The sequence below is a fragment of the Paenibacillus sp. FSL L8-0638 genome (assembly GCF_038593075.1).
In the GTDB taxonomy this organism is placed as follows: domain Bacteria; phylum Bacillota; class Bacilli; order Paenibacillales; family Paenibacillaceae; genus Paenibacillus; species Paenibacillus polymyxa_D.
Window position 1 is genome coordinate 115001 of record NZ_CP151960.1, and the last position, 57671, is coordinate 172671.

Below are 57671 nucleotides of genomic sequence, written 5' to 3' on the forward strand. Positions count from 1 at the left end.
TGTTGAACCGAAATTCAAAGCAAATCGTATTTACGATGTAAATACTAGGTTAAGCTACAAAGAGCACACGGAGGATGCCTAGGCGCCAGGAGCCGACGAAGGACGTGGCGAACAACGATAAAGCCTCGGGGAGCTGTAAGCAAGCTTTGATCCGGGGATGTCCGAATGGGGAAACCCGGCTGTCTTCATCGACAGTCACTTTCTGCTGAATACATAGGCAGAATAGAGGCAGACCAGGGGAACTGAAACATCTAAGTACCCTGAGGAAGAGAAAACAATAGTGATTCCGTCAGTAGCGGCGAGCGAACGCGGATTAGCCCAAACCAAGGAGCTTGCTCCTTGGGGTTGTGGGACGTCTCACATGGAGTTACAAAGGAACCGGTTAGATGAAGAGGTCTGGAAAGGCCCGCCAGAGAAGGTAAAAGCCCTGTAGTTCAAAACTTGTTCTCTCCGAGACGGATCCCGAGTAGTGCGGGGCACGTGAAACCCCGTATGAATCCGGCAGGACCATCTGCCAAGGCTAAATACTCCCTGGCGACCGATAGTGAAGCAGTACCGTGAGGGAAAGGTGAAAAGCACCCCGGAAGGGGAGTGAAATAGATCCTGAAACCGTGTGCTTACAAGAAGTCAGAGCCCGATCTAGGGGTGATGGCGTGCCTTTTGTAGAATGAACCGGCGAGTTACGTTCCCGTGCAAGGTTAAGGTGAAGAGCTGAAGCCGCAGCGAAAGCGAGTCTGAATAGGGCGACTTGAGTACGTGGACGTAGACCCGAAACCGGGTGATCTACCCCTGTCCAGGGTGAAGGTGCGGTAACACGCACTGGAGGCCCGAACCCACGCATGTTGAAAAATGCGGGGATGAGGTGGGGGTAGCGGAGAAATTCCAATCGAACCCGGAGATAGCTGGTTCTCCCCGAAATAGCTTTAGGGCTAGCCTCGGAAAGAAGAATCGTGGAGGTAGAGCACTGATTGGGTGCGGGGCCCGCAAGGGTTACCAAGCTCAGTCAAACTCCGAATGCCATAGATTTAGTTCCGGGAGTCAGACAGTGAGTGCTAAGATCCATTGTCGAAAGGGAAACAGCCCAGACCATCAGCTAAGGTCCCCAAGTGTGTGTTAAGTGGGAAAGGATGTGGAGTTGCACAGACAACCAGGATGTTGGCTTAGAAGCAGCCACCATTGAAAGAGTGCGTAATAGCTCACTGGTCGAGTGACTCTGCGCCGAAAATGTAACGGGGCTAAACACACCACCGAAGCTATGGCTTGATGCTTGCATCAGGGGTAGGGGAGCGTTGAATGCGGGTTGAAGGTGTACCGTAAGGAGCGCTGGACTGCATTCAAGTGAGAATGCCGGTATGAGTAACGAAAAGATCTGTGAGAATCAGATCCGCCGAAAGCCTAAGGGTTCCTGAGGAAGGTTCGTCCGCTCAGGGTAAGTCGGGACCTAAGGCGAGGCCGATAGGCGTAGTCGAAGGACAACAGGTCGAAATTCCTGTACCACCGTAATCCGTTATGAGCGATGGGGTGACGCAGTAGGGTAGTGACGCGGACTGATGGATGTCCGTCTAAGCAGTGAGGCTGGTGTGTAGGCAAATCCGCACATCGTAAGGCTGGGCTGTGATGGGGAGCGAAAATTGTAGTAGCGAAGGTCATGATCTCAGACTGCCAAGAAAAGCCTCTAGCCAGGAGAAGGTGCCCGTACCGCAAACCGACACAGGTAGGCGAGAAGAGAATTCTAAGGCGCGCGGAAGAACTCTCGTTAAGGAACTCGGCAAAATGACCCCGTAACTTCGGGAGAAGGGGTGCCTCGGTAGGGTGAATAGCCCGAGGGGGCCGCAGTGAAAAGGCCCAAGCGACTGTTTAGCAAAAACACAGGTCTGTGCGAAGCCGCAAGGCGAAGTATACGGGCTGACGCCTGCCCGGTGCTGGAAGGTTAAGGGGAGTGGTAAGCCCTTCGGGGCGAAGCTATGAACCGAAGCCCCAGTAAACGGCGGCCGTAACTATAACGGTCCTAAGGTAGCGAAATTCCTTGTCAGGTAAATTCTGACCCGCACGAATGGCGTAACGACTTGGGCGCTGTCTCAACGAGAGATCCGGTGAAATTTTAATACCTGTGAAGATGCAGGTTACCCGCGACAAGACGGAAAGACCCCATGGAGCTTTACTGCAGCTTGATATTGAATTTGGGTACGATCTGTACAGGATAGGTGGGAGCCGTAGAACTTTGAGCGCCAGCTTGAAGGGAGGCATCCTTGGGATACCACCCTGATCGTATCTAGGTTCTAACTTGGTACCGTAATCCGGTGCGAGGACAGTGTCAGGTGGGCAGTTTGACTGGGGCGGTCGCCTCCTAAAGAGTAACGGAGGCGCCCCAAGGTTCCCTCAGAATGGTTGGAAATCATTCGAAGAGTGCAAAGGCAGAAGGGAGCTTGACTGCGAGACCTACAAGTCGAGCAGGGACGAAAGTCGGGCTTAGTGATCCGGTGGTACCGCATGGAAGGGCCATCGCTCAACGGATAAAAGCTACCCTGGGGATAACAGGCTTATCTCCCCCAAGAGTCCACATCGACGGGGAGGTTTGGCACCTCGATGTCGGCTCATCGCATCCTGGGGCTGAAGTAGGTCCCAAGGGTTGGGCTGTTCGCCCATTAAAGCGGTACGCGAGCTGGGTTCAGAACGTCGTGAGACAGTTCGGTCCCTATCTGTCGTGGGCGTAGGAAATTTGAGAGGAGCTGTCCTTAGTACGAGAGGACCGGGATGGACGTACCGCTGGTGTACCAGTTGTTCCGCCAGGAGCACCGCTGGGTAGCTATGTACGGAAGGGATAAGCGCTGAAAGCATCTAAGCGTGAAGCCCCCCTCAAGATGAGATTTCCCAGTATGTAAGACCCCTTGAAGACGACGAGGTAGATAGGTTGGGGGTGGAAGTGCAGTAATGCATGGAGCTGACCAATACTAATCGGTCGAGGGCTTATCCTAAGATAAAACGCAAATGAGTTTCGGATCCAGTTTTCAGGGTGTAACCTTGAAGGTATGTACAAGTGACATACGACAAGCGCATGGCTATTCATTCACACGATATGTGATGAACTGAATAACCGTACGATAGAATTTGCATAGCAAATTCATGTTTGGTGGCGATAGCGGAGGGGTTCCACACGTACCCATCCCGAACACGACCGTTAAGCCCTCCAGCGCCGATGGTACTTGGACCGCAGGGTCCTGGGAGAGTAGGACGTCGCCAAGCAACAAGTAAAGAGGACCATGATCTCAATGAGATCATGGTCCTCTTTGGTATATTACGGTGCAAACCACTTGTATAATTGCTTCTATGCTGCGCATTCAAAGAAGAGATACACCCTTGTGAATAGCTATTACTCTTAAATACGCTTATTTTTAAAGGTTGTCCTCCGTAGGAGTACAGTTGTTTGTACAGGGAAATACTAAAGGTTAGGGCTATTGTTGAAGGCTTGACACCCCTATACCGCTTTGCTAAGATTGCAATAATATATTTTCAGAGAGCCTTGATTTGTCCATGTCGGACAGACAACAAGACCAATACAGACTAAACAATTTGAAGGAGGATCATCTTGGTGTGGGAAGATAAATTCGGTAAGGAAGGCCTTACCTTTGACGATGTTTTACTGGTACCTCGCAAGTCGGTGGTTCTGCCCAAAGAAGTAAGCGTGGCGACTCGTTTGAGTGATAACGTAAAGCTGAATATTCCTTTGATGAGTGCTGGTATGGATACTGTTACTGAGGCAGTGTTGGCAATCGCGATGGCTCGTGAGGGCGGTATCGGTATTATTCATAAAAATATGTCGATTGAACAGCAAGCGGTAGAGGTGGATCGGGTTAAACGTTCTGAGAGCGGTGTTATCACCAATCCATTCTCATTGACTCCGGATCATTTGGTATCCGATGCCGAAGCAGTTATGGGTAAATACCGTATTTCTGGTGTACCTGTTGTAAACGAAGAAAACAAACTGGTGGGTATTATTACCAACCGCGATCTTCGCTTTATTCACGATTTTAACCTTAAAATCAGTGAAGTCATGACGAAGGAAGAACTGGTAACTGCACCTGTAGGTACGACTTTACAGGAAGCGGAAGTCATTTTGCAAAAGCATAAGATTGAAAAGCTCCCATTGGTCGATGATGAAAATTATCTCAAAGGTCTTATCACCATTAAAGATATTGAGAAAGCTATTCAATTTCCGAACGCAGCGAAAGATGCACAAGGTCGTCTTCTGGTCGGTGCGGCTGTTGGTATTTCCAAGGATACATTTGATCGGACTGAAGCACTTGTAAAAGCGGGTGTGGATATGATTGTTGTGGACTCTGCTCACGGCCATCATATTAACATCATTGAAGCGGTCCGCAAGCTGCGTGAAGCTTATCCTGATCTGACGATTGTAGCAGGTAATGTAGCTACTGGAGACGGAACGCGCGAATTGATTGAAGCAGGAGCATCGGTCGTAAAAGTCGGTATTGGTCCAGGCTCCATCTGTACAACACGCGTAATTGCAGGGATAGGTGTTCCACAGGTAACAGCAATTTATGATTGTGCAACAGTAGCACGTGAATATAATATTCCTATTATTGCAGACGGCGGTATTAAATACTCCGGTGAAATTACAAAAGCCATTGCGGCAGGCGCTTCTGCGGTAATGCTGGGAAGTCTTTTTGCAGGTACGGAAGAAAGCCCGGGCGAATCTGAAATTTATCAAGGACGCCGCTTCAAAGTATATCGCGGTATGGGCTCTATGGCTGCGATGAAGCAAGGTAGTAAAGATCGTTATTTTCAAGATGACGACAAGAAATTGGTACCGGAAGGCATCGAAGGACGCGTTGCTTATAAAGGACCACTTTCCGACACTGTTCATCAGCTGTTGGGCGGTCTTCGTTCCGGTATGGGTTATTGTGGTACAGCTAATATTGAAGAGCTTCGTAACGATACAAGCTTTATCCGTATTACAGGCGCTGGTCTGCGTGAGAGCCATCCGCATGATGTGCAAATTACGAAAGAAGCACCAAACTACTCTCTATAAAGTTCGGCTGTAGTAGACTTGACGACAGGCAGAGCGTATTTCGCTCTGCCTGTCTTTTTTTAGAGATACCCCTGTGATAGAATAGACAAGTGTCCGCCTTTATAACGAAATTATTGATGAATTAGGACACGTAGGTCTTTTGGACGATTCCTACTAGTGAAGAAGATTTGAGCAGAAAATGCTCATGACAGGATACAACTAAGAAAGCGAAATAAAACGAAATGAAACTGGATTTTAACACTAAAACATTAATTACATTGGCCGAGTAGAGGCTGTAACCACCGTCTCGTTATACATAGCGGATCGGGTTGAGGTACGAGAGGAGTTTGTATTCATTTGAAAGCGAACAATTTAAAACGAAATACAAAACGTAGCATGATTAAAAAGAGTGTGACTGCAGTCATGGTGCTCAATATGATGTATATGTCGGCATTGCCTGTTGTAGGCAATTTCGATCCGAGCGTGGCTACTTTTGCAGCTGGAGCAGCAACACAGGCAACCAATATTACGGGGACAGGTTCTATTACCCCCCCTAGTCTGGCACTACGTTCGGCCATTTTGGTCGAGCCTTCCACTGGGCAAGTATTACTGTCTATGAATCCAGATGAACCACTTCCACCAGCAAGTATGACTAAAATGATGACAGAATACATCGTGGCTGAACAGGTTAAGCAAGGTAAACTCAAGTGGACGGATAAGGTTACGGTTAACGAGAATGCTTCTAAGAGCATTGGATCACGTATTTTTTTGGCTCAAGGGGATCAACATACGGTAGAAGAGCTTTATATTGCAATGGCGGTAGGTTCTGCTAATGATGCAACAGTAGCCCTTGCTGAACGCGTATCCGGAACTGAGCAGGATTTTGTAAAACTAATGAATGAAACAGCTCAGAAAATGGGCATGAAAAATACGTATTTTATCAACTCGACTGGTTTGGACCGTGGTGATATGCCGAAAGGCTTCCAGCCGGATACAGACCGGGAAACGGTGATGACAGCCAGAGATGCAGCTACTCTGGCTGGTTACATCATTAAAGATCATCCGGATTACACACGATTCACAACAATTCAATCTTACAAATTCCGTCCTACTGACAAGGCGCCGCTTATTAACATTAACTGGATGCTAGAAGCAAACAAAAATATTACTAACTTTAGAAAGTTTGCTTACCCAGGTTTAGACGGGATGAAAACAGGCCATACGGCCAATGCTGGCAACTGTTTTACAGGAACCGCTGAGCGCAATGGAATGCGTCTCATCAGTGTAGTTATGGGAGCTGATTCAGATGCACACCGTTTTACAGAGACAGCTAAAGTGCTGAACTATGGTTTTGATAATTTTGAAGTGAAGCAGGTTATTGCCCCAAAGACGGTGGTTAAGGGTGTTGAGAATGTGCCAGTGACCAAAGGTACGGAAACAGAAGTGCCGATCGTTACAAAAGATGCAGTAAGTTTTATCGTACCCAAGGGTGCGAGCAATCCCAAGGTAACCTTTACAACGAACATTACACCAGCAAGCTCTCTTGTAGCACCTTTGAAGCAAGGGGCCAAAGTCGGAACCATTACGTACACGTACAAGACAGACGGTGTGGATAAAGGGCAGACGAAAACCGTTGATCTGGTTACTACGACGGCAGTAGAAGAGGGCGGCTGGTTCCGAATGCTTTTCCGGGCAATCGGTGATTTCTTCGGAGATCTGTTCCAAGGAATTAAGAATCTCTTCTAAATAAGCAAAGCTAAGCAACCTAATAAGCAAAGCTAAGCGACCTACCTTGTTTTTCATTACTTATTTTGCAGCTTGAAATGATTGTGTATTTGGCATTCGTGCGGTAAAATATTTAGTTAGAATCTAAACGTAACCCTTACAGGAGGCAACGACATGGAAACGGGAACTTCGCGTGTAAAAAGAGGTATGGCAGAGATGCAAAAAGGTGGCGTAATCATGGATGTCATGAACGCTGAGCAGGCTAAAATTGCAGAGGCAGCAGGAGCTACAGCTGTAATGGCTCTTGAACGGGTACCTTCGGATATCCGTGCAGCTGGTGGGGTTGCTCGTATGGCTGACCCAACGATTGTGGAAGAAGTTATGAAGGTTGTTTCTATTCCTGTTATGGCTAAGGCTCGCATCGGTCACTTTGTAGAGGCAAAGGTACTGGAATCTCTCGGTGTTGACTATCTCGATGAGAGCGAAGTATTGACACCTGCGGATGAAGTTTTCCATATTGATAAGCGGGAGTTCACCGTTCCATTTGTTTGTGGAGCCAAGGATCTGGGAGAAGCGCTGCGTCGCATTGGTGAGGGTGCATCTATGATCCGTACGAAGGGTGAACCGGGAACTGGGAATATTGTTGAGGCCGTTCGTCATATGCGTTTTATCAATGGTCAAATTCGCAAGGTGCAAAACTTGTCGAAGGACGAGCTGTATGCAGAAGCGAAAAACCTCGGTGTTGCATATGAACTGCTGTTAGAAGTGCATGAGCTTGGCAAGCTGCCAGTGGTTAACTTTGCAGCGGGTGGTGTAGCAACACCTGCTGATGCCGCGTTAATGATGCATTTAGGCGCTGATGGCGTCTTTGTAGGTTCTGGTATTTTCAAGTCGGATAGCCCTGAGAAGTTTGCACGGGCAATCGTGGAAGCGACCACTCATTATACGGATTACAAGCTGATCGCAGAAGTCTCCAAGAATTTGGGAACTCCTATGAAAGGCATTGAAATTTCCAAACTGGCACCGCATGAGCGCATGCAGGATCGTGGTTGGTAAGAAAGAAGGGACCGGCATGAAAATAGGTGTATTGTCGCTGCAAGGCGCTGTAGCTGAACATATACGAAGCGTTGAACGTGCGGGTGCGGAAGGTATAGCGGTGAAGAAGATCGAACAGCTCGATGAGCTGTCCGGTCTTATCATTCCCGGTGGTGAAAGTACCACTATCGGTAAGCTAATGCGCAAGTATGACTTTATAGAGGCTATACGTCAGTTTTCCAATCAAGGCAAGCCTGTATTTGGCACTTGCGCAGGATTGATTGTACTGGCTAAAACGATTCAAGGACAGGAAGAAGCACATTTGGGACTCATGGATATTACAGTATCGCGTAATGCATTTGGTCGCCAAAGAGAGAGCTTTGAAACAGACTTGAACATTAAAGGGATTGAGGAACCGGTTCGTGCCGTATTTATACGCGCACCATTAATACAGTCTGTTGGAACGGGAGTAGATGTGCTGTCTGAGTATAACGGCGAGATCGTGGCAGCCCGTCAGGGTCATTTGCTGGCTTCATCCTTCCATCCGGAGTTAACAGACGATTACCGGTTACATCAATATTTTGTGGATATGGTCCGCGAATAGTGAAAGTCAGGTTTGTAGTGTAGGAGGGATTACCTGTGTTAGATATAAAGATTTTACGTAATGAGCTTGGTCGGGTTGAGAAAGCTTTGCAGAACAGGGGAAAATCTCTGGATCTGATTAATGGTTTTACAGATCTGGATGTAAGCCGTCGTGAGTTACTTCAGGAAAGTGAAGGGCTCAAAAATCGTCGGAACGTGGTATCCGGTGAAGTAGCCAAGTTGAAGAAGAATAAGGAAAATGCGGATGATCTTATTGCAGAAATGCGTCAAGTCTCCGATCGTATCAAAGAATTAGATGAGCAAGTACGCGAACTGGAAGTTCAGATCGACGAACTGGTGATGTCTATTCCGAATATTCCCAATGAAACAGTACCTGTTGGCGCATCGGAAGAGGATAATGTAGAAATCCGTCGCTGGTCGGAGCCGCGCGAGTTTTCTTTTACACCCAAAGCGCATTGGGAGTTGGCTCAGGATCTAGATATTCTTGATTTTGAAGCAGCAGCCAAGGTAACGGGTTCTCGTTTTACGTTCTACAAAGGACTGGGAGCAAGACTAGAACGTGCGCTGATTAACTTTATGATGGATCTGCACAGCAGTGAGCATGGTTATGAAGAAATGCTTCCTCCATACATCGTAAATCGGGACAGCTTGTACGGAACGGGCCAACTTCCGAAGTTTGAAGAAGATTTGTTCAAGCTGCGTGATACGGAGTATTATCTCATTCCTACGGCTGAAGTTCCGGTAACGAACTACCACCGTGAAGAGATCATGAATGCGGAGCAGCTTCCGAAATATTATGTGGCATACAGCTCATGCTTTCGCTCGGAGGCAGGATCAGCGGGACGTGATACACGTGGCCTGATCCGTCAGCATCAGTTCAATAAAGTAGAGATGCTTAAGCTGGTTCACCCGGATACCTCTTATGAGGAATTGGAGAAAATGACGAATAACGCTGAGCGTGTTTTACAGCTGCTCGGACTTCCATATCGTGTGCTGGCACTTTGCACGGGAGATATGGGTTTTACGTCTGCCAAAACGTACGATCTGGAAGTATGGTTGCCTGAGAGTGGCATGTACCGCGAGATTTCTTCTTGTTCAAACACAGAAGACTTCCAAGCGCGTCGTGCGAACATCCGGTTTCGTCCAGATTCAAAGGCGAAGCCTGAATTTGTACATACGCTGAACGGTTCAGGATTGGCTGTAGGACGGACTGTGGCTGCTATTTTGGAGAACTATCAGCAAGAGGATGGAAGCATCGTGATCCCAGAAGTACTGCGTTCATACATGCGAGGCATTGAGGTTATTGCTCCTAAACAGTAAGTATTGCATTCTTAGAAATTCTGTGGTAAAATAATTTTGTTGCGCCTGAGTGTGTTTAAAAGGGAAGCAGCTTTATCCATTTACCACCTGGAGAGGTACCGAAGCGGTCATAACGGGGCGGTCTTGAAAACCGTTAGAGTGCAAGCTCACATGGGTTCGAATCCCATCCTCTCCGCCATATTATAAATAAACCAAGCCATTCAAATACGATAGCTGGTACATTGGCCTTTAGATGCTAATGATCAGGAATCGTGGAGAATGGTTTTTTTGTTGTATAAAAAGCTCGGTTTTTTCACACGTTATCAGATATGGAGGTGCTGGCATGAATCGAGAAATGACAGTAGATCAGCAAAAGCTGGTAGAGGCCTGGCAGGAACAACTGCCGATTCTTTTGAATTCAGGGGATAAATCGCAGGTACAGGCAGATGAAGCTGACAACCGGGCAATACGAATCCACATCGAGGTAGAAGGCCGACAAATGTACTCCTTTGATTTTGCATGTACTTATGTAGATTCCCGGGAAGTGCAGGTTAGCTTAGTCGATGTAGAGCGGGATGGACAGTCTGTAGATGAACGAACAGATATCATTCAACAGCTGGTGTCCGATTATACTCGGCATATTCACCAATGTGCCCAGACATTACAGTCATTGACGCATTCGTAGTATGAAGGAATGAGGAGGAAGGCTACATGACAAAAGCCAAAAACGGACTGGATAAAAACCTGTCTAACATTGTTGATGATTTGGAGCAACGTCCAGTGAATAGTCATCAGGCACAGCAAGTGCAGCAGGATCGTAATGATCGCCGTCATCAGGATTCACTAAACCACGATAAAACAGAAGATCTACACCATCTATAGTCCTATTTTTAATGGTAATAAACGGATTTGTTGATGTACCACAAATATAGACTGAGAATGGAGGATGCATAAATGGGCAAGCCTAAAGCCATTCCTGTCCCTGAAGCACAGGATTCTGGTGGAAGTAACGAAAAGCGTGAGCGTAGTCATCAGCAGGAGCCGTTATCTGGTTCCAAGAAGGTGAAACAGCGGAATCACGTGGATCATCATAACAGAGAAGGTTCATAAGCAGGAAGACCTTTCTCCTAAAAATATATTGCATCGATAGTACACCCTGGTTAGAGAACCAGGGTGTCAGATTGTCGAGAACCCCGTCATTTTGAGACGTGGGTTTCTTTTTTGCATTATAATGCTCTGGTCTCTGGGGAAACAGGGGAGTTTACCCTGTTTTTCCAGGCGATCCAGGTGGATTGCCATCTTCTTCATGTTCTGCACGGCTGCCGTCATAAGGGCTTGTTCCCTGACGTTTGGAAGACCGCGCAAACGGCAATAGCGAAACCCATGGAGCTCTTTGGCATCCGCGAAGCTTCGCTCAATCGTCTCTTTTCGTTTGCGGTACAGTTTTTTACCGGATAGGCTCAACCGGTTGCTCCGTACCCACTCTTTGCTGTCTTCCCAGACATGCCGAGTCACCACTTTGCGGTGGTTTTGAGACTGGGTACACTGGTTCAGCAACGGGCAATGCTGACACTGTGCTGGGTCAGAGGCATACTGCCGATATCCCTTACGGTCCGTCGTCCGGTAGGGCAGTTCTTGTTGGGCCGGGCATCTATACATATTGCGTTTGGCATCGTATTCAAACTTCCATTTTGGGAATAGTCCTTGTCTGGGATGGAATCTTCGGTGAGCAATCACGGCAAAAATCTTTCGGTTTTGTAAACCTCGACAAATCGGCGTCGTTAAATAACCTGAGTCTAGTGCCACGGCTTCTACTTGAAAACCAAAACGTTCCCGTTGGCGGTCCAAACGGGACAAATAGGGGACGGAATCATGTACATTTCCCGGTGTCACATGCACATCGGTAATGAGATTGTACTTCATATCCACCGTTCGGTGGTCCAGATAGAAGAAGCCTTCGGGCTTGCCATCACGGATCATATAGCCGCTGTCCGGGTCGGTTTTGCTTACTTTTATTTCTTTTTCTTCGTTCACTTCCTCTCGAGATTTTAACGCTTTTTTCCGTGGTTTCTCCGGTCATCCTTCACCGCTTCGTTAAGCTCGTCCATATAGTCTTTGGTATTCTGCAATACTTGCTCTTTGGTGTACTTATGTTTATTGGCATTGGCCTTGAGGTGGGTGGAATCGGTCATGAGAACACGCCCGCCCACCATTCGGTGAGAGATCGCCTACAGTACAATTTCATCGAAGATATCTTGAAAGATCGTGGTGTCTTTAAAGCGTGTACGGCGATTCCAGCTAATCGTCGTATGGTCCGGAACTTTATCGGTTAAGCCCAGCCCCAGAAACCAACGATAGGCCAAGTTCGTCTGAATTTCACGCTCGAGTTGCCGTTCTGAGCGAATGCCATAGAAATAACCGAGGAAAATCATTTTAAACAATACGGTAGGATCAATGGCAGGACGCCCGTTGTCCACACAATACAGCGGGCTTACCTTCTCATGAATAAAGGAGAAGTCTATATATGTATCCACTTTGCGGAGCAAATGATCTTGGGGAACCAGTTCTTCCAGAGAAACAATTCAAAAGATTGTTGTTTGTCTTGATTAGGTCGAAGCATATCAACACCGTCCGTTCTATACAATAGTTACCTATATTATAAAACATTAACGCGGTGTCGTCTTAAATAAAATTAACATAAAAGAAGCTGTCGAGACTTTCTCGACAGCCTGACACCCTGGTTAGAGAACCAGGGTGTCTTTGTGCTTATTGTAAGGGATTTTCCAATAAGTGTTCCATTGCCTGTGGGTATACGCTAAAATGGAGGGGTGTGTATTTTTTGATAGTATTATAAAAGGGGTTAATTACGAGAGGAGAGAATCTACACAATGAGTAAAAAGTTATCTGTCTTGACACTCACTATGGTGTTGCTTTTGACGGTAGCCTTGGTCGGTTGCAGTAAGAAGGACGAATTAAAGGGAGCCATTACAAATGGCACTGCTAATGTAACGAAGTTGAGTTCTTATGAGTTGAAAAGCCAATTCAAAATTAAAGATCTGTCTATTTCATCGAATTCACTTCCAGCTATTCAAAGTGCGTTTATAACCGGTACTTTAAAAGATGCGGATATTACACTGGACGGTGTGTACCAAAAAGAGCCGTTACAATCTGAGATGACGCTGGGTATCCATCTAAAGGGTAATTATTCTACTCCATATACGATTCCTATGGTTGTGACAAAAGACAAGCTGTATGTGAAGCTTCCTGATCTTCCTTTATACAGGATTCCGAAAACAGCTATAGGTAAGTTCCTGGAGATTGATCCAAAGGAGCTCGTAGAGCAGTCTGGAGGCAAATTTAATCCTGAGATCATGGATCCTGCACAGGTCCAAAAGTTAGTATCTGAACTTGTAAGCGCCTTACTCTCTGAGTATGATCAAGCTACGTATTTCTTTGATATTGATCCTAAAGATGCTAAACTGCCACAAGGCGTTGAAGCTAAACAGGTAGTTCAATTTAAAGTAACGAACGATAATTTGAAGCAAGCAGCAGGTACATTTATTACTAAGGCGCTTCCTAAGGCTATTGATGTTATTTCTAAAGACGAATATGCTAGCATGCTTCAAGTGAACAAAGAAAAACTGGCTGAAACGAAGAAAAAACTGCAATCCAATACCAGTGAAGTCAGTAAGAAGTTAAATAATCTGACTTTGAAACAGTTTGACATTAACACAGCATTGAACAAGAATGATATTCCTATGTACCAAGATTTAAATGCAAATGTGGAATGGAATGATCCAACAACCAAAGACAATGTGAAATTGTTTGTAACAGGCTATATGCAATACAGCAAAATCAATGAAAAAGCAACATTTAAAGTGGGTATTCCAACAGATGATCAAGTCCTGACGATGGAACAACTGCAACAAAAAATACAAACTGTTGCTCCTTAAGTATGGGATAACATGATTGCAAGAAAACCGCTCGGCATAGGCCGGGCGGTTTTTTGTTTACTTTTAATGTTGTCCCTGTACAGTCATTTAGCTCTGCCACACGTCATCCTCGGCTAAAAGTCCAAACATCTGGTGATCCTGCCATGTGCCCTGAATCTGTACAAGCTTGCGAGCAATGCCTTCTGGTTGAAAGCCGCATTTTTTTAATACACGTTGTGAGCGATCATTATGCAAAAGAGTACCCGCTTGGAGACGATGTAGAGATAAGGCACGAAAGGCATATTGTATGATCAACTTTAAGGCAGCGGTCATATGCCCGTTACCCTGTTCATGATGATCCATCATGTAGCCGATATCAGCGAATTGTCCAACTCCACGTACTAGATTGGAAATGGAGATATAACCGATGAGCCGTTCTTCCTTTAAGAGAAAGATACCGAATACGTAACCTCGATCTTCTTCGGCTTGCCGCAATTTCTGTCGGATGTATTCCTGTTGTTTCTCTAATGTGAAAAATGAATCCTCGTAAAGCGACTCATAAGGCGCATGAGAATCCCTATTTCGGTGCCTAAGGGCGAGAAGGGCTTCGCTATCCGCCAAACTAAATGGCCGTAAAAAGATACCTTGAGGCGTATTATACAAGCTCATAGGCATGAGGCGATCTCCTTCCATGGGGAATTAGCAATGAGATGAAGTATTTTGGACTTTTTCTCCTCAGAATGAAGACGGGGGAGGAGACAATTTGGCTGCCGCTCTTTTTTGCCGCAGATGTCGAAAGAAGTTCGTTAGCAGCGAGGCACATTCCTCCTGCAGTACACCACTAGTTACTTCTGTACAATGATTGAACCGAGGCTCCTGTAATAAATTCATCAGCGTGCCTGCGCAGCCTGCCTTGGGATCTGTAGTGCCGTATATCAAATGGGGAACCCGTGATTGCACAATGGCTCCGGCGCACATTGGACACGGCTCCAGAGTGACATACAGCCTACAATCCAGCAGGCGCCAGGCACCTAAGTGCTCACTGGCCTGACGAATGGCGACCATCTCTGCATGTGCGGTTGGGTCAGCATCCGTCTCGCGCAAATTGTAGCCGCGACCGATGATTTCATTATCTTTTACGATGACAGCCCCGATGGGGACTTCACCTAACGTTTCTGCCTTATACGCTTCCAGAATGGCTTCTTTCATCCAATAGGCGTGATCCATGGTGGTCACTGGGAAAATGCTCCTTTCAAAACGCGGAATTATCCAACGAACAAATATTCCGTTGTTAACATGATGTGAATAAAATTGTGGATAACAAGGTACTTGTCCACAGGTTTATCCACAGTTTATAATAAAATCTGTGTATTTGTGGACTACCTGTGGATGATTATCTTTTATATTGTAGGCAAATCCTCGTCTATTGACAATACTGTACACAAGGTGTGTATTTATGTATATCCGGTAAATGTAAATGCTGGTATCACAGGCGCTATTACGGTATCATTGAGTTAGCAATTCCCAGTAATCGCCAGCATGCGGCAAGAGGTGAGAAATCAGTGTGTCGATAAAAATCAGAATAACGATCATTTTGTCGGGGTCCGTCCTGTTTATCCTTTTATTAAACATCGCACTTAATTATTACACGACCCATGAAAACCTAAGAAGTGACAGTGAAACTAAAATGGTTCTGACGGCTAAAATTATTGGAGGAGCTATCGAACAAACCCAACATAGCTGGGAGGCCGTTGACAAACAGCTCGGATATAATCTGTGGCTTTCTGCCACGTTGGCTGCCAATCAGCTCGATCCTGACATTCGAAATATTCAGCAGGAACAGCTTCAAAAGGTGGCCTCACTCCACAGAGATACTAATATTTCCTTGATGATTCGAGACGGGCAGGGGTATAAGGTTGTTAAATCCTCGGATCCTAAAGAAGTAACGCCATCCGATCCATTGACAGGATATTGGAAAAATGCAGTTGACCAATTATATGAGCACGGACAGGCTGCAATGGTGCAAGGTCAGAAACTGGATCATTTTTGGACGGGGTCATTTGACTACACCGGTTCAGACTCCTCAGATATTAACAAATGGGGATTTTATTATGATCAAAAACGTAACTACTTAATTCGAATTTCCTTTCAGGATACTTCAGTACAAAATTTCATAACCATCCTGAGCCCCGATGAGATCGTAAAGCAAACTCAACAAGTGGATTATCGCATCATGGAGATTACAGGAATTAACCCTGCAACCTTTGGTGGCGCTTCGATGGACAAGAACGGGAACGATTCGAAATACTATTACATGTACAACAAACCGATCCAATTCGGCACGTATCAACTAACAAGGGTGCAGGAAGATCGTTTGGCCGTGTCCAGAGCTATCCTCTCGGGGGAGAGTATTGTACAAGACTGCTATATTAAAGGTGAGCGGGTTCTCGTCAGTTACATACCTTTTTATCCGGCTAATCGTGATGCCTATGTTATCCGTATTGTTATGAATTATGATACGATCACTTCTGTTATTTCCAAGCAATTGATAAGTTTAATTGCCATTTCCATTGTCCTTTTAGAGGTTGTGATCATTGGAAGCTATGTGCTGGCAAGTCTGTTTGTCCGCCCAATTCAGTCGATTCTGGGGAAAGTGAATGAGATGGCTGACGGTCATTTTGATACACGGCTAGAAATAAAAGGTGGTCATGAGCTTGCACAGTTGGGTGAACGCATCAATGCGATGGCCTACAACCTAGGGATGTACACGAGAAGACTCGAGCAGATGTATGAAGAGAACCGTTCTGTAAAGGAACATCTAGAATCGGTTATTAATCAGACAGCAGATGCGATTCATGTAACCGACGAGGAGGATCGCGTCGTTCGGGTCAATCATGCCTTTGAAGCTTTGTACGGCTGGACCAAGAAAGAATTGGTTGGTCGTAAGTTGGAATTTGTACCTCCACAGCAACAGGAGGAATATGAATTTCAGAAGAAGAGCCTGCTTCAGGGAGAGAGCATCGTATCAAGTGAGTCCCTTAGAATGCGGAAGGATGGAAGTACAGTAGAGATTAGTATGAGCACATCGCCTATTCTGGATGAAGAAGGCCAGATTTTGGGGTTTATCTGCGTGTCGCGTGATATCACGGGTCGCAACCGGATGGAGGAGTTGTTGCGCAGATCAGAGAAACTGACAACCGTCGGGCAACTGGCGGCAGGCGTAGCGCATGAGATTCGTAATCCGCTAACCACGCTACGTGGCTTTCTCCAACTACAGCAGCAAAATCAAGTGTTGAATATGAAACACAACGATATTATGATGTCTGAGCTGGATCGCATTAATTTGATCGTTAGCGAGTTTTTAATACTGGCGAAGCCACAGGCAGTGCATTTTCAGAAAAAAGATGTTCGTTATATTGTGAGCGACGTGATTTCTTTACTAGATAGTCAGGCGCATCTGCTGGGCATTGTATTCAACCTTCAGGTCACGGACGAGCCTGCCCTGGTATACGCTGAAGAAAATCAGTTAAAGCAAGTATTCATTAATTTACTTAAAAATAGCATGGAGGCTATGAGTAAAGGTGGCATCATCACGATTCATTTGTTCTTGGAGGGAGAAAACGTTAAAATCTTCATACGGGACCAGGGAGCGGGTATTCCCGCAGAAATGCTGTCCAAGTTGGGAGAACCTTTTTTCACAAACAAAGAAACAGGTACAGGACTAGGACTTATGGTCAGCCAGCGTATTATACAGAGTCATAAAGGCACACTGGATATTGAAAGCACAGAGGGAGAGGGAACGACAGCCCTGGTGCAGCTTCCGATTGCCAAGCCGGAGTAACGGGCTGGGGCGCAGGAGTAAGTGTGTTAGTAGAAATGGAGGGTACACAGGTTGCGCATTAACAAGTTTATCAGCGAAACCGGTTTTTGCTCGCGCCGGGAGGCAGACAAGCTGGTAGAGAGCGGTCGCGTGACGATTAACGGCGAAGTGGCTGTGCTGGGTAGTCAAGCGGAAGAAGGCGATGATGTTCGCGTGAACGGCAAGCCACTGCGCGATAAGTCTGATCACGTCTATATTGCATTGAACAAACCGGTGGGCATTACAAGTACAACGGAGAGCCACATTAGAGGCAATGTTGTTGATTTTGTGGGGCACCCGCAGCGGATATTCCCGATTGGACGCCTGGATAAGGATTCGGAAGGTCTCATTTTACTTACCAACGATGGAGACATTGTGAATAAGATTCTACGGGCAGAAGGCAAGCATGAGAAAGAATATATTGTAACAGTGGATCGCCCTGTCGTACCGTCTTTTGTGCAGGGCATGTCTAGCGGGGTGAAAATACTCGGTCAGCGGACGCTACCTTGTGAGGTGACGCGTGTATCTGAGTATGTATTCCGTATTATCCTGACTGAAGGGAAAAATCGTCAGATCCGGCGTATGTGTGCAGCCTTCGGTTATGAAGTTAAAAAACTGCAAAGGCTGCGAATCATGAATATTCGGTTGGGGTCTCTTCAGAAAGGTGCCTGGCGTGATCTGACAGAGGCTGAGAAGCTGGAGCTTGGTCAGATGCTCGATTATACGCTTAGCTAATGCCAGAGGGGCTTGTATAGCCTAGAGCGTATGATCGTCGTATCTGAAAGGGCAAAGTACAGGAAGCACTAAACAAAGAGGCACCAGCTGCATAAAAATGCAGCGGTGCCTTTGTTCATATAACATATGCATAATCAACCTTCACTCGAGCTTGAGGTAGGACTGATGACTTGTGTCCCGTTCTGATATTTGCGGAGAACAGATATTTCAACACGACGGTTTTTAGAGCGCCCTTGACCATCTTGATTGCTTGCCAATGGACGATACTGGCCATAACCGATGGATACAAACTTGGTTGGGTCGAGATCTGGATTGAGCAACAAGATACGCAAGAAATTCAGAGAGCGCTTAGCGCTCAAATCAAAATTGGACGGGAACTGGCTGTTGGAGATCGGTACATTATCCGTGTGACCCGATACGATAACATCATAGCCAGGGAACTGCTGGAGCATACTAGAAATGGACTTGGCCAGCTTTCTTGCTTCCGGCTTTACTTCGGCCTGCCCGGATGAAAACAAGGCATTATCACTAATGGTGATCATTAGTTGCGATTGGTTTAGCTTGGTATTCAGCAACGGGGTCAGGCCGTTATTTTGAATGTATTGATCCATCTGTTTTTTAAGCTTTTTTAAATCTTCTTCTTCCCGTTGGGCCAGCTGTTTTTGCAGTTCAGAGGTAGAAGTAGCTTTCGATTTTACGGGTTGTGACACTTGTTCTTTATTTTTGCCCATATCCATGGATTGTGACGACGGATTCGCGGCTGAGTGATCCAGCACGCCAGTGCCGCCATTAAAAGCTGCACTCAGGGATTGAGCCATAGTTTCAAATTTTTTGGCGTCGAGCGAGCTCATACCGAATAAGACAATGAAAAGAGCCAACAGAAGGGTCATTAAGTCGGAATATGGCAACAGCCAGCTTTCGTCAGCATGCTCTTCATGCGGTTCATGTCTCTTTTTACTCACTGGAATCGCCATCCTTCTGGGTCATCGTAGCCCGTTCGGTCGGAGTCAGGAAGATCGTCAGTTTCTGACTGATGGCAATCGTAGATATCCCCGATTGAATGGAAAGCAGACCTTCGACCATCATTAATTTAAGCTCGACTTCTTTTTTGGATAACCGTTTGAGCTTGTTGGACATCGGATGCCACAGGACATAACCTGTAAAAATACCGAGCAACGTCGCAATGAAGGCTGCTGCAATGGCATGAGAGAGCTTTTCCATGTCACTAAGGTCGGCCAGAGCGGCGATCAGACCTACAACCGCACCGAGTACCCCGAGCGTTGGAGCGTACATACCGGCTTGGGAGAAGATCAGCGCGCCAGAGCGATGTCGATCCTCGGTAGCATTGATATCCTCCATCAGAACGTCCCGTACGAATTCCTGATCATTGCCGTCAATAATCATTCGCATGCCGCCACGCATAAAGGGATCGTCGATTTCCTCTACCTTGGATTCCAAGGCGAGCAGGCCTTCACGACGGGTAATGGATGCCCACTCGGTAAACGTACCGATGAGCTCTTTGCGGTCTAACAGTTTTTGTTCGGTGAAAATAACCTTGAACAGCTTCGGAATCCGTTTGATTTCTGCCATCGGGAAGGCCATAAATATACTCGCTGCCGTTCCGACGAAAATAATCATGTAAGCAGCGGGATTATTGACCAGGTTGACGACTGGAGCGCCTTTTAAGATCATCCCGACGACCAGTGACACAATCCCGAGCACAAGTCCGATAATGGTTGAAATTTGCATGATACACCTCATCCATGAGAATAGATTTTGAATCCTTTCATGCCGCCGGGGTCGTCCTTGCCCCAAGCGCGTCATTACAAGACGGATTATAGTATTTATCGACAAAACTCTCTTTTTTGTTAAGTGCGAATTTCCGGTATAATAAGGTGATTATGCATTGAATGGCGGAACCATTGGAGGAAATGGCATGGGAGTAAAGCATGGGCGTGAGTATGAACAAATTTTGAACGATTTGACAGACGCTGTGGGACGCATCCCAGATAGCTATGAGTTTTTTGAGATGGAAGCAGAAGATTGGGACAGGCTGGACCCGGCGGGGCGTCAGGAAGTCAATGAAGCTTTGGCTGAAGACTTATTTTATGCACTGGGTACAGAGCCCCTAATCACTGTAGGGAGTGGCGTTGTGATCTATGAGCCGGAGCAGCATCGTATCTATGTACTGATTGGAGACGAGGAGCTGACGTCAGTCCCTTTAATTTGAGGTCCGTCTTATGGAATTATCAACGGGGCCGTGGTAATATGTACACCAATATATCGTAGTTTTGGCCGTGTTTAAGCGGTCGAAAGGCTTCCGTATAAACGGGGAGGAGTTCGTAACATGCCTTTTACACAAGAAGAGATTGAGGTACATCTGGAGAAACTGGAGGGCTGGGAACTGGAGGAAGGACGTTGGATCGTCCGGAAATACAATTTTTCCAGTTTTATGAAAGGGATTGCATTCGTGGATGAAGTTGCCGCTATATCTGAAGCATTCAATCATCATCCATTTATTACGATTGATTACAAGACCGTGACTCTGCGTTTGACCTCTTGGGACGACGGCGGTATTATGGCCGTGGATATCAAGGAAGCCCAGCAATATAATGAAGCTTTTGAAAAAATGCGCAGCAGTCATTGAGTTTGTAATGATCTGTCGTATGATGATAAAAGCGCCTTCGCTATACAACATCGTGGTTGTATGCCGAAGGCGCTTTTATCATAGTACCCGGGTTGGGTGCTCGGGACGATATACCATACAATAAAACGGTTTTTTGCCATCGGGGGTCTGTCGTTCATAGGTATCTGTAAGCTCAAATCCAGCCGCCTTGTAGGCCCGGATAGCGCGCTCATTCCAAGTGAGCACTTCTAGATCAATTTCATTCTTCGGGTTGCGTCGTTGGGCTTCCTCTGCAATGGCACGGACAAAATCAGAGCCTTTGCCATGTCCGCATCTGTCAGGATGCATTCCAAGGCCTAGCCGGGTCACACCGATCATAGGAAAATATTGAGCAAATCCCATCAGCTTGTTCTCTTCATCCAGTACGGCAACATATTGCTCTTGGCGAAGCGTGGGATTTCCAAATTCGACCTCAAGCGCCTTCATTTGTTCCCAGGGGAGCCAACCGTATATGTTATAAGGTGGATCATAGCGCCACTCACAGATTGCAGCCGCTTGATGCTCGTCCATCGGTACGATCCGATAGTTGGATATTGAGGCCGGCATGTGTTCCATCCTCCTTTTACAGGTACTTCAATCATTAACAACAGATTGTAGACAAGTTGCAGGGGAATGGCAAGCGTGTTTATTTCCTACCTAAGTCGGGTATACATTCAATAAGAAGGAATTACTGCTCATATGCTCCCCCAGCGGTGACGGTAAAACCGACGATGTTCGCTAAAATTGAAACCTTTTGAGGTGTCAGTTCGTCAGTAAAGATAATCATTGCTGATGTTGTGGACATAAAAAGCCGCAATTCGATTCCGGCAGAATCAAATTGCGGCTAGAGTTAGCTTGCTGTGCGTTAGTTATTCTACGTTGTCGTCATCAGGAATATCTGAAGCTACAGAATGGTAAGCGTCTGTGCTCATAATTCTTTTTGCACCGACATAGCGGTTAGCGTAATAATTTTCGTTCAGTGAGCTAACTACTACACCACGTGAAGTCGAGGAGTGGGCAAATTTCCCTTCACCTACGAAGATACCTACATGGGAAATGCCTCTTCCTGTGGTGTTGAAGAACACCAGGTCTCCAGGTCTCATTTCATCGCGGGATACGGAAGATCCCATTTTGAATTGTGATCCAGATTGATGCGGAAGTTTAATTCCCAGTTTGTTGAATACATACATTGTGAAGCCGGAGCAATCGAATCCCTCGAGTGTAGTGCCTCCGCTTCTGTAGTTCGTTCCTTTGGCATCTTGGATGACCTGGTCCATCTTGGAGTCTGCAAATGCACTGCCGCCACCGAATGTAAAAGATGTAAAGGCAATGGCAAGACTCATAGCTGCGATCGTTAGCTTCTTCTTCAAAAAAAATATACCCCTTCCAATGCCTGCGAGGTTAGCTTAAGGATTCGGTAGAAGGTTCCCCTATGACCACTCTGTTGCGAGATCAATTCACCCAAACTGGTTCCCCCGCTTCCTAGGTGCCAGGAATTAGGCTTAACTTAAGATGTGCACCTTGGAGAGCAGTATTCACAATAACGATATTTTTGAGATAAAGGTTACAATAAAGATTACAAAGTTGTTACTATCAGTTCACTGCGATTATTGTAACAAAGTCGGCTGGCTTTGGCAAATGTTTCATTGCAAAAAGTTACAAAAAAAATCTGCTCCTAATGTCCCAGGAACAGATCTTGTTAACAGTATTCAGTTATGTGCCGTTTGCGCGGTTATGCATAAAGTTTTTTCGACAGACGGAAATGAAGTGATTAACATAAAGGAAGGGCTTAGCTTCTACTGGAGATATCGTTATGCCATAGTCTGTACTGCGAACTGATATGCCACAGCCTGGCCAGACTAGTAACAAAATGATACGATTGTTGGAGAATGAGCGCCAGCATGCCAGTCCAAATCATCGCCACGGTGCCAAATAGACCGAAGACCAGCAGCACACAAGCACCGAGCAAAAGGGATATACCGACAGCTGGGAGGAGCTGGCGAAAGAAGGCGAGCAGGGACGATAGTATGGCGTGACCACCGACAGTACCCAGTTGCATATACAGGATGCACTGCCGAATGAACCATCCGTAAGCCATCCACCCCATGGCATAGGGCAACAAGTGCAGCAGGTAAGAGGGAGATTGAAGCGTACCTGCTACAATAGGGTAGAGTCTCGGTACTATCCAAAAGGCGGGAAGCAGCAGCAGTCCCAACTCAATGGTGTAATACAACAGCGACGACATGCCATGGCGTTTCATACCCTTGAAAAAGGACAGGCTTTGCGGTTCAGTCGCATCGGTATGCAGACTTTGATATATTCCGGCTCTAATGAAGGGAGTGATCAGTATGCGTAGTACAGTCGCCCCTAGTAGTATCCACAAATACACATGTACTTCCCGGCTGTCCATCAGAGCAATCTGGCTCTCCATCCAAAACAAGGTCTGTCCCAGCTCGTTTTGACCCTGATCAGGATAACGGAGTAGTAGCGGGATAACGGCAGATTGTACCAGCCGATAGAGAAATACCCCCCACAGTAATCGATACAAAAATAAAATGATAACGATATAAAATCGTATGCGCACCAGCGCCCAGCCCTCTTTTATAACAGTCCGCATCTATAGACACCTCACCATGACAGACTTCCAAGCAGTGTCTCCAACAGCTTGGTTACACTTATACTCCAACGGGTTTGTTGCTTTTCGTCCAATTCGGCTTTTAGGGTATTGTTAATATGCTTGTTCTCCAGTGCAATGGTATATAGGGGATCAAGGGTTACATAGGAAACGGGAGAAGTACTTTTGATCCGAAAAGTTGTGCTTTTGCCCGCACCGTCCCAAGCCTTGAATTTCGTGGTTCCATCCTTGAAGGTAAATTGGACAGGGATCTTGGGATAATCCGCCCCTTTTTTGCTGACCGTCACGACTGCTTCATATCCATTCTCCAGCTTGTGGTTTGTGATGTGATCCACTGAAAAGTCCGCCATCTGGCCGTCATATACATACTGTTCAAAATAGTGGCTCCATGAGCGTCCGGTGACTCTCTCCACGATACGTTGAAAATCCTGTGAGGACGGATGCTTAAATCGGTACGTCTGGACGTAGGTCCGCATAATGCGATCCATTTTTTTCATACCCACCTGACGTTCAATGCCCCGTAGTACCAGCTTGCCTCGAGAGTAGGCATTTTGCGCGTACTCAGCAGCCGAGCCGTACTTCCATGACTCACGGTTTAGCGGCTGTGGGGAGGATACCTGTCCCGATTGTAATGGCAAGTTGGGGGTGAGCCCATATTCTTGCTCCATAAGTCGCTCCTCTGCATAGGAGGTGAAGCCTTCATCCAGCCACGGCTCCTCAAATTCATTATTGGCTACCATTCCATAGAAATATTGATGTCCAATCTCATGAACTAATGTCCGTTCCAGACTATAGCCAGGATTGAGATTACCCGCAGCAGCGGCCGTGATGAGTGTCGGATACTCCATGCCGCCAGCTCCATTGCCTGATTTGGGTGGAACCACGATGGACAGGGTGGAATATGGATAAGGCCCGTACCATTTGCTGTAGTACAAAAGAGCGGCCTTCGCTGCGCTCATATAGCGTCCTTTGAGCTCCTTGTGCGATGGGTCAAGGTAGAGCTTGATTTTGACACCAGGGACTTCAGCAGAAGAAAAGGGTTCTTCTACGGCTACAAAGTTGGGTGAAGCGGACCAGGCAAAATCGTGTACATCGTCGGCATAAAATTGATATATTTTTTGGCCGTTCTGTCGGACGGCACCACGGGTGGGAAATCCGGTCGCTGCTACGATATGAGTTTCAGGCACCCGAATCCGTACGCTGTAAATTCCAAAATCGGCATAAAACTCGGAGTTACCATGATACTGGTGGAGGTTCCAGCCCTCCTCGGCGCGTCCACGCTGCCCTGCAGTCTCGTAGACACTGAGCTTCGGGAACCACTGTCCTGCCATTACAAAATCATCTGTCCCACCCATACGAGCAAAGATAGCAGGCAGTTTTACCTCAAACTTCATATATAATGTGATTTCTTCGCCACCTCGTACCGGCTTGGGTAGACGCACCTTCATGAGCGAACGGTCGCCTGCGTTACCGTCATCTGGCTGCACATATTGGATGCGATGCATGAGGGATAAACCGTCTTCTGTTTTTAGTTCAGTCAGCGTCATAGAGCCAAAGCCGTCTTTGGGCATGGTGTCTCCGCGCAGCTTTCCACCGGATTCCTTCATAAAGGTGGTTTCCATGGAAGAGAAGGCGTTCGGGTATAGATGAAGATACAGATCATTCACGGTTTTCTTGCCCGGATGTTTCCAGGTCAGTGTCTCAGTGCCTCGCAAAACCTGTCCCTTTTCCAGAGATACATCAATGTGGTACTCTACCACCCGTTTGCTGAGGATTTCTGTAGCGGGTTGTGGAGGGTTCTTGGGCAGGTCAGGCAGGATGTTTGCCCCTAGAGGCTTGCCCACATTTGGGGCAAGCGCAGACTCAGACAGGGAGCCGTATAGTGGTTGGCCTATGGACTGCGGGTCGGATTGCGATTGGGGCTGCCAGGCAAACCATAACGTCCCTGCGAGGAGACCGAGGGCTAGTGTAGACAATAAAACGATTTTAGTGCGTGCTGGGGTCATACAATGGATACCTCCCGTTGACAAGCATCTACAGCATGTATATGTTTGCTTTCAGGAGATTATTAGTTAAAATATTTATAGTGTAGAATGAGTGTGAAGACGGAAAATGGAGGTCTAGTGACGCATGAGTGAAAATCAGCCGGACGGCAAAAAACAGATTGCACTGAACATTGTCAGTGGCAAGAGTAAACATAAGGGTTTCGGCGCAGGCTCAATTGACCTGAACAGCATGTCACCGGTCATCATTGACCGAGGAGAGGCGAAAATTGATATCGGTGCCATGCATGCCAAAAGTAAAGTAGAACGTGGTATCAAGTTCTCTACGAATAAAGAGGACGTACCGAACGGACGCCAGGTATGGCTCGTATGGGTAGCTGTGGACCGTACAGCCGAAGGACGTATGTACGGCGGTGCCACCGCCTGCGAGATGCTGATTGACGACGAAGCCAAACGCGGCTGGAAAATCCTCGCCGATCACGTCAATCGTATGGATTACGCGCTCAAGCGTCGTTTCATGCTGGAGGATCTCGGCAGCGAAGATAAGGCAGCGCTCAAAAGCCTGCTCATTTCGCATAACGAGGAATGGTGGGACGCTTCGCCTGAGGAATTGAAGCAGGCGCTGGAAGGGTAGGCCCAGCATTAACGCAGTAATAATATTGTAAAAAAAGCAGCCACATCTGTGAAGTGACCCCTTAAAGTTAGACAACTATTTTTATGCAACCAGTTGGGCATGAGCTCGGTATTGTACCGGGCTCATGCCTTTTAATTTTGACTTGATGCGCTTGTGATTGTAGTAATTAATATATTGTTCTAGTTCTTGCTTGAAGTGATCTACACTTTAGAAGATTGAAATATAATAATTCTAGTCGTGTGCGAATAAGTGATTCAATTAGTACATCTGAGGAATATATCATAATGTACATAACTACTTTTTATTAACTTTATATAGTTGCTATGGGACCCTTCAGAGTGAGTGTTAAGCTATTTTTAACTTCTGAAAGTTAATAAGTGGACTTATGGGGGATAAAATAAATATATCAAATATAGGAGGGAAATAATTTGATGAGTGTAATGTTCGAGAGCTTATGGCTGAACACCGAATAGATGATATCACGGAGCTGATGATTTTATCAGGACTTAGCACCTTATTTAAGCTTTGAGATACCTTTAATTGTAAGCTTTAAGACCTCATAGAATATGTACCGGACAAGTAAAATAGCAGAGGAAATCAGTAAATATTTGAAGAAAAAAACTGTATTTACGTTATAAAATGAGCTATACTGAGGTAAGAATAGTAAAGGAGTCGTGCGTCAAAACGACTCCAGCATACAACAACTGCATAAAGAGCAGTCGGCCGGGTAAGATGAGGTCGGATATAGACCGTATTCCTTAGTCAGAGCGGTCTATTTCTTTTTCACGTAGGTAAGCAATGCCAGAATGAACATGCCAAACATGATCATCAAGGAAATCGCGTCTTTAACCTCCATGGGCATCACCTCCCTTTGGGGAGACTAGCCGACCGCCCTTTTAGCCGTATGTTGTACTAGCAAAGTATACCATAAAAATATCGCTTTTAAGAGTGGAATTACTTAAATACGTAATTGTGATAACAAATGACCCGACTAAGATAAACATCATCGTCTTGACATCGTGGAAAGGCATTCACTATAATTCAGATAGAAATCGCTTCCACTCTCCTTTTTATTTTGTGGAACCGGTTCCTAAAAGAGTGTAGTTAAGTCCTATTCACTGTTTATGAATGTAATCTCAAAATAAGGTGGCATCGTTATGTTTAAATGGTTGAAAAAGAAGGCGGCTCCTCGTATTGAAGAATTCGACATGGTAGCACCAATCAAAGGAAAGGTGGTTTCCCTTGAAGAGGTTCCAGATCCTGCGTTCTCTACGAAAGCTATGGGGGATGGCATCGCTATTCATCCTTCTGAGGGCAGGGTCATCGCTCCTTTCGCGGGAAAAGTTGCCCATGTTATGGAGAAAAGTAAGCATGCTCTGATTATTGAGCATGAATCCGGAGTACAAATCTTGATCCATGTTGGGATTAATACCGTCTCCCTCAAAGGACAGGGCTTTAATCCTCATGTACAAGCAGGAGATAGCATTAAAGCGGGCCAATTACTAATGGAGTTTGATCTAGACGCGATTCAACAGGGTGGATTCCCTGTAATTACGCCGGTAATTGTTCCAGACGGGCAAGAGATGATCAGTCATGTGGAAATCTTGGAAGATACATCTGCCTCTTCAGAAGTACCCGTATTAAGAGTTCACTTAAAAGCCTAGCTCTCATTCAAAAAAGACTAATCAGGAATTCCTGGTTAGTCTTTTCTTTAGATGATTCGCTGACTGGTCAAGGGACTGGTATGAACATGTGATCAAATGCTAGGATTCACATATTTCAGATATCCGCTGATTACAATTGCCTTCGTACAGCCCTCCATGAAAGCAAATCACTTTTTTGATATCATATGTCAGCAGGTTTTTAAGAGATTCTTTGGCCATATTGAAATCACAGCAGTATTGCGGGTCTGGAGCCAGTAATTTGCCGCTTACCACACGTAGAGCATCTCCTGCAATCAGGGTTTGACTGGATTTATGATAGAAACTTAGATGTCCTGGTGTATGTCCAGCAGTATCTATAACTACGATCCCCCCACAGAAGGGCAGTTCCTCTCCGGCAACGATGGTAGAGTCTACAATAGCCTTTGGGGGATTTTCAAGTGTACACCGGAATGCATGTCTCCACTCTACCGGAACGGATTCGGGCATTGAGCTTACAGCTTGATCTATTGCTTCTGGAGTCAGCTTTATAAGCTGTTTTTCTCCCTGTATATAAGGCTTTTCGATAGAACTGGCTAATACTTGAACTGGGGATGAAGAGGCTCGGATTATATCTGCTAAACTGCCGATATGATCAAGATCCTGGTGTGTTATTAATATGAAGGTAAGTTTATGGATTGCTAATCCGGTGCCTAGAATAGCCTCATGCAAAAGTGAGAGTTGCCCGGGGTAAGCCGTATCAACTAAAATCATGTTATCTTCGTCCCACATTAAAGTGGGGTGAATACTCTCTATACTTCCCATAATGTTAGCAGAAACCTGGAGCATGTGTATTCCCTTGTCTAATTGCATCGAATCCCTCCCATAAGAGTTGATGTAATACAAAGGAATCGTATCATAAAATATAAATATGTAAACCTATATTATATCATAAAAATAATTATTTGTAAATATATAAAATTCTAACTTTGTGTGACAATATTGCACGTTCACCATAAGTGCAGAATGGAATCGAAAGGGGAGGCGCATGTTGAAGGCAAACCGTTTTCTAGAATTAGAAAAGGCGTTGTTTCAGGCTTGGTCTTTGGAGTCTAGCTCTAAATGGACAGTAAACAATCCTGCGGCTGGACAATGTGGTGTCACAGCGCTTGTCGTTCAGGACAGGCTTGGCGGCGATATTTTGAGGACATGGCTGGATAGTGGTTGGCATTATTACAACCGCATTGGTGAGGACATTATAGATTTTACGAGGTCGCAATTTTCAATCTCTCCACAGTATCAGGATGTATACTCCAACCGGGAGGAAGCTTTTTCGGACACCAATGCAGGGCAGTATGCAGCCTTAAGTCGAAGGCTAAAGGAATTTCTGAACGAAGAAGTATCCAAGGTCTAAATCTGGATGCAGTCATAAAGACGTGATTTTTGAACCTGATCCAATGGAAGGTACTTTTTGTTGCCCAATATACATTAAAGAGCTGAGTAATCAGTAAAATTCTTGAAGATAAAAGCTGTATTTACGTTATAAAATGAGCTATACTGAGGTAAGAATAGTAAGGAGTCGTGCGCCAACACGACTCCAGTGTACAACCACTGCTTAAAGAGCAGTCGGCAGTAGGGTCAACAATAGACCGTTACCTTTATGGGGGGCGGTCTATTTCTTTTTCATGTAGGTAAGCAATGTTTCTTTAGAAAAAATCTAATTTAGCCAATGGTTTGGAATGCTTAGAGAAGGGGGCAGTTTGGTTTTACAATTGCCCTTAGCCGAATTTAATTGCGCCTGTGTAAGAAAGATACTTCCTTCCAGATTAGCCCCACTTAAATCAGCATCTCTAAAATCCGTACCGATCAAGTCTGTCATTCTCAGGTCAGCCTCTCGCAAATCAGCAGCAATAAGTAAAACTCCTCTCAGGTTGGTACCTCTAAGATTAGCGCCTCTTAAATTAGCCCCGATAAGGTCTCTACTTCTGATTTTTTTACTATATTTATTGTGCTCTATGTTTTTCTTAACTTTTTCTCGTACTAACTCACTTGTTTGTAAAAGTAAATCATTGACTAACGCCCTATGGGTTGGTACGTGAAGATCTATGAGGGATTTTGGATCTTGATCCGTAAGCTGCTCGGTTTTCGCCATAGCTTTTTGTAAGTCTGTATAGATGGGATGAGTTTCTTTTAAGTTAAGGGCTTCATTTAGGTAATAAAGCATTTCATGAAGCTGTTGCATGATGGGAAATATATTGAACATTTCCTCAGCTATTGCCGGATCGTCCCGCCAACTTTTTCCGCTGTATGTAACTTGGGAAATTTTTTGACCTGCTCCAAAGCAATCATATACCGTACAGCCTCGCAAGCCGTTATTTCTTAGGTTCTTATGAATATCACAACGATAATCCGCATTTAGGTTTTGACAAGGAGTTCCTCCATCCTTATTAAAAGCAAAATCAGCTGATTTTGCATAAGGCAAGGCTACACAGCATAAACCAAAACATTGTTCACAATTTGCACTATACAATAAACACACATCCTTTTATTGGCACCTATTAAATATAATATTACCAAAAAAAGATGGAGCATGGTCTATTGTTTTTCTATAGACTTCTAGAGTCTGCTGGATCGTTTAGAGAAGAAATTTAGTCTTTTGCCAAATTTAATTGCCATGAAACACCGTATTTGTCTTCAACCCAGCCAAATTGTTGGCTTACGGGCGAGGCTTCAAGGGGCATTAGAACTCGGCCTTCCTGAGATAGCTGACCAAACACACGATGAATTTCTTCTTCCGAATCACAAGTGACGAATAGCGATAGAGCTGGGGTAAAAGGGTGTTTGTCCTGATGGTTATAGTCTATAGCCATAAAGGTTTGCCCTTTGAGGTTGAATACGGCATGTAACACGGTCCCATCTTCCTGATGGAAAATGCTCATGATACCAGACGGCTTAAAGACAGAGGTATAATATTGCATGGCTTCTTCTGCTTGACCAGAGAACATGAAAAATGTTGTAATTTTTGGATTGGAATCATGCATGAGATCAACTCCCTAGACTGGATCGTAGATGGTAATATCTTTCCTCTTTTTTAATAGAAATATTCAGCATTAGAGAATTGCTTTATGAAGACGTACACACGTGAAAGGAGAAAACAGGATGATGGACGCGACAGCAAGACTTATGGATATGTTCGGCTCAGGCAAGAAGCTGGACGCCAGCATCATTTCCGCCTATACGGATGTGGTTGCCCAATATGGGACAGTGGAGGATGCTTGGGAGTTATACAGGCTTTTTGTAGAAGCTCCCCATCATTATATTAGGGGGTTACTCCTCCAGCCGATCATGAGATGCGGGGATATTACTTTGGCGCAGGATATGTACGAGCGCTACGTCCGAAATCAGGCATCCCCAGAACATATACCTGACGGTGTGCTGTATGTGCTAGGTTATTTGGGTTATGTGGAGGCTACTGCTGATCTTGTCGCTTTGGTGAACGGACCGTATGGAGCTGTGTCTGTGGATGCCTGTTTGGGACTGGTACATCTTCCATGCGAACCGTATCGTGAGAAACTGGCGGCTGAATTGGAAAAAGTGTTGGATCAAAATTTGTTTAATGAATTCTTACCTCTGCTAAGCTTCAAATGCACTACTGAAGATATGATTCCGCGATTGGTGCATTGGGGAGAGCAACATGCTTCCGTAGACTGTAATGCAGGAATTATTGCTGGAATCGCATTGTTTGGAGAAGGACAGAAGGATACGATTCGCTCTATCCTGTGGAATCCGTTTTGGGAGGCTCATGGAACGGCTACAGGCAGTTGTGTGTGGTCTTATTTTGCTATGCAGCATGTAGGGTTAACCTTTAGGGAGCTTGTTCAGGATATAAAAAGCTACGATGCATCCAAAGGAAATGTACAGGCATTGGAATACCGTTTGGACGTGCTATATGAGATGTTGGAACTCAAGCTAAGCTATACAGCCCGACCGATCCGGTTCGCTCGCAGCAATGAGGAATCATTTGGTCAGCTCTATAGCGATTTATTTAGCTGGTCCACAGAGCATAAGGATGACTCTATGATAGGCTGGATGAACGACAATTTAGGGTATAAGCATCGGCTGCTGGAACAGTATGATGAGCTCAGGAAACGAGTCGAGATTAAAATGATACATGAAATTGAGCTGGAGCATGTTCAAAAAGGAAGTTAATCGTATCAGGAAATAAGAATTTTTGATGTAAAAGGACGAAATAACGGAGTTCGGCGGCGATATGGGGATTCGCCCAGTCCGCGGGCTGATGTCCCGCATAGGATACATCAGCCTAGAACACAAGGAGTGAAACACATGTCTTTACTGCCACAAGTTCCTTTCGGAACGCAACCGGGTACTCCAGGTCCATTCACGCCGTCAAGTCCTTCGATTCCACAATTTCCTGATATGCAGGATTCGTTTCCATCTCCGGTAGGTCCGCCACCAGGCCCAGGGTCATTTTCGCCACAGCCGTTCTCACCACCGCCGCAGGGGCCATTCGGTCCCCAAGGTGGGCAGCAAACTCAAGCACCAACTTCCCCACCACCGCAATTTACGCCACCGAAGCCGCTGGTTTCGGCGTATGCGGTTGACCCTGGAGCCATTTTCGGCTGCTTGTTCCGCAACACGTTTGTATGGCTGACGAACGGAGAGCGTTTCTGGATGTACCCTGTCTTTGTAGGCAGGACATCCGTAGCGGGTTTTCGGTGGAGTGGCCGCTTTTGGTTTTATTATGGAGTAGACACCAACCGTATTGAGTCGTTTAGCTGTTATTGGTAATAGCGCAGCTGTAGGGAAGAGCGGGGTTTAACGGGATGGTGGCTGATAGCACTGGCAAGAGAGGTAATGGGCACATGAGGTAAGTGAAGCGAAAATAAAAAGACTGAGAGAGCGCTCATCGCGTTCCCCCAGTCTTTTTTGCTATTAATCCATCCACCAACGTTTAAAATTGCCCCACCATGATTTCTTTTCGGCTTGTCGCTCCGCTTGGTCGGTTGGTGTGGATGTCGGTGGATCACTTTGCCCTGATAGCGTCTCCTTCGGCTCCGTGCCGCTGACGAATACCTCCAGCCGCTTATCCGGGCTGTCCGGTGCAGCCAGTTTGCCGCTGGCCGGATCAATATAAGCGCTGACTACGCCGTCAGGGATTGGGAAGATTTTGGGCGGCACATTCTCCAGCGCTTTCTCCGTATATTGCGCAAAAATCGGAGCCGCCCGTCGGGCATCCTGTGTGCTGATGTCCTTGCCCTTGTCATAGCCGACCCAGACAGCGGTGGACAGCTCGGGGGTAAAGCCGACCATCCACGCATCGGTGTTGGTCGTGCCGCTCTTGCCGGCAACCGGGCGCTTGATCAGCTTCGCGACCCGGTTGCCGGTGCCGCCTTCCTCGAACACGCCTTCCATAAGGCGTGTGAGGACGTAGGCGGAGGCGGGCTTCACCACCTGCACGGGCGCGGCTTGGGGCGCTTCGTACAGCGATCGCCCGGCAGCATCGGTGATGCGCAGCACTGCCACCGGAGCCACCTTTTGCCCGCCGCTGCCGATGACCGAGAAGGCCGAGGCCATCTCGAACGGGCTGACGGGCGACACACCCAGCGCTAGCGAAGGTACGGGCTTGAGCTCGCTTGTAATGCCCATTTTGCTGGCGAGATCCATGACCTTATCCGTTCCCACCTTCAAAATGGTGCTTACGGCATAGATATTATCGGACGCCGCAATTGCGCGCCGAAGATCTATTTCGCCCAAATATTTGTCTCCAAAATTTTTGGGCTTATAGGTCTTGCGATTGTTATCGTAGTGGAACAACGTCGGTCGGCTTTCGAACTTGGACGTACTCGTCAATTCGCCGGAATCCAGTGCGCTTAGATACATAATCGGCTTGAAGGAGGAGCCTGGCTGCCGGGTTGTGGCCAGCGCATGATTATATTGATTCCCGACATAGTTCGTTCCGCCGACCATGGCCTTGACATGCCCGTTGCGCGGGTCCATGGAGATTAACGCGGTTTCTAGTCCGTTGCTGTTCTTCATGCCTTCGTTTACAGCCGCCTCGGCTGCTTGCTGCATGTGCATGTCCAGCGTGGTATAAATACTCAGGCCGCCATGCTCAAGCACCCCTTCGCTAATCCCGAGCTGATGTGTCACCAACTGGCGGACGTAATCGCGGAACCAGGGAGCGGTTTCCACTGTCCGACGCTGGCTCTCGGGCCGCAGGGCTAACATTTCCTCATAGGCCTTGGTGGCCTCAGCCGGTGTAATTTTGCCGATAAGCGCCATGGAGTCCAGAACAATTTTCTGCCGATCCTTTGCATTTTTCATATGATTATACGGTGAATAGTAGGTTGGCCCTTTCGGAATACCTGCTAACAGGGCGCTTTCGGCCAAGTCCAGATCCTTTGCGGATTTACCGAAATACATTTGCGAAGCTGCTTCAATGCCATAGGCGCCGTGACCATAGTAAATTTCGTTCAAATACATTTGTAGCAGCTCATTTTTGGTGTACTTCATTTCAAGCTGTGCGGTATAGATAGCCTCCTTGGCCTTGCGCGTCCACGTTTTCTCATGAGATAAGTATAGATTGCGTGCAAGCTGCTGAGTCAGCGTGCTGGCCCCTTGCGACATATCCCAGCGGGTCAGATTAACGATTACCGCCCGGCCCAGACCTTTGAAATCAAAGCCAAAATGATCGTAAAACTTCCGATCTTCCACAGCCAGGGTAGCTGCAATCAAATCGGGTGAAATGTGATCAAGCTGGACCGGAATGGATTCTTTGCCTCCAGCAGAGAAAGTGGCGATGACTTGCCCCTGACTATCGAGCAGACGTGAATTCCGATCCGTATCCGCGAGCGGAAGGCTGGTCGTGTACAAATAGGCGAGCAGGATGCAGGCGGCGATGACCGTTAGAATCGTGAGAGACATCAGTCCTTGAAACAATCGAAGCCAAAGCGGTTTACGCTTGGGGGATCGTCCGGTCGTATCGGTCATCATGCCACCTCCTTCCATAGTTGATGTTCTCAGTATAGTCAATCCGAAAGCGTCTATTCATCAGATGCACATACGTATCTATTTTAAAAACAAGATTAAATCTTCAAATTGCCTTTGAAGCCCATTCAGGTATCGCTTATAATGCAAAAAGTGTGAAAATCCAATGTGTTTGGTACAATAAATATAGCAAACTTGGCGTTTGCGTGTTACTGATATAAGGAAAGTCAATGTTTATGCTACCGGATTGCCGGACACATACTTTGATCAGAAAGAAGGTTGGAATGATGGACTTGTGGTTTACGGAGAAGCAGACTCCCTCTTTCGGCATAACAGCAAAAATCAAACAAACCTACGTCTCCGAGAAAACAGATTTTCAGGATCTGGCTATGATCGAGACAGAGGAATTCGGCAATATGCTTGTTCTGGATGGCATGGTGATGACAACGGTTAAGGATGAATTTGTGTATCACGAAATGGTAGCACATCCAGCCTTGAATACACATCCGAATCCGAAAAAGGTTTTGGTTGTGGGTGGTGGCGATGGCGGCGTTATTCGTGAGGTCATCAAGCACTCTGAAGTGGAAAAGGCTGTATTGGTGGAGATCGACGGTAAGGTGATAGAATATTCCAAAAAATATTTGCCTGAAATCGCAGGAAAGCTGGACGAGCCTAATGTGGAAGTGCTGGTCAATGACGGATACATGCACATTATTGAACACAAAAATGAATACGACGTCATTATGGTCGATTCGACGGAGCCCGTAGGTCCGGCAGCCCCGCTGTTCGAGCGTGGGTTTTACCAAGGTATTTTTGAAGCATTGAAGGAAGACGGTATTTTCGTTGCACAAACGGATAATCCTTGGTTCAAGGCAGATCTGATTCAGAAGGTTAACAAGGATGTGAAGGAAATTTTCCCGATTGTGCGTGTATATGGTGCGAACATTCCAACCTATCCGAGTGGTCTATGGACATTCACGTTGGGTAGTAAGAAGTATGATCCGCTCGAAGTAGACGAAAACCGAATTCCAGAGATGGACACCCGATATTATAGTCCGCGTTTGCACAAAGCGGCGTTTGTACTACCTAAGTTTGTAGAGGATTTAACGAAGTAAACATTTTAAGAAAAAGCGTCTTAGTGTTCTTTATTGCCTGTTTTTGGGCGGAAAGGAGCGCTATAGGCGCTTTTTTGTGTTGAATAAGATTTAAAAATGGCCATGAAAGCATACTGGACACTGAATTTCCTTTTAAGATAAAAGAAGGAAATTTAAGGGTGTGTGTAGAATATACAAAAAACCAGACATTTAACAGATTTGTAATGTCAACAGGGACGGTTTGGTTATGGAAATACATAAATCGGCGATGTACCAAAGAGGGGGAAACTTTTTTGATCAGACGCTCTTTTTATTACCTGTGGGGGTCTCAGACGATCTCCAATGTAGCAGATATCATCTACATGTTGAGTGTAGTGGTATTGGTGTTCAGCTCAAGTAATTCCTTAATGACGACTATTTTAATCCCGCTGTTCCGATTGTCTGCCCAAGTGCTTAGTGGGCTCGTTGCACCAATCGTCCTTGGCCGATTTCGGCTAACAAGAGTGTTGCTATTTTCCCAGTTTGGTCAGTTTGTCATTTTTACGCTACTGCTGCTTTATTTGTGGATTGTACCTGAGCAGAGGTCGTTTCTATTTATTTTTGTGATGGTGTTCGGTATGTCTTTTCTGGATGGCTGGACCAATCCTGCGCGTAATGCGCTTGTACCCCGTTTGGCTACGGGTGAAGGGCTAATGCGTGCCAACGGCATGGTAGCGGTCAGTGATCAGGTGGTCAGGTGTGCAGGCTGGGCGCTGAGCGGAATTATTGTGGCTTGGCTGGGTTCCCTGAATACGCTTGTGATTGCATCCTGTTGTTATCTCGTGGCTGTAACTGTCACGTCCTTCATTCGTGATCCGCTGGATCAGAAGGAATTAAGTCTTGAAGCTCCGGATTCCTCGACAAATGCAGTAGAGCCTGCAAAGGCAAAGGAAAAAGGCTCCCATTGGAAAGAGCTTGGGGAAGGCTGGACAATCATTTGGCACAACCGTCGTATTCGTTCACTGATGATCGTTGATAGTGTGGATAGTATTGGGGGAGTCTCCTGGCTTGGGGTATTTATTCTGGCGTACGTCAGCCAAGTGCTGCATCGGGATGCGAGCTGGTGGGGCTTTATGAATGCGTCCTTTTTTTCGGGCACGATTTTGGGTGGATTGATTGTCGTTGGCTTGGTTAAGCGATTGCAAAAGAACAGCTTTTTGTACATGCTCGGAGCGTTGCTGGTGTATGTACTGATTACCATTGTATTTGCGCTGAATACAATCCCCGTTGCTGCGCTTATTCTTTTTGCTGTATCAGGCTTACCTGTTCAAATGGCGGGCATTATTCGCCGCACCTTGCTGCAAACCAGTGCACCGGCAACCCAGCTGCCCAAAGTGATGGCGGGAATTGATGTGATTACAAATCTCGCTTTCGGTCTGTCCTTGTTATTCATGGGCTGGTATGCAGATCGTTTTGGTATGGTGCAGGTGTATTTGTTGGCTGCGATTATGACGACCATTGCCGTTTTGATCGGCTGGTTATACCGCAGGGATTTTCAGGAAAGTGAGCAAATGGACCAACCAACCGCTAGGGGGGCAGGCATTTGAGTTTTGCTTTCGTCTAGGCAGGGAATGTTTCATTCGATGGGTTACATAAGCAAAATTTGATATAACCTAAAAGGCTGCCGATGGAAGATCGGCGGCCTTTTGCTGGAGATGCATTCTTTGTTTCTTCCTGTGTCACAACAAAAAAAGCCGATTGCATAAGAGCAATCGACTTTTCCCCTCAAGCCGCAGTGCTAGGCTGGAGTGAACTGGCTGTTATAGAGCGAGGCATAATGACCCCCGCTGGCAAGCAGTCCCTCATGGGTACCACTTTCGACGACATCGCCATTTTTCATGTATAGAATCAAATCCGCTTCGCGGATGGTCGATAGTCTGTGGGCGATCACAAAGCTGGTGCGTCCGGCAATCATTTTCATAAATGCTTTTTGGATACGTGCTTCTGTCAGGGTGTCTATGCTACTGGTGGCTTCATCCAGGATCAGCATAGGTGGATCGACCAGGATAACCCTCGCGATGGTGAGCAGTTGCTTTTGGCCTTGCGACAGGCTGTCGCCGGAACCGCTGATGACCGTATCGTAGCCATGAGGCAGTCGCTTGATGAAGCTATGCGCATTGGCAGCTGTTGCAGCCGCGATGACTTCTTCGTCTGTGGCCTCCGGCTTCCCGTAAGCGATATTGTCCCGAATGGTCCCGCTGAACAGCCATGTGTCTTGAAGCACCATACCAAAGTTAGTCCGCAGGTTGTCCCGGCTCATGTCGTTGATATTCACCCCGTCGATGGATATCGAGCCGCTGTCCACATCGTAAAACCGCATGAGCAGATTGACGAGTGTGGTTTTGCCAGCTCCGGTCTGCCCGACAATGGCCACACGAGTGCCTGGCTTAACTTCTAAACTAAAGTTCGTAATGAGCGTACGTTCCGGGTTATAGGAGAATTTGACATGATCAAAAAGAATCGTGCCTTTGCTGCGCTCCAGCTGTACGGCGTTCGATTTTTCCGGCTGCTCTGGCGGTGAGTCCAAGATCGCAAATATGCGCTGAGCAGAAGCCGTGGCTGCCTGGAACTGGGTGAGAACACCCGTAATTTCATTAAAGGGTTTGGCGAACAAATTGGTATAAATCAGAAAGCTCGACAATCCACCTACCGAGATCCCACCCAAAATAATGGAAATACAGCCAATCATGGCGGTGACTGAAAAAGTCATGTTGTTCACCAATCGGGTAGAGGGGTTGGACAATGATCCGTAAAACTGCGATTTCACCCCGGCTTGATACAATTGTTCGTTTCTGGCGGAAAATTCCTCAAGCGAGCGGTTTTCATAATGAAAAGCAGTAACTACCCGTTGCCCGCCGATCATTTCTTCCACGTAACCGTTCAGGCTTCCTAAAATTTTGGCCTGTTCGCGGAACATACGCTGTGACCTTGTCGTAATGAACCGTGCCACACCGTATGTGATCGGGGCAGACACCAATACGACCAACGTCATGATCGGACTGATATACAGCATGAGTACAATGGAGCCTATAATCGTAATAATCCCGGTAATCAAGGTGGAAAAGCCTTGCAGCAATCCATCCGACACAGCATCCATATCGTTCACAAAACGGCTAATGCTGTCTCCTTGCGGATGAGTGTCATGAAAGCTTAACGGAAGGATATTAAAATGATCAAATAACTCCCGCCGCATATCATTTACGGTCTGAAAAGCAATACGGTTCGTCAAATACGTGAGCAGCCAGCTAAACAGACTGCCTACAACATATACAACGCCTAATCCAGCTAGAATCTGTACAATACCTTTAAAATCCACTGCTCCCTTATTCACCATGTGGTCGATAGCTTGACCAATCATGTAGGGTCCGATCAGACTGGCAAGCACGCTGAGAATCGCACTGACGATGACCCAAAATGTTGTTGTTTTATATTGACCGACATAGGTTAACAATCTTCTCCAGGTTTCCTTGCCACTCATTGGTCCACCTCCTGCGTTGAGAGCTGGGAGCGATTAATTTCCTGATATACCTCCGAGCTGCTCATCAACTGATCATGTGTGCCGATTCCGACAATCCGGCCTTCATCAAATACAATGATTTTATCGGCATGCTGTACACTGCTTACTCGTTGCGAGACCAGTAGGACAGTCATGCGGGTGCTATTTTCCCGTAGCGATTTCCGGAGGGCGGCGTCAGTTGCAAAATCAAGTGCGCTTGAGGAATCGTCCAAAATCAGAATTTCCGGATTGCCTACAATAGCTCTGGCAATGGTAAGTCGCTGCTTTTGGCCGCCTGATAGATTAAGTCCTCCTCGGGTGATCGGGGCATCGAATTTTTCCGGCAAGTTAGAAATAAATTCATCCGCTTGCGCGATTGCTGCGGCTTGAGCGACTTCCTCGTCGGTGGCGTGTTCATGTCCCCAACGGATATTATCCGCTATCGTCCCAGTGAACAGCAGCGCCTTCTGAGGAACAATACCGATTTTCTGCCGCAATTGCTCAAGCTTATACTGCCGAACGTCGATGCCGTCAACCTGCACACGACCCTCTACCGCATCATAGAAACGGGGAATGAGATTCACAAAAGTGGATTTCCCCGAACCTGTCCCTCCGATGATGCCGACCGTCTCACCGGGATAGATGTTTACGACTACATCACTAAGTGCCAGTTGTCCTGTCTTATTGTATCCAAAGGAAACATGATCAAAAGAGATGGCTGGTACAGCGCCATGCCCACTTGTTTTCTCCCTGTTTATAGAAGTAGAAGTAGCAGCAGTGTCGGAAATCGAAGCTTGCGTGTCTAGGACCTCCTGAATCCGCGCTGCTGAAGTGGCAGCCTTGGTGAACAAAATAATTAAATTGGTCACCACAATCAGAGCTAATAAAATTTGCGTAATGTAATTAATAAAGGCAATAATCTCCCCTTGTGTAAGTGATCCATATTGGATATGGATGCCGCCGATCCACAGGATTGCAATAATAGCTCCGTTTACCACCAGCAAGGTGGCAGGGCTTAGCAAAGCAGAAATACGTCCGACACGAATAGCGGTCTGAGTCAGGTCATCCGAAGCGGCGTTGAATTTAACTCGTTCAGCGCCTCTTTTGGCAAATGCGCGTATGACCCGTACGCCTGTAAGATTTTCGCTTAGCACGAGGGCGATATTATCCAATTTTTTTTGATACCGACGATACAGTGGTGAAGCCTTCGTAATGACCACATACAGGATCAAAGCTAGAACTGGTGTAGCCGCCAACAGCACCAAAGCCAGGCGGAAATCCAGAATCATGGACATGATAATAGCCCCGATACAAATAAAAGGAGCTCGAATGACCAGACGAATCAGCATTGCTACAGCCGTTTGGAGCTGATTGACATCATTCGTAATCCGGTTGATGAGCGAGGGCGTACCGAACTTATCGAGATCGGCATAAGAAAACGATGAAATATGTTTAAACATCGTATTGCGCAGCGTAGTTCCGAATCCTTGGGAGGCACGGGCTGCGTAAAACTGACACACTAATGAACTGCCAAAGCCCAGTATAGTCATGAGTAACATCAAAAGACCCATCTGCCAAACATAATGGGTGTCTCCTTTACCTACACCATGATTGATCATTAAGGCAACCATAGTAGGCAGCAATAGTTCCAAGATGGCCTCAATCAGTTTAAATAGAGGCCCAAGAATCGTTTCCTTTTTATAGGGTTTCAAAAAAACAGCAAATTTCAGCAAATAAACCATCACCTAACCTAAATAATGTATATAGCCTCATGCCGCAATAGCATATCTGAATTTGATTATGTCATATCCCCAACCATATGAATAATATTTAATATATATTAGAGGTATAGGTTTTACATATATCAGTACCGGAGGGCCATAATGATGGAATTGAGACATCTCAAGTATTTTTTGGCGATCGCAGAGGCCGGACAGATTACAGCGGCAGCCAAAAAGCTGCAAATCGCGCAGCCTCCCTTAAGTCAGCAGCTCATTCAACTGGAGGAAGAGCTTGGTGTAAAGCTCGTGCATCGAGGCTCGCGAAGCATCCAGTTGACGGAGGCCGGCATCATTTTACAGAATAGGGCCAAGCAGATTCTGGAGCTGACAGATGCCACAACGAGAGAAATTAACGATTTTGCCTTGGGGATGAAGGGTACGCTTACCATTGGAACGGTCTCCTCTTCCGGCGCAGCCCTAATGAAAGACAGGCTTTCCGAATTTCATAAAACCTATGCGGGTGTAAAATTTGAAATTCATGAGGGAAATACCTTTAGGATTCTCGATCTTTTGAACAAAGGAATTGTCGAGGTCGGTATCGTCAGAACCCCTTTTAATACCACTGATTTAGGGTGCAGATATGCGTCCTCCGAACCGATGATCGCAGTGATGACAGAAGAACATGACTGGAACCCCGAACAGAAGACCATCCCGTTGTCTGACTTGAAAAGCAGGCCGCTCATCGTTTATCGCCGCTTTGAACAATTGATCCACGATACCTGTATAAAGCATGGCTTTGAGCCGAATATCTTCTGCAAAAACGATGATGCTCGCACCACGCTTCATTGGGCTAATGAAGGGCTGGGGATCGGTATGATTTCGCGGTCTGCGTTGTCACTCGGAAGCAATAACCAGTTAATCGTTAAGGAAATTATGTGTGAAGAATTGCATACGCGTGTGGCGGCTGTCTGGATGAAGGATAAATACATGTCTTCTCTAGCCTCTCGATTCATTGAAAGTTTTAGCCAAGCATCTGATGGAGCTGACTTAAGGTAGCTAAATTTTTTGGATGAAAGCATCTTTTTGTAAAAACTCATTTGAATTGCAATCGGGAACTGGATATAGTAGTACAGTAGGATAGCAATAGAATGGAGTTTGAATACATGCCACATAATGCAAAGGTCCGAATCCGTCTTCATAGTCATCATGACGGAGAAGATGTGGTACAGGAACTTCCCGGAGAAGCGATTGTGCGTGGGAAGCATCTATATATAAGGTACGATGAGCCGCAAGAAAGTCCTGAGGGCGGTACGACACGGAACACAGTCAAAATCGGACCGGATGAGCTAAAGCTGATTCGTCACGGTGAGGTACAATCAGAGCAGTCGTTTGCGCTGGGACGCAGGTTGCCTGGATTTTACCGCTCGCCTTATTTAAACCTGAACATGTCTGCGCATACGCAGAAGCTCGATATTCGGATGGATGGATTCAGCGGGCATGTGAGCTGGACCTATGATCTGTACGTATTTGAGGATTTCTCGGGGCATTTTGCCATCAGTTTGCATATACAGGAGGAGCAATAATCATGACAAGCAATCCACTGGAACTTATTAATCAAAAGGTGACTTTAGCAATCGAGGCGGCGGTGCTGGCTGCCGGAATCGTGAGCCGTGAAGAGCTGCCGACCATTACGCTGGAGGTGCCCAAGGACAAGTCACACGGTGATTTGGCTACCAACGCTGCGATGCAGCTCACCCGCATTGCGAAGAAGAACCCACGGCAAATCGCTGAAGATTTGATCGCGAATATGGATTTAGCTTCCGCTTCTATTGAAAGTGCGGAAATCGCTGGACCGGGTTTTATTAACTTCCGCCTGAACAAGAGCTACCTGTATGCAGTCATTGGACAAGTGCAGGAGCAGGGGGCAGATTACGGGCGTATACAGGAAGGTGCAGGCAAAAAGGTACAAATCGAGTTTGTCAGCGCCAATCCGACAGGTAGCCTTCACTTAGGTCATGCACGTGGTGCAGCCGTAGGGGATGCTCTCTGCAACGTGCTTGATTTTGCCGGATACAAAGTAACTCGTGAATACTACATTAATGATGCGGGCAACCAGATTTACAACATGAGCCGCTCTATTGAAGCGCGTTATTTGCAGGAGCTGGGACAGCCTGCAGAGATGCCGGAGGATGGTTACCATGGTGAGGATATCATCGGGTTTGCCAAGGAACTGGTGGCTGAAAAGGGCGATTCTCTGTTGTCCATGGAACCGGGAGATCGTGCTGCTTATTTCCGTGACTACGGTCTGGAAAAGGAACTAAACAAGATCAAGCGCGACCTGGAGCTGTTCCGTGTACCTTTTGACTCCTGGTTCAGCGAAACGTCGCTGTATGAAAACGGTGAAGTGCTTAAAGCGCTGAATGAGCTGCGTGACCGTGAGGAGATTTACGAGAAGGACGGAGCTACATGGCTGAATACGACCAAGTACGGCGACGATAAAGACCGTGTCTTGATCAAAAATGACGGTACATATACGTACCTGACCCCGGATATCGCTTACCATCGCGATAAATATGCTCGTGGGTATGACACGATCATCAACATTTGGGGAGCGGATCACCATGGCTATATTCCACGGATGAAGGCAGCAATGGAAGCACTGGGTAATGACCCGGATAAGCTTAAAGTGTTGATTGCCCAAATGGTCAGCTTGTTCCAAAATGGGGAAAAAGTAAAAATGTCCAAACGTACCGGCAAGGCCGTGACGATGGAAGATCTGATGGAAGAAGTGGGTGTAGACGCGATCCGTTACTTCTTCACTATGCGCAGCATGGATTCGCACCTGGATTTTGACATGGATTTGGCGATTTCCACTTCCAATGAGAATCCAGTATTCTACGTACAATATGCGCACGCACGTGCATGCAGCGTATATCGTCAAGCCGAAGAGCAAGGTATCGCTGTGCTGCCGTTGGCAGAAGTTGACTTGTCCAAGCTGACGGCTGAGCATGAATACGATCTGCTCCGCAAAATCGGCGAGCTGCCGGAAGAAGTATCGGTGGCGGCTGCAAACTTTGCGCCACACCGTATGATTCGCTATGTCTATGAGCTGGCTTCATTGTTCCATAGCTACTATAAGGCAGAGCGCGTCATTACAGAGGATGCCGCTCAAACGCAGGCACGCTTGGCGTTGTTTGGTGCGGTGCGCACGACCATTGCCAACGTACTGAAGCTGGTGGGCGTGTCTGCACCGGAACGTATGTAAGCAAGCAACTTTAACATCATGACCTTGTAGTCATATAAATAATAATAAAAGGAACCGAGGCGCCACTCTCAACAGGTTGGCGCCTCGGTTCCTTTTTATGTTGGATTAGCTTAGTAGCGTTCCAGTACCAAATTCGTTTTCAGGGAATCGGCGGGAACCAGCCATCCTTTGGATTGCAACAGGTTCATCAGCTTGGTGCGGTTGCTGGCGGCAGTGTTGTAGTCCGAGGTTTTAAAAGAAATTTCGATGATGGTATCTGTACCTGACCCGTTTGCACTACGGATAGGCCATATTTCAACGTCGGTATCCAATCCCTGAAAGCTACCTTCATATTTACTAACCTGTACAGGACCGCGTACTCTGGAGTTTGCCAAGGTTTGTTTGCCCCAGTTGCTGGATTTCCAGTTTTGCAGCTTGCCCGGAAGATTATCCTGTAGTTGCTTTAATGCTTGATCTGGGGAAGGCAGAGCTAATCCTTTGGAGGCGTTTGTTTTTTTATCATTGGAAAAGCTTAGTGTTTGCTTGCTGTATCCCCAATCCACCTCAGCCTCATAATTATCATCAGATGCGCTGAACCCTTCTTTATTCGCTTGGGTGAGCGCCGCGTCGATATTTCCGTTTGTGACCGTATAGCGTTTTTTGTAGGTTAATTCATAATTTTTTTTGTCCTCTTTTTTGCGAAATCTCACGTTCCAGCCCTCGTCATTCAATTGCAATGAATTTGTATCAAAATACTCGACGCTCAATCGTTGTGCATCGTCGCTAATTTGAAACTCGTTCACGATGCCACTTTTTAATGAGCCATCCGCATTGAGCACCTGAGCTGTATCCAGTAGTAGCTTCACCTCATAGCTTGGTGTGGCATTGGCGGCAGCTTGTACCGGTTCTGCTCCTTTCCATCCTGTTACGAGCAATACTGCACTCAGAGTTACTACCGACATCAATTGGGTGATACGAAGGCCTGTTTTCATTTCATCCTCTCCTGTTCGTCCGAATAGGTTACACGCTACACTTTACGGGTGTATTGTCAGTCGTATGTCAAAGCAAGAGGGTACTCCGGTAAAAAAAAGACATAATTTCTATATGACAGGTAAGATTTAATCTTGGTTCCATGATAAATATTCGGTGAATCTGTGAATGAGCGCCGAGCGATGGCGGTCTTTGTTGCTGACCATATAAATATACCGCTCAACAGACTGCCCCGGAATAGGTCTTACAACCAGTAAGCCCCGCTCAACCTCTGACTGAACGGCAATGCGAGAGACAAAGGAGATGTGTTCTCCCAGCATAACCGCCTGTTTGATGGCTTCCAGTGAATCCAACTCCAGATAGGAGGGAAGTCGCCGACTCCCACGCTCCAGCCATTTGTCGGTCACGTGGCGTGTGCTGGAATCCTTGCCATGTAATACGAAGGAGGAAGAAGCGATAAGCTCGGGTGTCAAATCGGTTTCGTTGGCGAGCGGATGAGTGGGTGAGCAGATGAGCATCAGTTCATCTTCGCCCAAGGATTCTGAGAGTAGCGTTGGGGATTGAAACGGCTCTGCCGAAATGATGCCAAGATCAATTTCGTGACGAGCGAGCATGTCCTTGATCACGGGCGCAGTTTTCACAGACAAGGCGATGTGAATGCCCGGCTGCTCACGGGCAAAGCGGTGCAGCACAGCAGGGAGCAGGTAGGTAGCGGGCACATAGCTTGCGCCAATACGTATGCTTCCCCGCTGGAGCGTATCGAACTCGCGGACGACTCGCTCAGCTTCAGCAGCCAGTGCATTAATTTTGCTGGCATAGTGCAGCAGCGCATTTCCAGCATCCGTTAGGATGATTTTGCCCATGCGTGTGTCAAACAGCTTTACGCCGAATTCACGCTCCAGGTTTTTCATGTGAAAAGTAACAGTGGGTTGCTTTAAGCCAAGAAGCTCGGCGACCGTGGTAATTTTATGGTGCTTATTCAGCAGTTCTACAATATGTAACTTTAGAAGACTTAAATTCACTTAGAATGCCTCGCTTTCAGGTTAATCGAACAATCATGCCTATTTGTATGGGTAGCAGCATCAATCCCCTCTATATAGATTAAATCTATGAGTGTTAACACAATTCATTGAAATAATTAATTTTGTTTTAACTTTCCAATAACACAGCTTGCGAATTCAAGTTTTACACTGGGGTCAGTCAGAAGAACAGGCAGGTAATGCGATGAATCAGGATCTGTATATTCACGGATTAAGTAAAACCTTCAGCCAAATAACAGCGCTGCATGAGACGAATCTGGTCGTACGCCGGGGCAAATTCACAACACTGCTCGGACCGTCCGGCTGTGGGAAAACAACGCTCTTGCGCTTGATTGCTGGTCTGGAGACACCGGATACCGGCACAATCACGATGGGAGAGGAAATTCTTTTTTCGGCTGAACGCAAAAAGGATATTCCCGCGCATCTCCGCCACTTTGGTATGGTCTTTCAGGATTTCGCGTTGTGGCCGCATATGACGGTGTTTGAAAATGTGGCCTTCGGCCTGCGTGCAGGCAAGCGCGGGAAAGGGTTTGCCAGCGCCCGAGACAAGGAACTGCGGACAGTGGTGCTGGAGGCGCTTGACATGGTCAGATTGTCAGGGATGGAGGATCGGTATCCTCATCAGCTGTCCGGTGGTCAGCAGCAGCGGGTTGCCTTCGCAAGAGCGGTTGCTATCCGGCCTCGACTGGTTTTGTTCGACGAGCCGCTCAGTGCACTGGATGCGGTGCTACGGGAGGAGATGCGCATTGAGATGCTGTCGCTTGTGCGCGATCTGGGGCTGACCGCCCTATATGTCACCCATGATCAGATCGAGGCCATGTCCATGTCTGATGAAGTGGTTGTTATGAAAAGTGGACATATTTTGCAGACCGGAACACCGGAGGTGATCTACGGTTGCCCAGCACATCCAGAGGTGGCGAGGTTTATTGGCAAATCCAACTGGCTGGAGTCGGAACGGACACTATTTCGTCCTGAACATGTCCGTTGGGAACAGGAGCAAGCGGATCAGCATGCTTTTACAGTAGAGATCCTGCATGTCAGCTATGTCGGCGATCGTTATGAAATTCGTATACTAGCCGAGAACGGCGAGCAATGGACTGCATATCATTCCATCCGCTTGCCCATAGGTCAACAAATGCACATTTGGGTATCACCGCAACACATCCACCAACTTGAAGCATAGGGAAAAGGGGTATATATAAGATGATGAATAGGCATGTGCTTCGTACAGGATGGAAAAAAGGGACGATGCTCGCATTAACACTGACTTTTGGACTCGCTGTGGCGGGTTGTGGAACAGCTACGCCATCCAAGGATGGGGCGCAAGCCGATGGATCAGCAGGACAAGCAGGAGCGGCGTCCACTGATCAGAAGCTGGTGGTCTACAGCGCAGGCCCGGATGGACTGGCGAAAAAGCTGGTAGCAGGGTATGAGGCGCAGAGCGGAGTGAAGGTAGAGTTGTTCCAGGGAACGACAGGGAAAATTTTGGCCCGTATGGAAGCCGAGAAGACGAATCCGGTAGCGGACGTGGTTGTGCTGGCATCGCTTCCGTCTGTACAAGGCTTGAAAAAGGAAGGACTCACGCTGCCTTATCCGGATGCCAAGAATGCAGACAAGCTAAATCCAGACTGGTCCGATAAGGAAGGCAACTACTTCAGTACCAGTGCTTCTGCTCTGGGAATTGCGTATAACACGAAGCTGGTGAAAACACCACCAACTTCATGGACTGATTTGGCAAAGCCTGAGTACAAGGATCAGGTTAATATTCCCGATCCATCCCTGTCCGGCTCAGCGTTGGATTTTATGACTGGCTATCTGAGCGCCAAGGGCGATGGAGGCTGGACGTTGTTCGAGCAGTACAAGGCTAACGGTGTTGCTATGGCTGGTGCCAATCAGGAAGCGCTGGACCCCGTGATTACCGGAGCTAAAGGTGTTGTCGTCGCTGCGGTCGATTACATGACCTACAAGGCTAAAGCCAAAGGCGAGCCGATTGACATCGTCTATCCGACAGAGGGAACCGTCATCAGCCCACGTCCTGCTGCAATTCTCAAGTCAACGCAGCATGAGCAGAATGCCAAGGCATTTATTGACTATCTGTTGTCGGACGACGCACAGAAACTAGTTGCTGATGCCTCCTTACTCCCGGGCCGCACGGATATCAAAGCTGACAAGCGTGCCAACCTGGACGAGATCCCATTGCTGAAGACCAATTGGGAATGGATGGGCGAGCACGGATCAGACGTGACGAAGAAGTTCACGCAAATGTTCAAATAAGCCGATGGGAGGCTTATCCGTTAAACACATCAGAGCGTGGTGTCTGACGCTGGCTCTGATCGCGCTTCTTTTCCTGATTATGATGCCGTTGCTGCAAATCTTTATCCAAAGTGTGTATATTGATGAGGAATTTCAATGGGAGGCGCCTTTTCGAACGTTAGCTGCTTCACCATTTGCGGGAGTGCTATTCAGCTCGATTTGGTTAGGCATCTGTGTGATTGCAGGAACGACGGTACTTGCACTTCCGTTAGCCTGGATCATGTCCAACACTCGCCTTGCACACTGGCGCTGGTTGGATGTCGTGCTGCTGATTCCATTTATGACCCCGCCCTATATCGGGTCCATGGGCTGGATTCTGTTTATGCAAAAAAACGGATATCTGGAGCAGTTGTTCCCGGACCTGCATTTCTTAACGCCGTCCTTCTTTAGTCTTGGTGGCATGGTGATGATCATGAGCCTGCATCTGTTTCCATTCCTGTACCTGCTGCTGCGCGGGGCGCTGGTGAGGATTGGCGGGAGTCTGGAGGAGGCGGGTGCCGTAATGGGCGGCGACTTTCTGTACAGGTTCCGTCGAATCATTTTACCGCTGCTGCTTTCAGCTTACGGAATGGGCGCGTTGCTCATTTTCGTTAAAACGATTGCCGAGTTTGGCACCCCCGCTACGTTTGGGCGACGTATCGGGTATGAGGTCATGACTTCGGAAATTCACAAATATATCTCCAGCTGGCCCATAGATTTTGGCAAAGCGACTTCAATGGCCTCGGTGCTGTTAACCGCCTGCCTGCTCATGTGGTACGCGCAATCGGTGATCAACCAAAAGTTTATGTACAGGCTGGTAGGGGGTAAAGGTTCGCGTCCGTCCCGTCTCCGTATATCCGGCTGGACTACGGGGCTGAGTGTTGCATTCATTCTATTGTTGCTCATTGCGTCCATTGGCATCCCTTATTTTTCAATTCTTTCAGCCTCGACGATGAAGCTGAGGGGAATGGGGCTTGCCTGGGATAATTTGACGCTCGACTCTTACAAGGAACTGCTGTCTTGGGAATCAGAGAGCATGGAGGCGCTCCTGAACAGCGTATTTCTCTCTTTGGGCGCTTCGACGCTTGCTGTGGTGCTGGGCACTTGGTTTGCGCTTGTCATTGGCGGCTCACGCACGAGAGTCCAACGGACGGTTGATGCATTCAGCTTGCTTCCGAACACGGTTCCGGGAATTGTTATGGTGGTTGGCCTGATTTTGTGGTGGAACTCACCATGGATGCCGATCCCTTTGTATAACACATACGGCATGGTCATTCTGACGTATGTTATCTTGTTTGTTCCTTATACGGTGCAGTATGTCAAAAGCGCCTTTACGCAGGTGGACACTGGCCTTTTTCAGGCGGGACAGGTATTTGGCGGGAGACCGTCTTACATATTCCGCCGGATTGTACTGCCGCTGATTGTACCGGGAATGCTCGCTGGTTGGATGATGACATTTACCATTGCTTCACGCGAACTGGTAGGATCGTTGCTGATTTTGCCGCCATCCGTTCAGACGTCTGCAACCTACATATTTGCACAATTTGAGCAGGGGCAGGTGTCCCTTGGGATGGCGATGGCCGTCATATCGGTCGGAATGACCACACTGCTGCTGATCTTAATGGAAAGCTTAAACTCGCAAAGAAAGTGGAAATGATCATGACCAAGCTTAGGATTTGGGGAGGAGCGGGCGAACATGGCCGCTCCTGCTATGTTTTTGAAGGAACCCAGCATCACGTCATGCTGGATTGTGGCGTGAAGAAGGAAAGAACCGGACAATATCCGGTTTTTCCGCCGCAAAATGCGGAGAGACTGACCACTGTATTGCTGTCTCATGCACATGAGGATCATTCTATGGCGCTCCCCTTACTGTACAAGTATGGATACCGGGGAGTGGTCTGGACGACCAAAGCGACCACCGAGCAGTTAGGCTCCTATTTTCGCTCTTGGCATACTTATGTTGAATCGAGAGGAGGACAATTGCCATACGACGAGCGCGATGTCCAATCCATTGCTTATCGCTATTTAGAAGATGAAGCGCCAGCAGGAGAATGGCTTGAGGCTTGTCCGGGTGTGAGAATCATGTGGGGACGCAGTGGACATTTGGCTGGTGCAGTGTGGTATGTGGTAGAAATGGAAGGGAAGCGGTTGTTTTTTTCTGGAGACTACAGCCGCGAATCTGAGCTTCTTGCTGCCGATGCGCCAGACTTGGGCTTTGGGGAGGGGCTATATGACCTGCCTGAATGGAAGTCAGAGCCCAATCTAGCGGACATATCCATAATGGACAATGCCTATGGCATGGATATAGACCCGCAGCCTGTTAAGCTGGAGCGGCTGAGGGTCGAGATGGAGCGGATATTATGGTCTGGTGGTCATGTGTTGTTGCCGGTGCCTGCCTTTGGCAGAGGACAGGACATGATCGTATGGGCTAGCGAGCAATTCCCTGAACAGGCAATGATTGTAGAGCACGACATATGGCAGGGATTGAAACAGTTAAACCGCTGGAAAGAATGGCTGCGTCCGGAAGCCCCAGCACGAATAAAACATGTGCTAAACAGTGACAGGGTCTTCGTGCCACGTGATGCTGCGGAACGAGTGAGTTTGCTGGAACAGAACCCAACGGCTATTATCATAACAAGAGACGGCATGATGGATTCCCCACAGGCGCGCTGGTACTATCAGTATCTATCGGATAACCGCAACGTGGAGGAGAATGATAGCGGAGAAAGAATTAGCAACAGTGTTATATTGACCGGGCATGCTCCACATGGTTCTTTTGGCAAACATCTGTTGGAACGTGCGGATGAAAATAACAACTGTGTAGCTCGGCATTTGATTTACAAGGTGCATCAGGGATTATCAGATGTGCGGCAAATGCTGAAGGAGCTGCCTAGCAAACAGGTTGTACTCGTTCATGCGCCAAAGCTGCAGACTGACCTGGTACGAGATGAGTTAATAAGAGAAGGAAATAGTGGGAGTGAAGGTCCTGCCAGAAAAGTTCACTCTCTGGAGCCGGGCGCTACACTAGAGGTTTAGCATCACCACATGATTCACTTTGTGCCCTCCTGCATCAATCGGAAGGCATCGACTTCTCCAAGTTTGGTTGAGATAGAGCTACGTCCGGCGCTTTTACGCAGACGGAGCGGTGTGGCGCTACGCTTAAGCAGCGCTTTGATTTCTCCAGGCTCCAGTTCCGGCCTCAGTGAAAGGAGAAGTGCGATACTTCCGGTCACATGGGAAGTAGCCATAGAAGTACCACTCATTTCGTGATGCTTGCCATGGATCCAGGAGGATGTGATCTTTTCGCCAGGTGCGTACACGTCTACAAATTGCCCCCGGTTGCTGAAAGGCGCGATGCGTCTGTATTTGTCGGTAGCCCCCACTGAAATCGTCTGGGAATAGCGAGCTGGATAGTCAATACTTCGTCGCTTGCCCTCATTTCCCGAGGAAGCTACGATCACAATGCCGTTACGATATGCTTTATTCACCATATCAAGTAGTGCCTTGCTACGCGACTTCATACCAAAGCTCATATTGATGATATCGACACGATTTAATACACACCAGTCGATACCAAGAATGATATCGGAGACGTAGGCAGCTCCATTATGATCAAATGCTTTTACGGGATGAATTAAAGCCCGTGGTGCTACGCCGACCATACCTTCGTCATAGTTGGACGCCGCGATAGTTCCAGCAATATGAGTACCATGGCCGTTATCGTCATAGGGTAGCATGGTTCGGTTAAGCAAATTAATACCTCTGGCGAGAGAATGGCGAAGATCAGGATGTTGAAAATCCGCTCCTGTGTCGATCACACCGATTCTGACCCGATTCCCTGTCGAGGAAGGCCAAGCCTTGTATGCACGTACCTGTTTGACTCCCCATGGCATGGAAAGGTTCTTTTCTGCTTTTGGTATATGAGCAGTTTCAGCGTGAACCTTCATGCGGGTATCTTCTTCAACGGTAACACCGTTGTGATATTTGCCCAGCCTGTCTCCCCCTGAAAGCGGAGCGATTAAAGCACGGATTAGTCGAGCCGGTTGTACTTGCCGTAATCCCGCAAGCTCGGGTTTCAGCTTCCTGAGATAGGACAGGCATTCCCGGTATTGGTGAGGCTTATCGAACGTGATGATCTGTTTGTTCCGTCCACTGCCGGACGGCTCCGAAATACCCTCATGCAAACGCTGCAAAAAATCCGGATAGTCCATTTGAGACGGTCCCCCTCCGATGAGCCATGCTGAGGTATTGTATGAGCAAGCGTCAGCTGCGGCATGGGAAACCTGCCCCTTTTTTAAGTAAATAGGCCTGCTTGTCGTGTCAAAGTGGCTGTGGACACATACGATACATGGAGGGCATAAGCTCTTGTGCAACAACTTTGGGGGGTTCTCCCGAAGCGGGTACAGTCGAAGACGGGGGGGACCCCGTCTTTTTACGTGTGCCGTCTTGTTTAGAGGGATATTCCTGGAAATTATGACGATACCCATCTTTAACTTGCAATTTGCTTCCAAATAGGTTTTACTTAGTTTTGATAATGGATATGTTAGTATTGCATGTATCGTGTATGCTCTGAAACATGTTCTTGTGAATTACGTGTGAGAGGAAGTGTCCCTAGGTGAGTACCCCACTCAACTTGAAGATTGACCCGGAGAAAGTCCACGAGACTCCAATGGTGGACTTGGCATTTATGGTATTGAAAGCAGCCAATACTCCGTATTATTACCGTGACCTGATGAAGGAAGTCGCCAAATTGCGCGGCTTGTCCGACGAAGAAATTAATGACGTTATTGCTCAGCTATATACTGAAATCAACATTGACGGGCGTTTTGCCTGTGTCGGTACGAATCTGTGGGGCTTGAAACGTTGGTATCCGGTAGATAAATCCGAAGATGCCCTGACAGGCGCCAAGCGTCCTCGTATTATTAACGACGAAGACGATGACGACGAAGATGACTATCATGAAGAAGAAACATACAACTCTGATGACGACTTCGATGCAGATAGCGAAGACGAGGATGGCGAAGACGAGCTGTTCGACGGAGAAGATGATGATGATAGTGATGAAGACGTGGTTATAGACGACGAGGACCTCAGTGATGAGGAAGATTCAGAAGATGAAAATGACGATGAGTCGACGGAAGACGACGATTCACTTCGTTAGGAACAGGCTGCAAGGGGAGATGCGTTCTCCCCTTTTTCATGACCGTTTTATTGAAAACCTCTTCTGATTTAAAGCTTTCAGGTGGATTCTCTCCAATCTGGTTCAATGGACAAATTAACACATATAACTTCCTTGACAGCGGATTGGACACGGGGTAAACTATTGCTTGGGCTTATGATTGATTCACTTATATGTTTGCTTTTTTTATAAAAGTGCCCCGTACTACGGGAGTGCTTTTTTGTTTTTTATAGGGGTGTTTTCACTCATGAAAGAAGGCTAAGGGCGGCGGACATGGAAAATGATTCCGCTGCCTTCTTCATGGATGATAATCCGTGCAAACGGGTTACGATAACATCATAATGTCGCCTGAATTTTTGCATCTTATCTAGGAGGGTTTTGAACAGTGACAAAGTATATTTTTGTGACAGGCGGGGTTGTGTCTTCCTTGGGCAAAGGGATTACGGCAGCTTCACTGGGGAGGCTTTTGAAGAACAGGGGACTGAAGGTAACGATTCAAAAATTTGACCCTTACCTGAATGTCGATCCGGGTACGATGAGTCCTTACCAGCACGGTGAAGTGTTTGTAACGGATGATGGTGCGGAAACGGACCTTGACTTGGGACACTATGAGCGCTTTATTGATATTAATCTGTCCAAGAACAGCAATGTCACAACGGGCAAGGTATATTCCAGCGTAATCAGCAAAGAGCGTCGCGGAGAATATTTGGGCGGTACGGTGCAGGTTATCCCTCATATTACGAACGAAATCAAGGAGCGCGTATACCGTGCAGGCCGTGAAGCGGGTTCGGACGTAATTATTACAGAAATCGGCGGTACTGTGGGCGATATTGAAAGCTTGCCATTTTTGGAAGCTATTCGTCAGCTCAAAAGCGAAGTTGGGCGCGAAAATGTGATGTATATTCACGTAACGCTCATTCCTTATATTAAAGCTGCTGGTGAGGTTAAAACCAAACCAACTCAGCACAGTGTAAAAGAACTGCGCAGCATCGGCATCCAACCGAATGTCATTGTTTGCCGTACAGAGCATGAACTGTCCTCCGATATGAAGGCTAAAATTGCATTGTTCTGCGATATTGATGCGAATGCAGTGGTAGAATGTCGCGATGCTTCAACCCTCTACGAGGTTCCGTTGAACCTACGTGAAGAAGGCTTGGACGAAATCGTAGTTAACCATCTCAAGCTGACAACACCTGCACCAGATATGACCGAATGGGAAGGGTTAGTTGATCGAATCAGCAAGCTGGATAAAACGGTTGAAATTGCTATTGTTGGTAAATATGTTGCATTACATGATGCTTATTTAAGTGTGGTTGAATCACTTTCGCACGCTGGATTTGATGCGAATGCAGACGTGAAAATCCGTTGGGTGAACGCTGAAGAAGTGACGGACGAGAACGTAGCTGACATGCTGGGCGGCATTGGCGGCATTCTCGTACCAGGTGGCTTCGGCGATCGCGGAATTGAAGGCAAAATTAGTACCATTCGTTATGCACGGGAGCAAAAAATTCCGTTCTTCGGTATTTGTCTGGGTATGCAGGTATCTGTCATTGAGGTTGCACGTTCCCTGGCTGGTCTCGAAGGAGCCAACAGCTCGGAAATTAATCCGGCAACGGATTATCCTGTCATTGACTTGCTTCCCGACCAAAAAGACATCGAAGATCTGGGCGGTACGATGCGTCTTGGCTTGTATCCATGCAAACTGGTGGAAGGCTCCCTGGCTTCGGTTTGCTACAACGACGAGCTGGTGTACGAAAGACACCGTCATCGGTACGAATTCAATAACGAATATCGTGAAGTTATTGAAAAAGCGGGTCTTCGTATTTCCGGTACTTCACCGGATGGGCGCTTGGTGGAAATCGTGGAGCTTCCTGAGCATCCGTGGTTCCTGGCGGTACAATTCCACCCGGAATTTACTTCCCGTCCGAATCGTCCGCAGCCTTTGTTCCGTGAATTTGTAAAGGCAGCATTGCAGCTTCAAGGTTAATGCTACGGCTTGAAAGACCTCCTACGGGAGGTCTTTTTTTATCCCATGCTTCCTGATTATGAAAGAATATTCCACAATTATGTATTAGAGAAGGATTTTCTTTTTGCAGGAGCGAATATAGTTTTAGGTATGGGACGGATATTGTACGTCATCGGACGCTGTTATGGCAATAGCTGCATGATCCTCGTTTTAAGATCTTAGGAGGTTAAAACATTGGAAAAGAAGAAAGTATTAATCGTCGATGACCAGAATGGAATACGGATTTTACTGATGGAAGTGTTCGGAAGTGAGGGTTATGAGACCTTTCAGGCGGCGAACGGGAAAATTGCACTTGAAATTGTTGAGAAGGAACCACCTGATCTGGTTCTGCTCGATATGAAAATTCCAGGTATGGACGGACTCGAAATTCTGAAACATCTAAAAACCATGAATCCCGATATCAAGGTTATTATGATGACAGCATATGGAGAACTGGACATGATTAAAGAGGCGACGGAGCTAGGTGCGCTAATGCATTTTACCAAGCCCTTTGATATTGACGAAATGCGGATTGCTGTGAACAAACAACTCAGAGGTGACTAGGTGAGTCACGGTGGTTGAGAACTCTGTTAACACAACAGGGTTTTTTGTTTGTGATTATGGGAAATACTGAAAGTAAATCCTCTCCTTATACAATTCTATCGAAAAACGGCGTCCTGAGCGTGATTTTTGTATGTGTTGATATGCAAAAGCTTGTTTAGTATTTAACATGGGTTGTGGTATAATAAGCCCGTATGTGATGTCGGCTAAAAATATAGACAAACCCAAACACCTTTAGGAGGACTGTAACCATGCCATTGGTATCTATGAAAGACATGTTGAACAAAGCACTCGAAGGAAAATACGCAGTAGGTCAATACAACATTAATAACCTGGAGTGGACTCAAGCTATTTTGGGCGCTGCTGAAGAAGAAAAATCCCCAGTAATCTTGGGTGTTTCTGAAGGCGCAGCACGTCACATGGGCGGATTCTACACTGTAGTTAAAATGGTAGAAGGTCTTATTCATGACATGAAAATCACCGTTCCGGTTGCGATCCATTTGGACCACGGTTCCAGCTTTGAAAAATGTAAAGAAGCTATCGACGCTGGTTTCACATCCGTTATGATTGACGATTCCCACAGCCCAATCGACACAAACATTGCTACAACGAAAAAAGTGGTTGAATATGCTCATTCCAAAGGCGTTTCTGTTGAAGCTGAAGTTGGAATGGTTGGCGGTCAAGAGGATGATGTTGTCGGCGACGTAATGTACGCTAAGTTGGACGACTGTCTGCGTATCGTTAACGAAACAGGTATCGATACACTGGCACCTGCACTGGGTTCCGTACACGGACCATACAAAGGCGAGCCAAACCTCGGATTCAAAGAAATGGAAGAGATCTGCAATGCAATCAAACTTCCACTCGTTCTGCACGGTGGTACTGGCATCCCAACACATGACATTAAAAAAGCAATCTCCTTGGGAACTTCCAAAATCAATGTAAACACTGAGAACCAAATCGTATTTGCGAAAGTGGTTCGTGAAGTGCTTGCTGAGAAACCGGATGCTTATGACCCACGTACATTCATCGCTCCAGGTCGTGAAGCGATTAAACAAACCGTTATCGGTAAAATTCGTGAGTTCGGTTCCAACAACAAAGCGTAATAATAAGTTAAACTGGTCGTGCGTCTGCACAGGCTAGATGTATTTCTTAGTTGTAGCTGTAGTTCTGCTGCACAAAATACTTAAATCTGTACAGTTGAATAGTTT

At 46.9% G+C, this 57671-nt stretch carries 49 protein-coding genes, 1 tRNA gene, 2 rRNA genes, 2 pseudogenes and 1 riboswitch; of the genes and pseudogenes, 34 read left to right on the top strand and 20 right to left on the bottom strand.

From position 1 onward, the window contains the following. Positions 1-47: 47 nt before the first annotated feature. The 11 genes from MKY35_RS00430 to MKY35_RS00480 all read left to right on the top strand — a co-directional run bounded on the left by MKY35_RS00430 (position 48) and on the right by MKY35_RS00480 (position 10798). Positions 48-2975, top strand: a 23S ribosomal RNA gene (locus MKY35_RS00430). A gap of 151 nt (positions 2976-3126) precedes the next feature. After that, positions 3127-3243, top strand: a 5S ribosomal RNA gene (gene rrf, locus MKY35_RS00435). Between the two features lie 346 nt (positions 3244-3589). Then, positions 3590-5047 carry an IMP dehydrogenase gene (gene guaB, locus MKY35_RS00440; RefSeq protein ID WP_013308172.1) on the top strand — a complete coding sequence of 486 codons (1458 nt, stop codon included), beginning with the start codon at positions 3590-3592 and terminating at the stop codon, positions 5045-5047. Between the two features lie 336 nt (positions 5048-5383). After that, positions 5384-6772 carry a D-alanyl-D-alanine carboxypeptidase family protein gene (locus MKY35_RS00445; protein ID WP_322253035.1) on the top strand — a complete coding sequence of 463 codons (1389 nt, stop codon included), beginning with the start codon at positions 5384-5386 and terminating at the stop codon, positions 6770-6772. Positions 6773-6925: 153 nt separating this feature from the next. Beyond that, the gene (pdxS, locus tag MKY35_RS00450; RefSeq protein ID WP_025720037.1) at positions 6926-7807 is read left to right on the top strand and encodes a pyridoxal 5'-phosphate synthase lyase subunit PdxS; all 882 of its coding nucleotides are present in this window, start codon (positions 6926-6928) and stop codon (positions 7805-7807) included. A gap of 16 nt (positions 7808-7823) precedes the next feature. After that, complete coding sequence (gene pdxT / locus MKY35_RS00455) at positions 7824-8390, top strand: pyridoxal 5'-phosphate synthase glutaminase subunit PdxT (protein WP_029514961.1); 567 nt, start codon at positions 7824-7826, stop codon at positions 8388-8390. Positions 8391-8425: 35 nt separating this feature from the next. Beyond that, positions 8426-9709: a serine--tRNA ligase gene (serS, locus tag MKY35_RS00460; RefSeq protein WP_025720034.1), complete on the top strand. Its 1284-nt coding sequence runs from the start codon at positions 8426-8428 to the stop codon at positions 9707-9709. Between the two features lie 89 nt (positions 9710-9798). Next, positions 9799-9887: transfer RNA gene (locus MKY35_RS00465), tRNA-Ser, on the top strand. Positions 9888-10031: 144 nt separating this feature from the next. Further along, positions 10032-10373, top strand: a complete 342-nt coding sequence (locus tag MKY35_RS00470; protein ID WP_029514958.1) for a hypothetical protein — start codon at positions 10032-10034, stop codon at positions 10371-10373. A gap of 26 nt (positions 10374-10399) precedes the next feature. Beyond that, positions 10400-10570: a hypothetical protein gene (locus MKY35_RS00475; RefSeq protein ID WP_007428073.1), complete on the top strand. Its 171-nt coding sequence runs from the start codon at positions 10400-10402 to the stop codon at positions 10568-10570. 72 nt (positions 10571-10642) lie between these two features. Then, positions 10643-10798: a small acid-soluble spore protein P gene (locus tag MKY35_RS00480; protein WP_029514956.1), complete on the top strand. Its 156-nt coding sequence runs from the start codon at positions 10643-10645 to the stop codon at positions 10796-10798. 153 nt (positions 10799-10951) lie between these two features. Here MKY35_RS00480 and MKY35_RS00485 read toward each other — a convergent pair. Further along, positions 10952-12308 (bottom strand): annotated as a pseudogene (locus MKY35_RS00485) (IS1182 family transposase); the annotation flags it as partial. 268 nt (positions 12309-12576) lie between these two features. Here MKY35_RS00485 and MKY35_RS00490 point away from each other — a divergent pair. Then, entirely contained in the window at positions 12577-13641 is a 1065-nt protein-coding gene (locus MKY35_RS00490; RefSeq protein ID WP_342445293.1) for a hypothetical protein, read from the top strand. Positions 13642-13728: 87 nt separating this feature from the next. On the opposite strand, the gene MKY35_RS00495 is transcribed toward MKY35_RS00490, so the two are convergent. Both MKY35_RS00495 and tadA read right to left on the bottom strand, forming a co-directional pair. Beyond that, positions 13729-14295: a GNAT family protein gene (locus MKY35_RS00495; RefSeq protein ID WP_342445294.1), complete on the bottom strand. Its 567-nt coding sequence runs from the start codon at positions 14293-14295 to the stop codon at positions 13729-13731. 60 nt (positions 14296-14355) lie between these two features. Then, the gene (gene tadA / locus MKY35_RS00500) at positions 14356-14856 is read right to left on the bottom strand and encodes a tRNA adenosine(34) deaminase TadA (protein ID WP_342445295.1); all 501 of its coding nucleotides are present in this window, start codon (positions 14854-14856) and stop codon (positions 14356-14358) included. A gap of 328 nt (positions 14857-15184) precedes the next feature. On the opposite strand from tadA, the gene MKY35_RS00505 reads away from it, so the two are divergent. Both MKY35_RS00505 and rluF read left to right on the top strand, forming a co-directional pair. Beyond that, positions 15185-17461, top strand: a complete 2277-nt coding sequence (locus MKY35_RS00505) for a PAS domain S-box protein (protein WP_342445296.1) — start codon at positions 15185-15187, stop codon at positions 17459-17461. A gap of 51 nt (positions 17462-17512) precedes the next feature. Then, on the top strand, positions 17513-18214 hold the full coding sequence (gene rluF / locus MKY35_RS00510; RefSeq protein ID WP_029514947.1) for a 23S rRNA pseudouridine(2604) synthase RluF: 702 nt from the start codon (positions 17513-17515) through the stop codon (positions 18212-18214). A 134-nt stretch (positions 18215-18348) separates the two neighbouring features. Here rluF and MKY35_RS00515 read toward each other — a convergent pair whose 3' ends face one another. Both MKY35_RS00515 and motA read right to left on the bottom strand, forming a co-directional pair. Further along, entirely contained in the window at positions 18349-19176 is an 828-nt protein-coding gene (locus tag MKY35_RS00515; protein WP_029514945.1) for a flagellar motor protein MotB, read from the bottom strand. Then, on the bottom strand, positions 19169-19963 hold the full coding sequence (gene motA / locus MKY35_RS00520) for a flagellar motor stator protein MotA (protein ID WP_025723780.1): 795 nt from the start codon (positions 19961-19963) through the stop codon (positions 19169-19171). Before motA ends, MKY35_RS00515 begins: the two co-directional genes overlap by 8 nt. 187 nt (positions 19964-20150) lie before the next feature. Between motA and MKY35_RS00525 the strand changes: the two genes are divergently transcribed. Next, positions 20151-20444, top strand: a complete 294-nt coding sequence (locus MKY35_RS00525) for a hypothetical protein (RefSeq protein WP_322253037.1) — start codon at positions 20151-20153, stop codon at positions 20442-20444. Positions 20445-20561: 117 nt separating this feature from the next. Then, the gene (locus tag MKY35_RS00530; protein ID WP_274483434.1) at positions 20562-20861 is read left to right on the top strand and encodes a 4a-hydroxytetrahydrobiopterin dehydratase; all 300 of its coding nucleotides are present in this window, start codon (positions 20562-20564) and stop codon (positions 20859-20861) included. A gap of 78 nt (positions 20862-20939) precedes the next feature. Here the strand turns inward: MKY35_RS00530 and MKY35_RS00535 are convergent, their stop codons facing one another. The 4 genes from MKY35_RS00535 to MKY35_RS00550 all read right to left on the bottom strand — a co-directional run bounded on the left by MKY35_RS00535 (position 20940) and on the right by MKY35_RS00550 (position 25520). After that, on the bottom strand, positions 20940-21446 hold the full coding sequence (locus MKY35_RS00535; RefSeq protein WP_342445297.1) for a GNAT family N-acetyltransferase: 507 nt from the start codon (positions 21444-21446) through the stop codon (positions 20940-20942). 302 nt (positions 21447-21748) lie between these two features. Continuing rightward, a complete protein-coding gene (locus MKY35_RS00540; RefSeq protein WP_029514939.1) occupies positions 21749-22249 on the bottom strand; it encodes a C40 family peptidase in 501 nt (166 codons plus the stop codon). 5 nt (positions 22250-22254) lie between these two features. Further along, positions 22255-22392, bottom strand: a riboswitch (cyclic di-AMP (ydaO/yuaA leader). Positions 22393-22668: 276 nt separating this feature from the next. After that, complete coding sequence (locus tag MKY35_RS00545; RefSeq protein WP_342445298.1) at positions 22669-23496, bottom strand: hypothetical protein; 828 nt, start codon at positions 23494-23496, stop codon at positions 22669-22671. 11 nt (positions 23497-23507) lie between these two features. Then, positions 23508-25520 (bottom strand): M1 family metallopeptidase, encoded by a 2013-nt coding sequence (locus tag MKY35_RS00550; protein WP_069011489.1) that lies wholly within the window; start codon positions 25518-25520, stop codon positions 23508-23510. 124 nt (positions 25521-25644) lie between these two features. On the opposite strand from MKY35_RS00550, the gene MKY35_RS00555 reads away from it, so the two are divergent. Then, a complete protein-coding gene (locus MKY35_RS00555; protein ID WP_029514934.1) occupies positions 25645-26151 on the top strand; it encodes a YwhD family protein in 507 nt (168 codons plus the stop codon). A gap of 81 nt (positions 26152-26232) precedes the next feature. Here MKY35_RS00555 and MKY35_RS00560 read toward each other — a convergent pair. Further along, positions 26233-26376 (bottom strand): annotated as a pseudogene (locus MKY35_RS00560) (IS3 family transposase); the annotation flags it as partial. Positions 26377-26923: 547 nt separating this feature from the next. Next, complete coding sequence (locus tag MKY35_RS00565) at positions 26924-27007, bottom strand: putative holin-like toxin (RefSeq protein WP_126666916.1); 84 nt, start codon at positions 27005-27007, stop codon at positions 26924-26926. A gap of 301 nt (positions 27008-27308) precedes the next feature. On the opposite strand from MKY35_RS00565, the gene MKY35_RS00570 reads away from it, so the two are divergent. Next, positions 27309-27815, top strand: coding sequence for a PTS glucose transporter subunit IIA (locus MKY35_RS00570; RefSeq protein ID WP_342445299.1), 507 nt, complete (start codon positions 27309-27311; stop codon positions 27813-27815). A gap of 99 nt (positions 27816-27914) precedes the next feature. On the opposite strand, the gene MKY35_RS00575 is transcribed toward MKY35_RS00570, so the two are convergent. After that, a complete protein-coding gene (locus MKY35_RS00575; RefSeq protein WP_342445300.1) occupies positions 27915-28664 on the bottom strand; it encodes an MBL fold metallo-hydrolase in 750 nt (249 codons plus the stop codon). A 178-nt stretch (positions 28665-28842) separates the two neighbouring features. On the opposite strand from MKY35_RS00575, the gene MKY35_RS00580 reads away from it, so the two are divergent. Beyond that, entirely contained in the window at positions 28843-29205 is a 363-nt protein-coding gene (locus MKY35_RS00580) for a hypothetical protein (RefSeq protein ID WP_342446574.1), read from the top strand. Between the two features lie 303 nt (positions 29206-29508). Here MKY35_RS00580 and MKY35_RS00585 read toward each other — a convergent pair whose 3' ends face one another. Continuing rightward, on the bottom strand, positions 29509-30321 hold the full coding sequence (locus MKY35_RS00585; protein ID WP_342445301.1) for a pentapeptide repeat-containing protein: 813 nt from the start codon (positions 30319-30321) through the stop codon (positions 29509-29511). Positions 30322-30439: 118 nt separating this feature from the next. Beyond that, positions 30440-30832, bottom strand: a complete 393-nt coding sequence (locus MKY35_RS00590) for a VOC family protein (RefSeq protein ID WP_029514926.1) — start codon at positions 30830-30832, stop codon at positions 30440-30442. Positions 30833-30950: 118 nt separating this feature from the next. Here MKY35_RS00590 and MKY35_RS00595 point away from each other — a divergent pair, with 118 nt between their 5' ends. Together MKY35_RS00595 and MKY35_RS00600 are read left to right on the top strand one after the other, a co-directional pair. Beyond that, on the top strand, positions 30951-32000 hold the full coding sequence (locus tag MKY35_RS00595) for a hypothetical protein (protein ID WP_342445302.1): 1050 nt from the start codon (positions 30951-30953) through the stop codon (positions 31998-32000). Positions 32001-32135: 135 nt separating this feature from the next. Next, positions 32136-32600, top strand: coding sequence for a transporter (locus MKY35_RS00600; RefSeq protein ID WP_342445303.1), 465 nt, complete (start codon positions 32136-32138; stop codon positions 32598-32600). Between the two features lie 144 nt (positions 32601-32744). Here MKY35_RS00600 and MKY35_RS00605 read toward each other — a convergent pair whose 3' ends face one another. After that, positions 32745-34802, bottom strand: a complete 2058-nt coding sequence (locus tag MKY35_RS00605) for a PBP1A family penicillin-binding protein (RefSeq protein WP_342446575.1) — start codon at positions 34800-34802, stop codon at positions 32745-32747. A 284-nt stretch (positions 34803-35086) separates the two neighbouring features. Between MKY35_RS00605 and speE the strand changes: the two genes are divergently transcribed. Next, positions 35087-35914: a polyamine aminopropyltransferase gene (gene speE, locus MKY35_RS00610; protein ID WP_342446576.1), complete on the top strand. Its 828-nt coding sequence runs from the start codon at positions 35087-35089 to the stop codon at positions 35912-35914. A gap of 272 nt (positions 35915-36186) precedes the next feature. Then, a complete protein-coding gene (locus MKY35_RS00615) occupies positions 36187-37479 on the top strand; it encodes an MFS transporter (RefSeq protein ID WP_342445304.1) in 1293 nt (430 codons plus the stop codon). 191 nt (positions 37480-37670) lie between these two features. On the opposite strand, the gene MKY35_RS00620 is transcribed toward MKY35_RS00615, so the two are convergent. Together MKY35_RS00620 and MKY35_RS00625 are read right to left on the bottom strand one after the other, a co-directional pair. Next, complete coding sequence (locus MKY35_RS00620) at positions 37671-39410, bottom strand: ABC transporter ATP-binding protein (RefSeq protein ID WP_342445305.1); 1740 nt, start codon at positions 39408-39410, stop codon at positions 37671-37673. Further along, on the bottom strand, positions 39407-41161 hold the full coding sequence (locus tag MKY35_RS00625) for an ABC transporter ATP-binding protein (protein WP_342445306.1): 1755 nt from the start codon (positions 41159-41161) through the stop codon (positions 39407-39409). The genes MKY35_RS00620 and MKY35_RS00625 overlap by 4 nt, the downstream gene beginning before the upstream one ends. Positions 41162-41314: 153 nt before the next feature. On the opposite strand from MKY35_RS00625, the gene MKY35_RS00630 reads away from it, so the two are divergent. The 3 genes from MKY35_RS00630 (at position 41315) to argS (ending at position 44414) form a co-directional block, all read left to right on the top strand. After that, positions 41315-42205, top strand: coding sequence for a LysR family transcriptional regulator (locus MKY35_RS00630; protein WP_342446577.1), 891 nt, complete (start codon positions 41315-41317; stop codon positions 42203-42205). Positions 42206-42297: 92 nt separating this feature from the next. Continuing rightward, a complete protein-coding gene (locus MKY35_RS00635) occupies positions 42298-42732 on the top strand; it encodes a DUF1934 domain-containing protein (RefSeq protein WP_080658551.1) in 435 nt (144 codons plus the stop codon). A 2-nt stretch (positions 42733-42734) separates the two neighbouring features. Continuing rightward, positions 42735-44414 carry an arginine--tRNA ligase gene (gene argS, locus MKY35_RS00640; protein WP_342445307.1) on the top strand — a complete coding sequence of 560 codons (1680 nt, stop codon included), beginning with the start codon at positions 42735-42737 and terminating at the stop codon, positions 44412-44414. Between the two features lie 110 nt (positions 44415-44524). Here the strand turns inward: argS and MKY35_RS00645 are convergent, their stop codons facing one another. Together MKY35_RS00645 and MKY35_RS00650 are read right to left on the bottom strand one after the other, a co-directional pair. Continuing rightward, complete coding sequence (locus tag MKY35_RS00645; protein WP_342445308.1) at positions 44525-45385, bottom strand: hypothetical protein; 861 nt, start codon at positions 45383-45385, stop codon at positions 44525-44527. Between the two features lie 126 nt (positions 45386-45511). Further along, on the bottom strand, positions 45512-46405 hold the full coding sequence (locus MKY35_RS00650; RefSeq protein WP_342445309.1) for a LysR family transcriptional regulator: 894 nt from the start codon (positions 46403-46405) through the stop codon (positions 45512-45514). 202 nt (positions 46406-46607) lie between these two features. On the opposite strand from MKY35_RS00650, the gene MKY35_RS00655 reads away from it, so the two are divergent. From MKY35_RS00655 to MKY35_RS00670, 4 genes are read left to right on the top strand one after another with little or no spacing between them, the layout of a single operon-like run. Then, positions 46608-47606 carry an ABC transporter ATP-binding protein gene (locus tag MKY35_RS00655; RefSeq protein WP_342446578.1) on the top strand — a complete coding sequence of 333 codons (999 nt, stop codon included), beginning with the start codon at positions 46608-46610 and terminating at the stop codon, positions 47604-47606. Between the two features lie 20 nt (positions 47607-47626). Beyond that, the gene (locus MKY35_RS00660) at positions 47627-48697 is read left to right on the top strand and encodes an ABC transporter substrate-binding protein (protein WP_342445310.1); all 1071 of its coding nucleotides are present in this window, start codon (positions 47627-47629) and stop codon (positions 48695-48697) included. A gap of 4 nt (positions 48698-48701) precedes the next feature. Next, on the top strand, positions 48702-50372 hold the full coding sequence (locus MKY35_RS00665) for an iron ABC transporter permease (protein WP_342445311.1): 1671 nt from the start codon (positions 48702-48704) through the stop codon (positions 50370-50372). Beyond that, positions 50369-51751 carry an MBL fold metallo-hydrolase gene (locus MKY35_RS00670; RefSeq protein ID WP_342445312.1) on the top strand — a complete coding sequence of 461 codons (1383 nt, stop codon included), beginning with the start codon at positions 50369-50371 and terminating at the stop codon, positions 51749-51751. The genes MKY35_RS00665 and MKY35_RS00670 overlap by 4 nt, the downstream gene beginning before the upstream one ends. Before the next feature lie 14 nt (positions 51752-51765). Here MKY35_RS00670 and MKY35_RS00675 read toward each other — a convergent pair whose 3' ends face one another. Then, positions 51766-52926 carry a S8 family peptidase gene (locus MKY35_RS00675; protein WP_342445313.1) on the bottom strand — a complete coding sequence of 387 codons (1161 nt, stop codon included), beginning with the start codon at positions 52924-52926 and terminating at the stop codon, positions 51766-51768. A 404-nt stretch (positions 52927-53330) separates the two neighbouring features. Here MKY35_RS00675 and rpoE point away from each other — a divergent pair, with 404 nt between their 5' ends. The 4 genes from rpoE (at position 53331) to fba (ending at position 57566) form a co-directional block, all read left to right on the top strand. Continuing rightward, the gene (rpoE, locus tag MKY35_RS00680) at positions 53331-53876 is read left to right on the top strand and encodes a DNA-directed RNA polymerase subunit delta (protein WP_029514893.1); all 546 of its coding nucleotides are present in this window, start codon (positions 53331-53333) and stop codon (positions 53874-53876) included. Positions 53877-54279: 403 nt separating this feature from the next. Continuing rightward, on the top strand, positions 54280-55881 hold the full coding sequence (locus tag MKY35_RS00685) for a CTP synthase (RefSeq protein ID WP_039275105.1): 1602 nt from the start codon (positions 54280-54282) through the stop codon (positions 55879-55881). Positions 55882-56094: 213 nt separating this feature from the next. Then, positions 56095-56463, top strand: coding sequence for a response regulator (locus MKY35_RS00690; RefSeq protein WP_013308218.1), 369 nt, complete (start codon positions 56095-56097; stop codon positions 56461-56463). 248 nt (positions 56464-56711) lie between these two features. Further along, positions 56712-57566: a class II fructose-1,6-bisphosphate aldolase gene (fba, locus tag MKY35_RS00695; RefSeq protein WP_013308219.1), complete on the top strand. Its 855-nt coding sequence runs from the start codon at positions 56712-56714 to the stop codon at positions 57564-57566. Positions 57567-57671: the final 105 nt, after the last annotated feature.

What these genes read in the sequence shown, in the direction of transcription:
- pdxS (WP_025720037.1), top strand. Translation starts at nt 6,926, where the DNA reads ATGGAAACGGGAACTTCGCGTGTAAAAAGAGGTATGGCAGAGATGCAA.
- pdxT (WP_029514961.1), top strand. Translation starts at nt 7,824, where the DNA reads ATGAAAATAGGTGTATTGTCGCTGCAAGGCGCTGTAGCTGAACATATA.
- MKY35_RS00470 (WP_029514958.1), top strand. Translation starts at nt 10,032, where the DNA reads ATGAATCGAGAAATGACAGTAGATCAGCAAAAGCTGGTAGAGGCCTGG.
- MKY35_RS00475 (WP_007428073.1), top strand. Translation starts at nt 10,400, where the DNA reads ATGACAAAAGCCAAAAACGGACTGGATAAAAACCTGTCTAACATTGTT.
- MKY35_RS00480 (WP_029514956.1), top strand. Translation starts at nt 10,643, where the DNA reads ATGGGCAAGCCTAAAGCCATTCCTGTCCCTGAAGCACAGGATTCTGGT.
- MKY35_RS00490 (WP_342445293.1), top strand. Translation starts at nt 12,577, where the DNA reads ATGAGTAAAAAGTTATCTGTCTTGACACTCACTATGGTGTTGCTTTTG.
- MKY35_RS00495 (WP_342445294.1), bottom strand. Translation starts at nt 14,295, where the DNA reads ATGCCTATGAGCTTGTATAATACGCCTCAAGGTATCTTTTTACGGCCA.
- motA (WP_025723780.1), bottom strand. Translation starts at nt 19,963, where the DNA reads ATGCAAATTTCAACCATTATCGGACTTGTGCTCGGGATTGTGTCACTG.
- MKY35_RS00525 (WP_322253037.1), top strand. Translation starts at nt 20,151, where the DNA reads ATGGGAGTAAAGCATGGGCGTGAGTATGAACAAATTTTGAACGATTTG.
- MKY35_RS00530 (WP_274483434.1), top strand. Translation starts at nt 20,562, where the DNA reads ATGCCTTTTACACAAGAAGAGATTGAGGTACATCTGGAGAAACTGGAG.
- MKY35_RS00535 (WP_342445297.1), bottom strand. Translation starts at nt 21,446, where the DNA reads ATGCCGGCCTCAATATCCAACTATCGGATCGTACCGATGGACGAGCAT.
- MKY35_RS00545 (WP_342445298.1), bottom strand. Translation starts at nt 23,496, where the DNA reads ATGCGGACTGTTATAAAAGAGGGCTGGGCGCTGGTGCGCATACGATTT.
- MKY35_RS00550 (WP_069011489.1), bottom strand. Translation starts at nt 25,520, where the DNA reads ATGACCCCAGCACGCACTAAAATCGTTTTATTGTCTACACTAGCCCTC.
- MKY35_RS00555 (WP_029514934.1), top strand. Translation starts at nt 25,645, where the DNA reads ATGAGTGAAAATCAGCCGGACGGCAAAAAACAGATTGCACTGAACATT.
- MKY35_RS00565 (WP_126666916.1), bottom strand. Translation starts at nt 27,007, where the DNA reads ATGGAGGTTAAAGACGCGATTTCCTTGATGATCATGTTTGGCATGTTC.
- MKY35_RS00570 (WP_342445299.1), top strand. Translation starts at nt 27,309, where the DNA reads ATGTTTAAATGGTTGAAAAAGAAGGCGGCTCCTCGTATTGAAGAATTC.
- MKY35_RS00575 (WP_342445300.1), bottom strand. Translation starts at nt 28,664, where the DNA reads ATGCAATTAGACAAGGGAATACACATGCTCCAGGTTTCTGCTAACATT.
- MKY35_RS00590 (WP_029514926.1), bottom strand. Translation starts at nt 30,832, where the DNA reads ATGCATGATTCCAATCCAAAAATTACAACATTTTTCATGTTCTCTGGT.
- MKY35_RS00595 (WP_342445302.1), top strand. Translation starts at nt 30,951, where the DNA reads ATGATGGACGCGACAGCAAGACTTATGGATATGTTCGGCTCAGGCAAG.
- MKY35_RS00600 (WP_342445303.1), top strand. Translation starts at nt 32,136, where the DNA reads ATGTCTTTACTGCCACAAGTTCCTTTCGGAACGCAACCGGGTACTCCA.
- MKY35_RS00605 (WP_342446575.1), bottom strand. Translation starts at nt 34,802, where the DNA reads ATGACCGATACGACCGGACGATCCCCCAAGCGTAAACCGCTTTGGCTT.
- speE (WP_342446576.1), top strand. Translation starts at nt 35,087, where the DNA reads ATGGACTTGTGGTTTACGGAGAAGCAGACTCCCTCTTTCGGCATAACA.
- MKY35_RS00620 (WP_342445305.1), bottom strand. Translation starts at nt 39,410, where the DNA reads ATGAGTGGCAAGGAAACCTGGAGAAGATTGTTAACCTATGTCGGTCAA.
- MKY35_RS00630 (WP_342446577.1), top strand. Translation starts at nt 41,315, where the DNA reads ATGGAATTGAGACATCTCAAGTATTTTTTGGCGATCGCAGAGGCCGGA.
- MKY35_RS00635 (WP_080658551.1), top strand. Translation starts at nt 42,298, where the DNA reads ATGGAGTTTGAATACATGCCACATAATGCAAAGGTCCGAATCCGTCTT.
- argS (WP_342445307.1), top strand. Translation starts at nt 42,735, where the DNA reads ATGACAAGCAATCCACTGGAACTTATTAATCAAAAGGTGACTTTAGCA.
- MKY35_RS00645 (WP_342445308.1), bottom strand. Translation starts at nt 45,385, where the DNA reads ATGAAAACAGGCCTTCGTATCACCCAATTGATGTCGGTAGTAACTCTG.
- MKY35_RS00655 (WP_342446578.1), top strand. Translation starts at nt 46,608, where the DNA reads ATGAATCAGGATCTGTATATTCACGGATTAAGTAAAACCTTCAGCCAA.
- MKY35_RS00660 (WP_342445310.1), top strand. Translation starts at nt 47,627, where the DNA reads ATGATGAATAGGCATGTGCTTCGTACAGGATGGAAAAAAGGGACGATG.
- MKY35_RS00665 (WP_342445311.1), top strand. Translation starts at nt 48,702, where the DNA reads ATGGGAGGCTTATCCGTTAAACACATCAGAGCGTGGTGTCTGACGCTG.
- MKY35_RS00670 (WP_342445312.1), top strand. Translation starts at nt 50,369, where the DNA reads ATGATCATGACCAAGCTTAGGATTTGGGGAGGAGCGGGCGAACATGGC.
- MKY35_RS00675 (WP_342445313.1), bottom strand. Translation starts at nt 52,926, where the DNA reads ATGGACTATCCGGATTTTTTGCAGCGTTTGCATGAGGGTATTTCGGAG.
- fba (WP_013308219.1), top strand. Translation starts at nt 56,712, where the DNA reads ATGCCATTGGTATCTATGAAAGACATGTTGAACAAAGCACTCGAAGGA.